Source organism: Snuella sedimenti (assembly GCF_016428595.1).
Taxonomy (GTDB): domain Bacteria; phylum Bacteroidota; class Bacteroidia; order Flavobacteriales; family Flavobacteriaceae; genus Snuella; species Snuella sedimenti.
Genome location: NZ_JAELVQ010000026.1, coordinates 1 through 44975 on the forward strand (window position 1 = coordinate 1; position 44975 = coordinate 44975).

General features: G+C 36.1%; 33 protein-coding genes and 1 other RNA gene. 20 read left to right on the forward strand and 14 right to left on the reverse strand.

Annotated features, from left to right (window positions below; translation table 11 throughout):
- The coding region (locus tag JF259_RS15015; RefSeq protein WP_199116476.1) for an ATP-binding protein at positions 1 to 390 on the forward strand (390 nt) is incomplete at its 5' end.
- A gap of 496 nt (positions 391 to 886) precedes the next feature.
- Here the strand turns inward: JF259_RS15015 and JF259_RS15020 are convergent.
- A complete protein-coding gene (locus JF259_RS15020) occupies positions 887 to 2665 on the reverse strand; it encodes a T9SS type A sorting domain-containing protein (RefSeq protein ID WP_199116483.1) in 1779 nt (592 codons plus the stop codon).
- 392 nt (positions 2666 to 3057) lie between these two features.
- On the opposite strand from JF259_RS15020, the gene JF259_RS15025 reads away from it, so the two are divergent.
- Positions 3058 to 3900, forward strand: coding sequence for a T9SS-dependent choice-of-anchor J family protein (locus tag JF259_RS15025; RefSeq protein WP_199116485.1), 843 nt, complete (start codon positions 3058 to 3060; stop codon positions 3898 to 3900).
- Positions 3901 to 3989: 89 nt separating this feature from the next.
- On the opposite strand, the gene JF259_RS15030 is transcribed toward JF259_RS15025, so the two are convergent.
- Positions 3990 to 7934, reverse strand: coding sequence for a T9SS type A sorting domain-containing protein (locus JF259_RS15030; RefSeq protein WP_199116486.1), 3945 nt, complete (start codon positions 7932 to 7934; stop codon positions 3990 to 3992).
- Between the two features lie 1000 nt (positions 7935 to 8934).
- Here JF259_RS15030 and JF259_RS15035 point away from each other — a divergent pair.
- Positions 8935 to 10311 (forward strand): TlpA family protein disulfide reductase, encoded by a 1377-nt coding sequence (locus JF259_RS15035; protein WP_199116487.1) that lies wholly within the window; start codon positions 8935 to 8937, stop codon positions 10309 to 10311.
- A gap of 182 nt (positions 10312 to 10493) precedes the next feature.
- Here JF259_RS15035 and JF259_RS15040 read toward each other — a convergent pair whose 3' ends face one another.
- On the reverse strand, positions 10494 to 12050 hold the full coding sequence (locus tag JF259_RS15040; RefSeq protein ID WP_199116488.1) for an NAD(P)H-hydrate dehydratase: 1557 nt from the start codon (positions 12048 to 12050) through the stop codon (positions 10494 to 10496).
- A gap of 423 nt (positions 12051 to 12473) precedes the next feature.
- On the opposite strand from JF259_RS15040, the gene thrA reads away from it, so the two are divergent.
- From thrA to JF259_RS15080, 8 genes are all read left to right on the forward strand, one after another.
- Positions 12474 to 14918, forward strand: coding sequence for a bifunctional aspartate kinase/homoserine dehydrogenase I (thrA, locus tag JF259_RS15045; RefSeq protein WP_199116489.1), 2445 nt, complete (start codon positions 12474 to 12476; stop codon positions 14916 to 14918).
- Positions 14919 to 14925: 7 nt separating this feature from the next.
- Positions 14926 to 15849 carry a homoserine kinase gene (locus JF259_RS15050; RefSeq protein ID WP_199116548.1) on the forward strand — a complete coding sequence of 308 codons (924 nt, stop codon included), beginning with the start codon at positions 14926 to 14928 and terminating at the stop codon, positions 15847 to 15849.
- 47 nt (positions 15850 to 15896) lie between these two features.
- A complete protein-coding gene (gene thrC, locus JF259_RS15055; protein ID WP_199116490.1) occupies positions 15897 to 17189 on the forward strand; it encodes a threonine synthase in 1293 nt (430 codons plus the stop codon).
- A 77-nt stretch (positions 17190 to 17266) separates the two neighbouring features.
- Positions 17267 to 18349, forward strand: coding sequence for a glycine cleavage system aminomethyltransferase GcvT (gcvT, locus tag JF259_RS15060; protein WP_199116491.1), 1083 nt, complete (start codon positions 17267 to 17269; stop codon positions 18347 to 18349).
- Between the two features lie 30 nt (positions 18350 to 18379).
- Positions 18380 to 19213 carry a sugar nucleotide-binding protein gene (locus JF259_RS15065; protein WP_199116494.1) on the forward strand — a complete coding sequence of 278 codons (834 nt, stop codon included), beginning with the start codon at positions 18380 to 18382 and terminating at the stop codon, positions 19211 to 19213.
- Between the two features lie 54 nt (positions 19214 to 19267).
- A complete protein-coding gene (locus JF259_RS15070) occupies positions 19268 to 19558 on the forward strand; it encodes a 4a-hydroxytetrahydrobiopterin dehydratase (RefSeq protein ID WP_199116496.1) in 291 nt (96 codons plus the stop codon).
- 97 nt (positions 19559 to 19655) lie between these two features.
- Complete coding sequence (locus JF259_RS15075; protein WP_199116497.1) at positions 19656 to 20375, forward strand: YebC/PmpR family DNA-binding transcriptional regulator; 720 nt, start codon at positions 19656 to 19658, stop codon at positions 20373 to 20375.
- A 65-nt stretch (positions 20376 to 20440) separates the two neighbouring features.
- Positions 20441 to 21433, forward strand: coding sequence for a Gfo/Idh/MocA family protein (locus tag JF259_RS15080; protein WP_199116499.1), 993 nt, complete (start codon positions 20441 to 20443; stop codon positions 21431 to 21433).
- Positions 21434 to 21627: 194 nt separating this feature from the next.
- Here JF259_RS15080 and JF259_RS15085 read toward each other — a convergent pair whose 3' ends face one another.
- The gene (locus tag JF259_RS15085) at positions 21628 to 22356 is read right to left on the reverse strand and encodes an NYN domain-containing protein (RefSeq protein WP_199116501.1); all 729 of its coding nucleotides are present in this window, start codon (positions 22354 to 22356) and stop codon (positions 21628 to 21630) included.
- 190 nt (positions 22357 to 22546) lie between these two features.
- Between JF259_RS15085 and JF259_RS15090 the strand changes: the two genes are divergently transcribed.
- A complete protein-coding gene (locus JF259_RS15090) occupies positions 22547 to 25150 on the forward strand; it encodes a zinc-dependent metalloprotease (RefSeq protein WP_233164320.1) in 2604 nt (867 codons plus the stop codon).
- A 394-nt stretch (positions 25151 to 25544) separates the two neighbouring features.
- Here the strand turns inward: JF259_RS15090 and JF259_RS15095 are convergent, their stop codons facing one another.
- The 5 genes from JF259_RS15095 to JF259_RS15115 form a co-directional block, all read right to left on the reverse strand.
- Positions 25545 to 26093: a 1-acyl-sn-glycerol-3-phosphate acyltransferase gene (locus JF259_RS15095; protein ID WP_199116510.1), complete on the reverse strand. Its 549-nt coding sequence runs from the start codon at positions 26091 to 26093 to the stop codon at positions 25545 to 25547.
- A 1-nt stretch (position 26094) separates the two neighbouring features.
- On the reverse strand, positions 26095 to 27177 hold the full coding sequence (locus JF259_RS15100) for an iron-containing alcohol dehydrogenase family protein (protein ID WP_233164321.1): 1083 nt from the start codon (positions 27175 to 27177) through the stop codon (positions 26095 to 26097).
- A gap of 112 nt (positions 27178 to 27289) precedes the next feature.
- Entirely contained in the window at positions 27290 to 27994 is a 705-nt protein-coding gene (locus JF259_RS15105) for an HAD family hydrolase (protein WP_199116512.1), read from the reverse strand.
- A complete protein-coding gene (gene kdsB, locus JF259_RS15110; protein ID WP_233164322.1) occupies positions 27985 to 28713 on the reverse strand; it encodes a 3-deoxy-manno-octulosonate cytidylyltransferase in 729 nt (242 codons plus the stop codon). Before kdsB ends, JF259_RS15105 begins: the two co-directional genes overlap by 10 nt.
- Positions 28714 to 28992: 279 nt before the next feature.
- Positions 28993 to 30417 (reverse strand): ATP-dependent DNA helicase, encoded by a 1425-nt coding sequence (locus JF259_RS15115; RefSeq protein ID WP_199116514.1) that lies wholly within the window; start codon positions 30415 to 30417, stop codon positions 28993 to 28995.
- 121 nt (positions 30418 to 30538) lie between these two features.
- On the opposite strand from JF259_RS15115, the gene JF259_RS15120 reads away from it, so the two are divergent.
- From JF259_RS15120 to JF259_RS15140, 5 genes are all read left to right on the forward strand, one after another.
- Entirely contained in the window at positions 30539 to 31282 is a 744-nt protein-coding gene (locus JF259_RS15120) for a hypothetical protein (protein WP_199116516.1), read from the forward strand.
- A complete protein-coding gene (locus JF259_RS15125) occupies positions 31266 to 32087 on the forward strand; it encodes a DUF3822 family protein (protein ID WP_199116518.1) in 822 nt (273 codons plus the stop codon). The genes JF259_RS15120 and JF259_RS15125 overlap by 17 nt, the downstream gene beginning before the upstream one ends.
- Complete coding sequence (locus tag JF259_RS15130; protein WP_199116520.1) at positions 32087 to 32626, forward strand: RsmD family RNA methyltransferase; 540 nt, start codon at positions 32087 to 32089, stop codon at positions 32624 to 32626. Before JF259_RS15125 ends, JF259_RS15130 begins: the two co-directional genes overlap by 1 nt.
- 210 nt (positions 32627 to 32836) lie before the next feature.
- Positions 32837 to 33364 (forward strand): nuclear transport factor 2 family protein, encoded by a 528-nt coding sequence (locus JF259_RS15135; RefSeq protein ID WP_199116522.1) that lies wholly within the window; start codon positions 32837 to 32839, stop codon positions 33362 to 33364.
- Positions 33365 to 33392: 28 nt separating this feature from the next.
- Positions 33393 to 34139: a hypothetical protein gene (locus tag JF259_RS15140; RefSeq protein WP_199116524.1), complete on the forward strand. Its 747-nt coding sequence runs from the start codon at positions 33393 to 33395 to the stop codon at positions 34137 to 34139.
- Positions 34140 to 34351: 212 nt separating this feature from the next.
- Here the strand turns inward: JF259_RS15140 and rnpB are convergent.
- Positions 34352 to 34703, reverse strand: an RNA gene (rnpB, locus tag JF259_RS15145) — RNase P RNA component class A.
- A 567-nt stretch (positions 34704 to 35270) separates the two neighbouring features.
- Here rnpB and dnaX point away from each other — a divergent pair.
- Together dnaX and miaE are read left to right on the forward strand one after the other, a co-directional pair.
- Positions 35271 to 37013, forward strand: coding sequence for a DNA polymerase III subunit gamma/tau (dnaX, locus tag JF259_RS15150; RefSeq protein ID WP_199116526.1), 1743 nt, complete (start codon positions 35271 to 35273; stop codon positions 37011 to 37013).
- A 218-nt stretch (positions 37014 to 37231) separates the two neighbouring features.
- Positions 37232 to 37813 (forward strand): tRNA-(ms[2]io[6]A)-hydroxylase, encoded by a 582-nt coding sequence (gene miaE / locus JF259_RS15155; protein WP_199116528.1) that lies wholly within the window; start codon positions 37232 to 37234, stop codon positions 37811 to 37813.
- On the opposite strand, the gene JF259_RS15160 is transcribed toward miaE, so the two are convergent.
- The 4 genes from JF259_RS15160 to JF259_RS15175 all read right to left on the reverse strand — a co-directional run bounded on the left by JF259_RS15160 (position 37810) and on the right by JF259_RS15175 (position 42841).
- Positions 37810 to 38337 (reverse strand): porin family protein, encoded by a 528-nt coding sequence (locus tag JF259_RS15160; RefSeq protein WP_199116530.1) that lies wholly within the window; start codon positions 38335 to 38337, stop codon positions 37810 to 37812. The genes miaE and JF259_RS15160 overlap by 4 nt on opposite strands.
- 99 nt (positions 38338 to 38436) lie before the next feature.
- Complete coding sequence (locus JF259_RS15165; protein WP_199116532.1) at positions 38437 to 39342, reverse strand: Ppx/GppA phosphatase family protein; 906 nt, start codon at positions 39340 to 39342, stop codon at positions 38437 to 38439.
- Between the two features lies 1 nt (position 39343).
- Complete coding sequence (gene ppk1 / locus JF259_RS15170; protein WP_199116542.1) at positions 39344 to 41404, reverse strand: polyphosphate kinase 1; 2061 nt, start codon at positions 41402 to 41404, stop codon at positions 39344 to 39346.
- Positions 41405 to 42349: 945 nt separating this feature from the next.
- Positions 42350 to 42841: a SixA phosphatase family protein gene (locus JF259_RS15175; protein ID WP_199116545.1), complete on the reverse strand. Its 492-nt coding sequence runs from the start codon at positions 42839 to 42841 to the stop codon at positions 42350 to 42352.
- A 689-nt stretch (positions 42842 to 43530) separates the two neighbouring features.
- On the opposite strand from JF259_RS15175, the gene JF259_RS15180 reads away from it, so the two are divergent.
- Positions 43531 to 44975 (forward strand): PKD domain-containing protein (locus JF259_RS15180; protein WP_199116547.1); only part of this gene is annotated, 1445 nt, incomplete at its 3' end.

Genomic DNA, 44975 nt, shown 5'->3' on the forward strand with positions numbered 1-44975 from the left:
GGCCTGAAAGCCTGTCTACAGGGGTATAAAGTATTATTTACCACGGTACATAAACTATTAACCCAAATACGGGAATCGCACTCCCAGCGCACCCTAAAGATTATGGAAGCACGTTTTGAGAAGTACGATTTAGTAATCTGTGATGAATTTGGCTATGTCTCCTTTGATAAGGAAGGATCCGAACTCCTTTTCAATCATCTTTCTTTAAGAGCCGGGCGTAAATCAACCATAATTACTACCAATCTCGGTTTTGAACGTTGGGAGGAAATCTTCGGTGACCCGGTACTAACAGCAGCCCTGGTAGATAGGTTAACTCATAAAGCGCATCTTATAAACATGAACGGAGAATCATACCGATTGAAAGAAACCAAACAAATGATGAACAAATGAAAAAACGAAAAAAAGCCTCCCGAGAGCCGCCGGTATCCCTGTTCCCTGGGGGTACCCCCCAGGGAACAGGGATACCATTGTTAATTAATTTAAAATGGTATACTTTTCAGTTGAAATAAACATTCACTTTTCATTACTCATTACTCATTACTCATTACTCACTACTCACTACTCACTACTCACTTTTAGCTGTTAGCAGTTGGCTTTTAGCCTTCAACTGTTCATTGTTCATTGTTCACTTTTCGTTTTTCGCTTTAAACTTTAAACTTTAAACTTTAAACATCAACTCTTAGCTATTAGCAGTTGGCTTTTAGCCTTCAACTGTTCATTGTTCATGTTCACTTTTCATTACTCATTACTCATTACTCATTACTCATTACTCATTACTCATTACTCACTACTCACTACTCACTTTTAGCTGTTAGCTGTTGGCTTTTAGCCTTCAACTTTTCACTGTTCATTGTTCACTTTTCGTTTTTCGCTTTAAACTTTAAACCTACTGCACCATAAGCTTTTTAACACCCGACCCAAAGGCCGAATCAATTTTAACCATATATACGCCGGGTGCTAAGTTGGATACATCGAACGACAATACAGGATTAGTATCCTTTATTCTTGAACTAAAAAGTAGGCTTCCCTGTATGTTAACAATGGATACGTTCGTAATGTTTATACTCGCTTTATTCCTGATGTAAACAGTGTGTTTTGCCGGATTTGGATACATAGTAACATCCTTATCGATTTTAGCATCGTCCACACCTAATTGCATACAGGCCGACTGTGTCATACTCAACTGTCCGCAAATGGTTGTTGTACTGCTTCTGGTTTGTATATCCATAGCACCCGCCAGATCTTGGGAACTCAATGTTCTTAAAGAGGCTCCTGACGAAATGGAATAGTGCATCACTTCGTTTGTGTTAACTACATGTCCTAATTGATGACCATGTCCTAGTTCGTGAACTGTTACGGTTTCAAAATCTATTTGGTCATTGGCTGGAGGTGCGGTACTAAAATTCCAATTCTTGTTAGCATTAAAAACGATATCCATTTCCGTTACATACCATTTAATCTCACCACCGTCATAACATCCCTCGTATCTAGAATAACACTGTCCTAACATACCACTTCCCATAGTTTCACTAAATGTTACTACATTAACACCATCGTATAAATCCTTTTTATTAATGGTCGTTGTGGTGTTTGCTAATTCCCAATTTATGCCTGAGCCGCAAGTCCAACTTTCAAAAGCCCGTGCAAAGGCATCTTTGGCATCGGAATTATAAAAATCGGTATTCATTGTCCACGTATTCCCGCCAGTACCATTATCATTTATATGCTGGGTCTGATAGGCCGTTCCGTTGTATTCCAAGTTGATTTGTGCAAAATCGATGGTTAAATCGTTAGCAGATTCTAAGTTACCATTTAAAACAGTATTTACTTTAAAGGTGCCTGTTCCTGCCCTATCGGGTATTTCGACTTCAATTTTCGAGTCTGTCCAACTTTTAACCTGATTATCTAAGGCATTGGTATGTAAATACCCACCATAATTAGCATCGCTAAATCCTATCGTGCCTTTGGTTTCACCAAATCCGTTACCAGTAATAGTCAAAATACTTTTTGTCCCTGCCGAAGCACTGGTAGCCGAAAAGGATGTGATTGTGGCTGTTCCTGCTGTTTTAGAAGTAGAAGTTACCTTACTTGTTTCAGCGTTTAAGTCAAGAGCATCCATACTAATTGGCTCCCTATTTGTTAAGCCTATGATTCTGGAATAAAAATCACCTGTTATATTATCAATAACCGAATAAGTATTTACAGCGCTATTATTCTTTAAAGCATACTTATAAAAGCCTTGGATACCCACTGTAGACGTGTATGAAGCTTGATTGGAAATAGCTTCTTTTTGCGTGGTGATGGCCTTTGGATTTGATTTTAGCATAAAAACACCCAAGTTTCCTTTTTGAAGCTGTAAACTATGGGACACTACCTGAGCCTCCAATCCAATGACTCCACCTGGTGTGACCAATTCAATAGTATTGGTAGTTTCCCCTTTAAATACTTTATATACCTTAATGGTATGTACGGTATATATGGTATTGTGCGCATCATCCCAAAAGGATTCCTTTGCCAGTACTTCTCCTTCGACAATGACATCAGAAAGTGCTACTTGCGCATCAAACGGTACTTCAAACATCATTTCCTGGGCTTTTAATGAAATACTATTCAATAACTGACATATAAAAAATAGTAAGCCCACTTTGTAACTAAACTTCATCATAACTACGGCATATTTGGGATTATAAATTTAGAAAAAATGCCAGATTATCTTGTTTTTAAATCATTTAATCGATAAAATACACGAAACACACCTGTATTTGTAAGTATTAACATTCAAATAGATGTGATTTAGACAAGAAGCTATTTATATAAAGCGGCGAAAGTATTCTTAATTTTGCTAAAAACAATAGCTTTTAAACGTACCTAAAAACCTACAACAATCTGATAAACAAACATTTACATTAACACAATTTAAAAGCACAAACAATTAAAAATTCAGATTTACACTACAATTTAAAAGCATTTAATCGATTAAATGTCGTTTTTTAAAGATAAAAGTGTTTTATTCCAAATATTTGACTAGATTTAGCCTCAAACTTAACCTATTTAGTCATGAAGAAATTATTACTTTTAGTTTCGCTCATTTGCATAATTAACCAAATACGGTCCCAAACCTGTGATAATACACTACCTGTAACAGAAAACTTTGATGACTCTTCTGTAATAGGAGTTTGTTGGAATGTATTAGATCAAGATGGAGACGGGAACAATTGGTACTGGAGAGAGTATGGTAGTAGCTATGGAGGTTATAAATGTCTTACTTCCAGATCCTGGAGTTCTTCTCAGGGAAATCTGAATCCTGACAATTGGGTTTATTCTTATGGTATCGACCTTAATGCTTTTTCTACAGATGACACCATTGAAGTTACCTGGAAAATCAGAGCAGAAAATGCTTCTTTTGCACATGAATACTACACCATGTATGCAGCAACGGGGAACTCTATTTCTGACTTTGAAGCAAGTCCTGTAAAAATAAGTGAATATGCCGATGAGGTAGGTGCTGCCGGTGTTTTTGCTACCAGAAGCTTAAATGTTTCCGCTCTGGCAGGAAATACAGTCTATCTAGCTTTTAGACATGAAAATATTTCAGGATCGCAATTTCTTTTAAATTTGGACGATGTATCTATCAGCACATCTTTGCTGGGCATTGATGATCTTGAGAAAAACAATTTTACGCATACCTACAATCCAATTGATAAAACTTTAACATTAAATTCAAATGGATTGCCCTTAAATTCTTTACAAGTTTTTAATACACTTGGACAACAGGTTATTTCGCAAAAATTAGACTATACTGAGGAAATCATTAATCTCTCTTATTTAACCAAAGGCATCTATATCTGCATGGTTGAAATAGAAAACTTAAAAAGGACCTTTAAGTTTATTAAACAATAATCTTTTTAGAGAACCATTAAAAAAAAAGGAGGAGCAAAAATTTTAGCTCCTCCTTTCACATATTGGTTATTAATCAATTCAAATAGCCCCTATTGTTCGCTATATGATACTATCTTTTTAACCAGTGTACCTGCATTGGTTGTTAACCTTACAAAGAACATTTGGTTGTCTGTTCCGGAAAGATTCATCTTAGTTGTAGCGCTCATACCTTTCATGTAGTTAGTATTTTTTGCTTTTCTTACTAAGGCTCCTTTCATATCGAATACTTCAATCGTTACATCCGTTTCATAATCGAAGCTGTACTTAATATTCACTTCCTCATCAAATGGTACCGGATAGGCTGTAAAGTCAACTGACTTGGTTACAGCTACTTTGGCTTCGCCTCCACAGTTAATACCCAGATCAACATTATAGGTATTACCATCGTCTGACCATGGTCTGTCACTACACTTACATAACTCTTCACAAGTCACGGCGTGAGCAATTACGTAAACTGGTCCATACACATTATCGAAGGTAACTGATATACCATTAGAGTTATCTAAAGACCCTGAGTTAAAGGTATATTGACCAGGTGCTACTGTTGGCGTTCCTTTCTTTTCTGGATACATATCACAACCAACATACACATGAGCTTCTTTCATACCGTAGCCTTCATTGATATTATAAGTAACCGTTATTTCTCCTTCTACTGAATAATCTACAGTAACACTACCAACAAGCGTTCCCTTGTTCTCATAGTCACAATGTGCTGCTCCTGCATATAATGGTAATTCAGAAGAATCGCCTTCGTTATAAGAATTGGTCCATCCCCAACGCTTAAAGTCAGGAATAAAACAACTTGCAGTTTCCATATCCATGGCGAAAGCAGTTTCGCAATTATCATATTTATCAAACTCACGAGTAATTGTACATATTTCTGTTGTTTCATTACCACAACCATCAGAGATTGTAAATACATAATCTGCTAGCTCAGCACACATATCATCACGATATCTAATGTTTATTGGCCCAACTGTTAATGTACCTCCGTCTAAACAATTATCTGTCCAATTTGCGGTTAATTCCGCAGGGAAACTATCATTACAAATAGTCATAGGTTCTGGGCAAGTAATCACTGGTGCAGTTTCATCTATTACCGTTACAACTTGAGTTGCTGTTATCGTTCTACCACATTCATCAGTATAACTGAAATGAACATCAAACTGTCCACAGTTACCTTCAAAAGGATCAGATACTCCCTGTACTTGTCCACTGATTATACATGCACCATCTTCACCATTACCATATGAAAGCATACCTGGCACAAATGAATCTAAATCTTCACAATAAATATCTATGTTACTTATCGCATCAAAACTAGCTTTAGGCACCGCATCTACATTGATTACATATGGACCTGCACTCAATGGACGGCCGCACTCATCCTGGCCACTATAGCTTACCGTAATGGTTCCGCCACAGTTGTTCCAATCGGCATCTACCGTTGGGGTTAACTCTCCACTGATAGTACAATTGCCATCTGCTCCATTGCCGTATGTTGTATTTGGTGCCTCCCAACCGTCAGCTACATCACAGCTCACACTCTCTGGGAAGCCTGGATCCGCTACAGTCGCCTCTGGCGCCGCATCTACATTGATTACATATGGACCTGCACTCAATGGACGGCCGCACTCATCCTGGCCACTATAGCTTACCGTAATGGTTCCGCCACAGTTGTTCCAATCGGCATCTACCGTTGGGGTTAACTCTCCACTGATAGTACAATTGCCATCTGCTCCATTGCCGTATGTTGTATTTGGTGCCTCCCAACCGTCAGCTACATCACAGCTCACACTCTCTGGGAAGCCTGGATCCGCTACAGTCGCCTCTGGCGCCGCATCTACATTGATTACATATGGACCTGCACTCAATGGACGGCCGCACTCATCCTGCCCACTATAGCTTACCGTAATGGTTCCGCCACAGTTGTTCCAATCGGCATCTACCGTTGGGGTTAACTCTCCACTGATAGTACAATTGCCATCTGCTCCATTGCCGTATGTTGTATTTGGTGCCTCCCAACCGTCAGCTACATCACAGCTCACACTCTCTGGGAAGCCTGGATCCGCTACAGTCGCCTCTGGCGCCGGGTTAACGTTGATCGTTTGCTGTACATCAATATATTGTCCACATGTATCTGTAACTCTATAAGTTCTTACAAAAGTTCCTCCACAAACACCTGGATGTTCTGTATCATTTAGGTGGGTAACAACTGGAGTACCACAATTATCAGATTCATCAATAACTACCAATGGATCAGGGTTTGGTATGTTTCCGCAATCAACAGTATCGGAAGCTGGATTACTAGCAGTTGGTGGGGTAGTATCTGCTTCTAAAGTAAATGAAGAACTACATTCCTCTTCCTGATCACATTCATCAGAAGCCATAAAAGTTATATTGATAACTGAGCCATCACAAATATATGTAGGAGCAACTAAATCTCCTATTGCCACTGGATTCCCATCAACCGTTACATTATATGTTTCAGTTACAGTGCCTCCACCTTCACTTGAGCTAAAACCACCTAACCAAGTAGAAAAAGCCGTTGCGATGTCATCATTACAATCAACACTCACTGGATCAGGACAAGTTACTGTCAATTCCGGTGCTATATCTACAGTAATGGTAGCCTCTGCACTATTTGTACAATTTGTATTTGGATCTGTATAGTTATATGTTACTACATAATCATCTGGTGCTAAACCGGTAGCATCAAATAATCCTGATGCACTTACATGATCGCCACTCCATGTACCTCCTTCTGGAGATCCTGTTAATTGTACAGTAGTAGCAGTACAAGCCAATGTTTCATCATCAGCTGAAACATCGGGTAATGGGTTAAGTGTAAGTGTTCCAAAAGCAGAACCTTGGGATTCACATCCCTGTGGACTAAACACTATTACATAATATGCTCCTGCATCATTAGACGTTGTTGGGTCTATAACATATTCATCTGTTGCTGTATCAACATCTTCCAAAAGCATGCCCCCATTCTCTGGATCTCCTTTCCACCATTGGAACGTATATCCATCTCCAACAGGGTTTAATATTTCTATAGCACCCTGAAAAACAGTTGCTTCTAATGTCGCTGGATCTTCAACGCATACTGTTGGACTATTTACTGTAGCCGTAGGTTCTAAATTGAATTGGCCACCTGTAAAATCTTTAAGTTTAGCTGTTATTTCCTTAGATGATCTTGTTTCTAATAACCAACCTGCACCACATATGGCCTCAGGATTTTGATTTAGATCAAATACATCTGTTAAATCTACAACACCTTCGTAAAATTCATTATAGTCGTATACCATTTGTCCAGGCTTAACATTACCTGCCCAAGGCGTAGGAACATCTGGGTTACCATCATTGTTTATAGCTACTTGGCTATCCAATGGTAATTGATCAAAATGTTGATCTTCAGAATAATTACCAGCTACCCCGTTTGGATCTACCCATTGTAATACGGTAACGGTGGCTAATCTACCGCCAGCACTAAAGTCACTCATAATCAATAAGTCACCTATTGCATGTTTAGGCTCTAGATATTTATCACCATTAACTTCAACTGGTGCTGAGCCATCCAAATAGAACCAAAATCCTATCTGTGCAACTCCATTGTTAGATTCTCTGTCCCCAGCAAAAAATAAATAAGTTCGTAATGGATCATAATCAAAACCTGCATCACAATTTTCCGGATCATTTTCTAATCCTGTTAACACTACTGCTGCAGCATTCATGATATCACCTTTAGACAATACAGAAGTATAGGTCCATTGATTGCCATCAGGACCGTAATCGATAATGTCTTTTGCACCCGTGTGCCAAGCATTATCCTGATTACCTTCTCTAACATCAGCAACATACTGATAAGTTGGTTCTGTGTCTAATAAAGGAGACCCCCATTCAACGGTATTACCGTCAATACAAGGAACTACCTGAGCCTGCAACGTGCTTGCAGACAACAAAAAAAGCATGACGACCAAAAAGCCCGACATACTTTTAAATAATGCATTCCTAAACTTAAAACAACACGTTTGTGTTCGGGAATAAAATTGGGTAAAATTGTACATTAACATAACATTTTTTTTAGTTAATAAAATGATGTTAACATAAATAAGGAAAAACAACTTACATAACTGTAATCATGACAATGTCATAACCACAACCTGTTTAAGTTGTCAAATCTTGGTAAGACGAGGGCATCTTTAATAATTTGCTACTAATCAAAAAAAATGCACCTATAACAAAAAATAAGGTTAATGCACATAGAGAAGTGAGGGAAACCAAATTTATATAAATTATGCAGGCATAACAACCCACAAAAATGGCTTTTAGACAAGTTGTAAGATTTTTTGGGTCATCTACACATTTTTCAAGTTTTATGTCATTTTTTTAGATAACCCACAATTTTTAGCCGTTAACCTGCATTCATTGCTAAAAATCTTGTCATTTTCATAAACAAATGTTAATAATTAGTGCAATGCAATGGCATAAAATTTCAAAATGCCTATTTTCGTCAGAATAACAATTCCATGCTTTTCAGTATTAAAATCACACAACAAAAAAGACTACAAACACATGGTTTACTGACAGTTACAATATACACCGTAAAAACAATTAGCTTACTAATAAAACATCAATGACCACATCGCTAGCCACACAAACAAAATGATAATATGGATGTTACACTTTGTACTGAGTCTTTCAACTTGGCTAGATAAACTGAAATCGAAGCATGACTTTAAGAAAATAAATATAAACACATGAAACGAACATTAATAAATTTTAAGCATTTTTTCACAAAAGGGAATGTTTAAAATTTTTAATGTGAGAGCGTAGCGATTGCATAGGTTCTCAATTTTATAATTAATATAAGATCAAATGAATTATCAAAATTTAGAACGTATGAAATGAGCCATAACAAATCTTGATACCCACCGAGATGATTATTGGCGAATTACATCTGATCTATGAAAAACAATAAAATTTAAACAGATGAAAAAATTACTCATTCCATTGATTGCAATAGCATGTATTTCCTGTAAAGATGATGCTAAAGTTGATTATGCACTGCTTAACGGTAAAATTATAAATAAACCTGTTGGCGATTTTACCATAAACAGCTATGACGGCCTCATTAAAAATCCAATAGCAGTAGGAGAAGACGGCAGCTTTGTTGATACACTTAGAGTGAAAGAAGGTACTTATGTATTATACGATGGAGCAAACCCAACCTTTATATACATTAAGCCTGGCATTAATCTATCTATAAATTATGATGCCAAAGATTTTCAAAATTCCATAAATATTACCGGTAACGGATCGGAAGCAAGCAATTACTTGCAATTAAAAAAAGAAAAAGAAAAAGAACTTTTTGGAAGTAACCCTGGTGAAGTATATTCTCTAGATGAAACTGCTTATAAAGCAAAGCTAAATGATTATAAGGCTGCTTTAACTGATTTAATCTCATCCACCAAAAACGTTCCCGATGAATTTGTAAACCAAGAAAAAAGAAACGCCAATTATTTCTATCTTTTTTTGTTAACACAGTACGAAAGAGCTCATGCTCATTTTTCGAAACAACAAGGGTTTAAAGTGTCTGAAGACTTTTTAAATGAACTCGATGCTATCGATTATAATAATGGTTCTGATTTTGAGTTTTCTCCCAAATACAAACAATTGGTTACGCTTCATTATAAAGAAGCCGTTTCAGAAACCATGAAAGTGGATTCACTGGATTATAACGCCGCGTTTTTTAAAGTGGCAAAAACCATAGACAATGAAACCATAAAAAATGGTCTTGTTTTTGATTTTGCAAAGAATGGCCTTACTTACGCCAAAGATCTAAAAACTTTTTATAACGATTTTATGTCGGTTTCTACAAATGAATCGCATAAAGCCGAACTTACGAAAAGCTATAACAAATTAAAAGCTTTAGCTAAAGGGGAGCCTTCACCTGCTTTTGTTAATTACGAAAATTTTAAAGGTGGCAAAACATCGTTACATGATCTTAAAGGAAAATATGTATATGTAGATGTATGGGCAACCTGGTGCGGCCCTTGTAAAAGAGAAATTCCATTTTTAAAGGATGTTGAACAAAAGTACCATGGTAAAAACATTGAATTTGTAAGCATTTCTGTTGACAAAGCTTCCGATTATGACAAATGGAAACAAATGATCGAAGAGCAAGATCTAAAAGGCATTCAATTGTTCGCTGATAAGAGTTGGAATTCCGACTTTGTTCAAGGCTACCAGATTAAAGGCATTCCACGGTTTATTTTAATCGATCCGGATGGAAATATAGTTTCTCCTAACGCACCAAGACCATCTAACCCTGAACTGATAAGTTTGTTTACATCACTTAACATATAATGCTTTAAAAACACATTTATACAAGTAAAAGGCTGCTTCATAATCTTATTGGCAGCCTTTTTATTTTATCTAGTTAGATAATTTTGAAGCGTTTGGATGGTACTTCATAACATCCTAACCTCCTCACTTCATCACCACATCACTCATCACTTCATGACCAACAACCAACTTTTCACTTTTCACTAACTCCCCTTATTCTCCTCGTCATCCTCACGCTCTTGAGATTCCGGCTTCTTAAACAAGTCTACATAAGCAGCTCCTAAATAATCAATTACATGACTGGCAAATAAACTTTGATAGCCATACTTTCCAGTAGCTATATCGGCTGCCTTTCCATGTAAATACACACCAAAAACGGTCGCTTCCAGGGGATCATAACCCTGAGAGATAAGCCCCGTAATAATACCGGTAAGCACATCACCACTACCGGCTGTTGCCAATCCAGGGTTACCTGTTGTATTGATATAAAGTTTGTTATTAAATACTGTAATTGAATGAGCGCCTTTAATTACGACTATAATATTATAGGTACTGGCAAAGGCTTTTACTTTATCTAGTTTATCAAAATCATCCTTCCATCCACCTATTAAGCGTTCTAATTCTTTAGGGTGTGGTGTTAAAACCGTTTGTGGTGGCAACAATTTCAATAAAGCTTTATGTTGTGATAGTATATTCAACCCATCGGCATCAATGACTAAGGGGTATTTGTTACTTTTTAAAAAAACGTCTAAGGCTTGTACTGTTTTACTGTCCGTACCCATTCCAACACCCAAACCTATAACCGAAGGATCTATCTCGATATCTATACTCGAAATGTAAGTTTCATTAACATCAGTGATTACCATAGCTTCAGGCAAAGAAGCTTGTAATGCAGTATACCCACACTTGGGAATATAGGCAGTAACCAATCCGGCTCCAGCCGATAGCGCTGCTTTGGATGCTAAAGTCACAGCACCTATTTTTCCGTAACTACCTCCAATAATTAAACTATGCCCAAACTGTCCTTTATGTGAAAATTTTGTTCTCGGTTTAAACAGGAACAGTACTTCGCTTTTAGCTATCAGTTCGGCTTCTGTATGAACTGAATTCAAATACGCCTGGTCGAATCCTATATCCAACACCCCCCATTGTACAGTATACTGTGCTGTTTGCGGAAGAAAAAAAGCAAGCTTAGGCGCAGCGAAACTTAAAGTGTAACTGGCAGAAACCACGCTATTAATAGCCTCTGGAGCTTTATCCAAATACAAACCAGAAGGCACATCAATAGATAAAGTAAAGGCTTTCGATGCTCGAAAGTGATCGAACAATGCTGTAACCCATTGTACTACTGGCCTATTCAACCCAATTCCAAAAACGGCATCAACAATTATATCTTTGGGGTTAATAACTGGAAATGCTTCATCATTGGTTAAAAGTACGGGCCAATCCTTTGTAACACTCTTAATTCTGTCATAGTTAATTAAAAAATCCTTAGAACGCTTATCGCTATAGTTAACGATGTAGGTCTTTACATGGTAACCATGCGTTATTAAATGCCTGGCCAATACCAAACTATCGCCGCCATTATTACCAATACCACAAAAGATGTGGACAGGTACCTGCGCGCCTTGCATACGAGCATGTATCCAGTTAAAAATTTGTGTCCCGGCACGCTCCATTAGATCAGTAGTGCTTATATTTTGACGCTTAACAGTTAATGCATCAGCTTCATATATCTGCTCCTTTGAAAATATTTTCATAAACAAGTATTTAATATTATAGAATCATAGCAAACTATTTAAGAATAAATCAGACAAACACGTTACCAGAAGACTGGCTATTTGTTAATTTTATAATTCTCAAACCTAATAGTATAATTCAACAAAATAAATAAGGCACAATAATAAGAATACTGTAAAAAAAATCCATTTTGTTTTATTATTAGGTTAAAAGTAATACATTTGAATTGTATTATTACCAACACAATGAACCATTTAAACAAAAATACAAGCGCTTTACATACCTTCATCCCAAAGGTAACGGTTGCTATTTTTGGTACTACTACAGCTACAATTACAATCACCCCTTAGGGGTTGTTAGCTATATTTCTCTTCGGTTCATATTGTAATTCAATAGATTACAACATTTCAAAAAAATATAATTCAAACTATTAATTCATTAAAATGAAGGTTTTAAAATTTGGAGGAACTTCTGTTGGTTCATCAAAAAACATCAATCAGGTTATAAGTATTTTAGATAATTATTCAAAAAACGACACCATAATATGTACGGTTTCTGCCGTAGGTGGTATTACAGACAAATTGCTTTTAGCGGGTAAGCAAGCACAAAACAAAGACACACAGTTTATTGAAACCTACAATACTATTAAAACAATTCATTATACCATAATAGATGAGCTAAACCCAAATAAAAGTACCCCCATTAAAGCCTATGTAGAAGAAAAACTAGAAGCACTTAAAAGCTTATTGGATGGTATTTATTTGATAAATGAACTATCACCAAAAACATCGGACAAACTAGTTAGTTTTGGCGAACTATTATCATCCTATATCATTGCCGAAACAATGAAAAACAGAAACCTGTCTGCCGATCGTAAAAACGCGCAAGACCTAATTGTAACAAATGCTAATTTTACTAAAGCTGAAGTTGATTATAGTACCACCAATAAAAACATTGCGGACTATTTCAAAGCAGCACCGCAACACATTACGATTATTCCCGGTTTTATCTCAAAATCGGCAGATGGCGAACAAACCACACTAGGTCGAGGCGGATCTGACTTTACAGCTGCCATTGTTGCCGCAGCCCTAAAAGTTGATCAACTTGAAATTTGGACAGATGTAAGTGGTATGTATACCACTAACCCAAAACTGGTTAAACAGGCCTACCCCATAGCCAGCATATCGTATCAGGAAGCTATGGAACTGTCTCATTTTGGAGCCAAAGTGTTGTATCCTCCAACCGTACAGCCTGTACTAGACCTAAACATTCCTATACATATTAAAAACACCTTAGAACCCGAAGCCATAGGGACTGTCATTTCTAATGAGAAATCACCAGCTTCCTCTCCCGTAAAAGGCATTAGCAACATTAATAACATTGCATTACTAACCTTACAGGGAAGTGGCATGATAGGAATTCCTGGGTTTTCAAAACGCCTCTTTGAAACACTTTCACAAGAGAAGATAAACGTTATATTGATTACACAAGCGTCTTCCGAACATTCCATATGTATTGGGATAGACATAAGCGATGCTGAAAACGCTAAAACTGCCATCGATGCTATTTTCGAAAATGAAATTGCCCTACACAAAATAGACCCCATCATTGTTGAAACCGGACTCTCTATTATTGCTTTGGTAGGTGATAACATGAAAAACCATCAGGGTATTAGCGGTAAAATGTTTAGTTCACTTGGAAAAAACAACATCAATATTAGAGCGATTGCACAAGGCGCATCCGAAAAAAATATTTCTGCTGTAATTTTGGAGAGTGATGTAAAAAAAGCATTAAACACTTTGCATGAACAATTCTTTGAAACAAAAACCAAACAACTTAATGTTTTTATTACTGGTGTTGGCAATGTTGGCGAAAAGCTTGTTGAACAGATTAAACAACAAAAACAATACCTGAAGGATAATCTTAAAATAAATTTACGAGTTATTGGATTGTCTAATTCCAGAAATATGGTGTTTAATGAAGATGGCATTGATCTAAAGTCCTGGAAAGAGCAACTTGCACAAGGAGAAACAGCTTCACTAGACGGCTTCTTTGAAAAGACAAAAGCACTTAATTTACGCAATAGTATTTTTGTAGACGTTACAGCTAATAAGGAGGTTGCCAATCTATACGCTTCTTACTTACGACAAAGCATTGGCGTGGTAGCCTGTAATAAAATAGCCTGCTCTAGCGAATACGAAAATTATAGCCTTTTAAAGCGTTTGTCCTTAAAGTACAATGCACCATTTCTTTTCGAAACCAACGTAGGTGCTGGTTTACCTGTAATTGATACGCTTAACAATCTGGTAGCTTCTGGTGATAAAATTATGTCCGTTCAGGCAGTCCTATCTGGTAGTTTAAACTTTGTATTCAATAATTTTAACGATACAACTAAGTTTTACGATGTTGTTAAACAAGCTGCGGCAGAAGGCTATACCGAACCGGACCCAAGGATCGATTTGAGCGGTGTGGATGTGGCAAGAAAGATCCTTATCCTTGCTAGGGAAAGTGGTGTTGAAATGAACTTGGAAGATATTGAAAACACACCCTTCCTATCCGAATCAGGTTTAAAAAGCGATACAGTCGATAATTTTTATGAAACCTTAATTAACGATGAAGCACATTACCAAGGCTTATATGCCTCAGCAAAGGCAAAAGGTTGTCAGCTAAAATACGTAGCGCAATTCAATAGCGGCAAGGCTAGTGTTGGATTACAGGAAGTTCCGGAAGGACACCCATTCTATAATTTAGAAGGTAAAGACAATATTGTGATGTTCTACACGCAACGTTACCCAGAGCAGCCCATGATCATTAAAGGTGCTGGTGCTGGTGCCGACGTAACGGCGTCCGGTTTGTTTGCTGATATTATAAGAATTGGAAATGATTAAGAATAAAATGAACAACGAAATAAAAATTTTTTCACCTGCAACCGTTGCAAACGTTGCTTGTGGGTTTGACGTCTTAGGGTTTTGTTTGGACACAATTGGTGACGAGATGGTGATTCGTAAAACATCTAAAAAAGGTATCCACATCACCAAAATTGAAGGATTTGATCTACCCTACGAAGCCGAATTAAATGTAGCAGGTGTCTCTGCACTGGCCATGTATGATGCTATACAGCCTGATTGCGGCTTTGAAATTGAAATCTATAAAAACATTAAACCTGGCAGTGGTATTGGTAGTAGTGCTGCCAGTGCCGTAGGTAGTGTTTTTGGAATGAACGAATTACTAGGTAAGCCCTACAACAAAACTGAGCTTACTCAGTTTTCGATAAAAGGAGAGGCCTTAGCCAGTCAATGTGAACATGCCGATAATTTGGCTCCTGCCATTTTTGGCGGCTTCACCCTTGTTAAAAGTCTGTCTCCCCTAGAAGTGTTGCCTATCCCTTCTCCTGATAATCTGTATGTAACCATTATTCATCCACAAATAGAAATAAAAACAGCCGAAGCGCGAGCCATTTTACCTAAACAAGTAGCACTTCAAGATGCCATAACCCAATGGGCCAACTTCGGGAGTTTAATCCATGGATTGCATACTGGCGATTATGGGCTAATTAGTAGGTCTTTGGACGATGTAATTGTAGAACCGCACCGAAGTAAACTCATCCCTTATTATAATGAGGTAAAAACAGCTGCCTTACAAAGTGGTGCCTTAGGCGCAGGTATTTCCGGTTCAGGTCCGTCCATATTTACATTTAGCAACGGTATTGAAACAGCCAAACAGGTAGAAATAGCCATCAGTAAGGTTTATGGCAATACAACAATTGCATTCGATACCTATGTTAGCAAAATTAATGCAGAAGGGATTAAAATAATATAAAATAACTTCCGACTTCCGTCAAAGGTCTTCGGTCAACAATAACAACAATGAAGTACTATTCACTTAACCATAAAGCACCAAACGCATCCTTTAAAGATGCTGTTATAAAAGGATTAGCACCAGACAAAGGACTCTATTTTCCAGAAAGTATTACGCCCCTTGATCCTGAGGTTTTCAATAATATAGACAACTTATCATATACCGAAATTGCTTTTGAAGCCATTAAACAATTTATCACCCCCGAAATTCCTGAAGTCGTTCTTAAAGAGATCATTAACGAAACACTGTCGTTCGATTTCCCGGTAGTGGAATTAAACAAAAGCATATCAACCTTAGAGCTTTTCCATGGCCCTACGATGGCCTTTAAAGATGTAGGCGCACGCTTTATGGCTAGGTGCCTTGGATATTTTAATCAGGATAACGATAAAGAAGTTACTGTTTTAGTAGCGACTTCTGGTGATACTGGCGGTGCTGTGGCCAATGGCTTTTTAGGCGTTAAAGGTGTAAATGTGGTAATACTCTACCCTAGCGGAAAAGTAAGCGACATTCAAGAAAAGCAACTAACAACACTTGGACAAAACATAACTGCTCTGGAAGTAAATGGTACTTTTGACGATTGCCAAGCCATGGTTAAAACAGCATTTTTAGACACCAATCTTACCAGCAACATGCAGTTAACCTCAGCAAACTCAATCAATGTAGCACGATGGTTACCACAATTGTTCTATTTTATATTTGCTTACAAACAATTACATAATAAATACAACGATATTGTATTTTCAGTGCCTAGTGGAAATTTTGGAAACATATGTGCCGGTATCATGGCACAACAATTGGGCTTACCCGTTAAACATTTTATAGCATCTAATAACCAAAACGATGTGGTTACCGAGTATTTAAAATCACAGCTATACAATCCAAAACCATCTGTACAGACCATATCGAATGCTATGGATGTAGGAGACCCTAGTAATTTTATACGTATTCAGGAGATTTACAACAACGATTTTGAAACTTTAAAAGACAATGTATCCTCTTTTAGTTTTTCGGATGAGGCAACCAAAGAGGCCTTGCTCGAAATTTACGACACCTATAATTATGTAGCAGACCCTCATGGGGCAGTAGGATATCTAGGATGTAAGGCTTATTTAAAAGAGAATCCCAATGCCCATTGTGTTTTCTTAGAAACCGCACACCCTACTAAATTTCTGGATGTTGTTGAAGACGTTATTAAAGAAAAACAACCGCTTCCAGAACAGATAGAAGCGGTTATGGACAAGGAAAAAAAGTCAGTAGTTATTTCTACTTATAACGATTTAAAAGGCTACCTGTTAAAGTAATCTTACTAAAAACTGATATCTATATTTTTTCAATACATTTGCGAAATAAATTAAATTAACCGCAAACTAAACTATAGATGAAAAATACGGCTTTATCAGCAACTCATGAAGCACTTGGAGCAAAAATGGTACCCTTTGCAGGCTTTAATATGCCTGTTCAATACGAAGGTGTTAACGCAGAACACGAAACTGTTAGAAACAGTGTTGGTGTTTTTGATGTTTCACATATGGGCGAATTCCTTATTGAAGGTGAACAGGCCCTGGATTTAATACAAAAAGTATCAAGTAACGATGCTTCAAAGCTTACTGTAGGCAAGGCCCAATATAGTTGTTTGCCTAACGATAATGGTGGTATTGTAGATGATTTAATTATCTATAAAATTAAAGAACAAACCTACTTGCTAGTAGTTAACGCCAGTAATATTGAAAAAGACTGGAATTGGATACAATCTAAAAATGATGTAGGCGCAACCATGCGTAATTTGTCTGATGATTACTCCCTACTTGCCATTCAAGGTCCAAAAGCTATTGAAGCCATGCAACCTCTAACCGGTCATGATTTATCAGCTATCAAATTCTACAATTTTGAAGTTGGTGATTTTGCAGGTATCGACAATGTTATTATTTCTGCCACTGGATATACAGGAAGTGGCGGATTTGAAATTTATTGTAAAAATGATGAAGTCAAACAAGTTTGGGACAAAGTTTTTGAAGCTGGAGCCGATTTCGGTATCAAACCAATTGGACTGGCAGCACGAGATACCTTGCGTTTAGAAATGGGCTATTGTCTATACGGAAACGATATTAACGATACAACCTCCCCTATTGAAGCCGGTTTGGGCTGGATAACCAAATTCACAAAAGACTTCACTAACTCTGAAGCTCTTGAGGAAGAAAAGCGTCGTGGTCCTAAACGTAAACTTATTGCTTTTGAATTAGACGAACGTGGTATACCACGTCAGGGTTACGATATTGTAGATGCTAATGGCAACAAAATAGGAGAAGTTACATCGGGTACCATGTCGCCATCCTTAAACAAGGGTATCGGTCTTGGTTATGTACCCACTACTCTTGCCGGAGTAGATAGCAAAATAAACATTCAAATACGTAAAAACGCAGTGCCTGCAACTGTAGTAAAGCTGCCTTTTTACAAGGGCTAATACACATTTACCAATTACAGCATGTAGTATATGAACAAGAAAACCGCTAAGCATAGAATTTTAATTTTAGGAGCTAGCGGTTTTCTTGGTTCTGCTATCTACAAAGAACTATGCCCATACTTTAATACTTTCGGCACTTACTGCACTAATAATACCGCTCTAGAGCATAACAAACATTTTTTTCAATATAACGTTCAAGAAGATGATATTTATGAAATTCTAAACATTATAAGACCAAGTATTGTTATTTCTGCCTTAAGAGGCGACTTTGCGGCACAATTTATAGCCCATAAACACCTTGCCGAGTATGTGTTTTCACAAAAAATAAAGTGCCTCTTTTTATCATCCGCCAATGTGTTTGATGCCTATAGCAAGTATCCCAGTTATGAGTATGACAAAACCTTAAGCAATAGTATTTATGGGCATTTTAAAATTAAAATTGAAAACATGCTGTTGCGCTTGCCTAAAAAACAAGCAACTATTATGCGCTTGCCGATGGTTTTTGGTTCTGGATCGCCAAGAACTTTAGAAATTCTTCAAAGTTTAAAAGAAAAAACCCCTATCGAAATTTTCCCTAACCTTATAATGAACGTAACTACCGATACTAAAGTTACACAACAAATTCATTACATTATTAATAGAAATAAGTCGGGAGTGTTTCATCTTGGAAGTAACGATTTGGTACATCATGACGATTTTATAAAAGAGATCATAAAAACCCTAGGTAATCACAACCCCATATTTAAACACGTTTACACCACTAACGACGACAGATATTTGGCTGTTTTGCCCAAATACAACATGCTACCAAAACATTTGCAATTGGTAAGCCAAGAAATATTAACAGAATTAAATACCAGTTGATTCTCTGTTACAAAATCATTACTTTGGTACAAAATAACTCAGACACCCTTAACTATGGAAAAACTTTCTGAAAACGATATAGAAAAACGTTTACTACACTTACCCGAATGGGATTATTATGACAATGCTATTCATGCGGAATTCGAATTTGAAAACTTTAAAGATTGCTTTAGCGCCATGAGCCGTATCGCTTTTGAATGTGAAGCCTTAAACCATCATCCAGATTGGTCCAACACATACAACGTACTTACCATTTCCCTTTCTACACATAGTGCCAATGGGGTTACAGATAAAGATTTTAAACTAGCTAAGGCCATTGATGCTATTGTAGAGCCAGAAGAATAATTTGTTTTTGGCGACTAGGTTTTTAACTTTGTGGAAATTTAAAAAATAAAAATAATTTCCGTTTTTATTACGGGAATAAAAATAAAAATTTTCAATTATGGGAAGAGCTTTTGAATTTAGAAAAGCACGTAAAATGAAACGTTGGGCCGCAATGAGCAAAGCCTTTACTCGCATTGGTAAAGATATTGTAATGGCTGTGAAAGAAGGTGGTCCCGATCCAGACAGTAATGCCCGTTTAAGAGCGGTTATACAAAATGCCAAGGCAGTTAATATGCCTAAAGACAATATTGAAAGAGCTATAAAACGTGCTTCAGACAAAAATCAAGGCGATTACAAAGAAGTTATTTTTGAAGGTTATGCGCCTCATGGTATAGCCGTTTTAGTAGAAACAGCAACCGACAATAATACTAGAACTGTTGCTAATGTACGTAGCTATTTTAACAAGTGCGACGGTAGTTTGGGTACTTCGGGCTCGGTAGTATTTATGTTCGACCATACCTGTAATTTTAGAATCAATGCCGATGGCATAGACCCTGAAGAAATTGAACTGGAATTTATCGATTTTGGAGCCGAAGAAGTTTTTGTAGACGATGATGGTATTTTAATCTACGCTCCATTTGAAAGCTTTGGCGCCATACAAGCTGAACTTGAATCCCGTGGGATTGAAATTTTATCATCTGGATTTGAACGCATTCCGCAAGTCACTAAAAAATTAACGTCCGAGCAAATAGCAGACGTTGAAAAGCTTTTGGAAAAACTTGAAGAAGATGACGACGTCCAGAACGTGTACCACACCATGGAAGAGTTAAGCGAATAAACAACATTCACCCCCTTTCCATTATAGGTTTCACAAAAAAGATCAAACATTATAAATCCACTTAAATGTCCAATTTATATAATGGCAAAGTAATTAGATGGGGCATTATTGGTTGTGGTAATGTTACAGAGGTTAAAAGTGGCCCTGCCTATAAAAATACAGACGGTTTTCAATTAGCAGCCGTCATGCGTCGTGATCCTGACAAAGTGCGGGATTACGCCAAAAGGCATGGAATCGAAAAATACTATACCGATGCCGATGCATTAATCAATGATCCGGATATTGATGCCATTTATATTGCGACTCCCCCGGATAGTCATAAACAGTATGCGTTAAAGGTAGCCAATGCCGGAAAACCTTGCTGTATTGAAAAACCAATGGCACCCAGTTACTTTGACTGTCAAGTTATCTATCAAACCTTTAAAGCTAAAAAAACACCTCTGTTCGTTGCCTATTACAGGCGCTCCCTACCTCGCTTCAAGCAAGTTAACCAATGGCTTAAAGATAAACGCATTGGAGATATAAGACACATTCGTTGGCATTTATGCAAACCACCAAATGCTATAGACAGCTCTAAAGCTTACAATTGGAGAACCGACATCAACATAGCTCCTGGAGGTTATTTTGATGATTTGGCCAGTCACGGACTCGATCTTTTTACTCACCTTTTAGGAAACATTAAAGACGCTCACGGTATATGTACCAACCAACAAGGCTTTTATACTGCGAAAGATGCCATAACAGCAAGTTGGATACATGAAAATGGCATAACAGGCTCAGGAGCATGGAATTTTGCCAGCAGTATGCACGAAGATGCCGTTAAGGTTTATGGCAGCAAAGGGACTATTGAATTTTCGGTGTTTCACGACAATCCACTTGTCTTAAAAAATGCTACAAACGATCAAGAACTTTTTATTGAAAACCCCAAGCATATCCAAATTTACCATGTAGAAGGTATGCGGGATACACTTATTAACAAAGACTACCAACATCCTTCAACAGGACATTCAGCATTACATACAAGCTGGGTTATGGATAAAATTCTCGGTAAATTTTAATACTATATTAACCCGTTGTGCATTTTTGATAAAATTTTATCAATTTGAGGGCATTTTACAACTGAAATGAGTAAAATTTGTATCGAGAATGATAATTTTAGTTTATGAAATAGTTCTCGATACGATTTTTTATCAAAAAATCACTCGAACTGACATTTTGAAACTAGATTGACTCTAAATGCACAACAGTTATATTATTTATTACGAACATAAATCAATTTAAACCTGGTATTTGGTTGATCGCGCTGTTCTATTTCGAAAGCATCAAGGGATTTAAACAACGGCGTTAGTTTTTCGAAGCCAAAATTCCTTGAATCAAAATTAGGTTGTTTTTTAATAATCAAAGACCCCACATCACCTAGAAAAGCCCAACCGTCTTCATCGGCTGCATCGGTCACCGAATGTTTAAGCAATCGGATAACTTTGGGGGTTATATTATATAAATTATCTTTTTTGGCCTTTCCTCCTTTTTCCTGCTTTTCATTATACTTTGTAAGGATCTCCAGATATATAAATTTATCACAGGCTACGATAAACGGATCTGGAGTTTTCTTTTCTCCTATTCCGAGCACCTGCATGCCTGCCTCACGTAAACGTGTAGCCAACTTGGTAAAATCACTATCAGACGAAGCCAGACAAAAAGCATCGACCTTACCTGAATACAAAACATCCATAGCGTCGATAATCATGGCAGAGTCCGTAGCATTTTTGCCACTGGTATAGCTATATTGTTGTATAGGGCTTATCGCATTTTCTAATAGTACATTTTTCCATTTAGATAAGTGGGGCTTTGTCCAATCTCCATAAATTCGCTTAATTGTTGGGGTACCATACTTTGTGATCTCTTCCATCATTTCAGAAATGTACTTTGAAGGAATATTATCCCCATCAATTAATACGGCAATTTTTGTGTCTTTTATCATAAGGTATAAAGGTAACAAAAATATGTGTGGTTGTTAAGTCCTTAAGCTGCATTTCATTAACTCCGTGTTATCGCAGTAAAACCTTAACATGTTTTAACATTTTTTGGTTAAACAGACGCTTCTTAATTTCATATTTTTGACGAATTATCAAAAAAAATAGATTTTTTTTACGTTAAAAACATTTTAACTCATGAATATTAAGAAACACCTCAAACCACAAACCACTAATTTTTTTATACTTGCCATAATGGCTTTGCTTTTTTTCACTCCACATCAAGCCGATGCCCAATGGTTAAAAAAGAAGAAAAAAGCCAAAATTGAAGCAAATGCAACTGAAAAAAAAGCCAAGGAAAAAACCATAGCCGACTTCACAAAATCCTGTAAAAAAATAGAGGGGTTATTTACCATTTACCAAGACACCCTAAACGGCTCTATAAAAATGGTTATATCAGAAGACCAGATAAACAAAGAGTTTATTTATTTCAGTCAAATTGCAGATGGTGTTTTAGATGCCGGTAGAATAAACAGGGGGGCTTACAGAGGCTCTAAAGTGTTTAAAATTGAAAAGTACTTCGACAAAATTGAATTTGTTACTCAAAATACATCCTTTTATTTCGATCCCGAAAGCCCAATATCGAAATCCAAAGATGCCAATATTAGTAATGGCAATATGGCTAGCTTAAAAGTTGAATTTCATGACAAAAAGCAAGGGCTTTATTTAATTAAAGCTAGCGACCTATTTTTAAGCGAAACATTATCCCAAATTAAAAGCCCAGGATATCCAGGACAATCACCCACGGCTTTTAAACTAGGAGGTCTTAGTAAAGGTAAAACTAAAATTAATACTATAAGGAATTATAAGGCCAATACCAATCTGGCCATTGAATACGTATACTCTTCTCCAAGTATCCTAAACAGAGGTTCCAACGCCGTAGCAGATGGTAGAAATGTTAGTATTAAAGTATGCCATAGCTTGATTGCTATGCCCAAGAACGATTATGAAATAAGGTACGACGATCCTCGTGTTGGGTATTTTACAACTCAGGTAGACGACAAAACAACAACCAGCTCTACTCCATACAGAGACTTAATACACCGCTGGAATTTAAAAAAGAAAGACCAAGAAGCAGCCATTTCAGAACCTATAGAACCCATTACATGGTGGATAGAAAATTCAACACCTCTTGAATGGCGGGAAACTATAAAACAAGCTGTTTTACAATGGAATGTTGCTTTTGAAAAAGCTGGGTTTAAAAATGCCATCGTAGTAAAAATTCAACCAGATGACGCTACTTGGGATGCCGGTGACATAGAATACAATGTATTGCGTTGGACTTCTTCTCCCCAACCGCCTTTTGGGGGTTACGGCCCTAGCTTTGTTAACCCCAAAACAGGTCAAATTTTAGGTGCCGATATTATGTTGGAGTTTGTTCACTTCTCAAATCGGGTATTTTATGATAAAGTATACAACCTAGCTGCATTAGAAACGCCTTTTAACAATGAAGCACATGGTGATAATAATCATATGTATTGCTCATTAGGACATCAAGTACACCAAGATATTATGTTTGCCACCAGTGTTGCTTCGCTAACGGGAGTAACCGATTTAGAAACAGCGCGTATAAAGAAGGAAGCCATGACAGCCTTAATAATGCATGAAATAGGCCATACACTAGGTTTAAACCACAACATGAAAGCCAGTCAGCTATATTCTCCAGAACAGTTAGCCGATGCTGAATTTATTGAAGGCAAATGTTTAACCGCTTCTGTAATGGACTATGCTGCCTTAAATATTACTAGAGACCGTAGCAAACAAGGACACTACGACAATACCGTTGTAGGGCCTTACGATATATGGGCAATTCAATTAGGCTATACACCATTTAAATCGGAAGCAGCACATCAGGCACTCTTAGAACAGTCAACAAAACCAGAATTGATTTTTGGAAATGATGCCGACGATATGCGCTCCCCTGGTAAGGCTATCGATCCGCGCGTTATGGTAAACGACCAATCCAGTGATGCCATTGCCTATGCTATTGACCGCATAGAATTAGCCAATGATTTGATGAAAGAAGCTAAAAGTAATTTGATAAAACCAGGACAATCGTATCAAGAATTAAGACGTGTTTATTATTTACTTAGTAGCCAGAAAGCATCAGCTGCCAATATTATATCCAGATATATAGGAGGTGTTTATGTAGATCGTGCCATGGTAGGGCAAAAAGGAGAAACACAACCATACACCCCCGTGAGCCTTAAAGACCAAAAAAGAGCTATGGCCGCATTAAACAAATATGTATTTGCTCCTGATGCCTTTACAGCCCCTAGCGATCTATACAACTATCTAGCGATGCAAAGAAGAGGCTTTAATTTCCAATCAAGTCCTGAAGACCCAAAAATTCACAATCAAATACTTACATATCAACAAAATGTATTGAGTCACTTGTTACACTACAACACCTTACAAAGAATAACCGATTCTGAATTATACGGCAATACCTACAACTTACCTAGTTTTATGAACGACTTAAATAATGCCATCTTTAAAGAGGATAGTTATGGCAATATAAATTCGTTTAGACAGAACCTTCAATTAGAATACACCAAGACACTTATTAATATGCTAGTAGGCAATCAAAGCAAACGTTACACAAACCATGCCCAGTCCATGGCGCTTTACAACTTAAAAAATATTAAAGCGAAGATTAACACTACTGGTAACATTGCCACAAAAGCACACAAACAACATTTAAAAACCCTAATAGACAATACTTTAAAGGAGGTCAAATAAACATCTGCGGATTGAAAACCCATAGATTCTAATACCACAAGAGCTTTACCCTTGAACGACACGGGTCGGCTTTTGTTAATGGCTTTAAAAGTTATTAGGTCTTTACCATGATACAATTAACCAAAAGCTAACAGCTAAAAGTGAAAAATGAGAAGCCAAAAACTAGCAGTGAGTAGTGAAAAGTTAAAAGCCAACACCCAATAGACAAGACCTAACAGCTAACAGCCAATAATAAAAAGTTAAAAAAAAGCTACTTCATAAATTATGGAGTAGCTTTTATCTTTATATAAATTAGCAATGTTTCTTTTTAGGGACAATTCAATTGTTTACTTTATGTTTCATTACTAAGCTCGTTACAATTACATACGGACAAATTTCATGCCACGTTTTAAACCTATGAGTAGTGAGGGATCTTTCCCTTTACACCTTGATAAAAGCTACGAATAAACTTAAAATCAGCTTCAACATCACCTGTAGGATAAAAAGGTTCAGAAATTTTGTTTTGCTTATTCTTAAAATCCAACGTTAACATAATAATTGGAACACCTGCTTCCTTAGCTATATAATAAAAACCCGTACGCCAAGTCTTCACTTTTTTTCGTGTCCCCTCTGGCGTTAAAGCCATTCTAAACTCATCCCTTTCATTGAATAGTCTTGCAATGGCTTTGACCTTATTTTCTTTAATGTGCCTATCTATTGGTGTACCGCCTAGCATTCTAAAAAAATACCCAAAAGGAAAGGTGAACAATTCACGTTTTGCAATAAAATGTGTCTTTATGCCTAATACCGATCGCAGCAAAATACCAATATAAAAGTCGTGCCAACTGGTATGTGGTGCCGCAATAATAACTGCCTTTTTTAGTGTTGCTCTCGAGATGGTGGTATTACCAACAACCTGCCAACCTAAAACTTTAAAATAGATAAGTTTGGCCAGCCATTGCATATTACATCTTTTTATAAAGTTCCTTTAATTTTTTAGGGGTCATTACCTTTTTCCAATTTTTCCCCAATGCATTTTCCCAAAGTGGTTCTAAACTCAAAGAGATACTAATCATAACATCCAATTCTTGATCACTTAAATTAGCACAAATACCTTTCGGTAATTGAATATCGTGCTTCTCTTTCATGGCCTTAAAAAGCGCTACGCCTTCTGGATAAAATTCTTCTAAATGATCGAATACAATACAATTACCAATACCATGCTTTGTTCCCAACAAATAAGACAACCCATAACTCATAGCATGAGCCACACCTACTTGGGAATACACTATACTCATACCGCCATGCCAAGAAGCCATCATAAGCTTATCTTGAGACTCCTTTATTGAGAGCTTTTCACCCAAAAACACTTCTTTACAAAGCTCTAAAGCCATTTCTCCATAACTTTGACTAAAGGCATTTAAATAGGTCCCGTTTAAAGATTCAATACAATGGATATAACAATCCATACCCGTATAAAACCACTGATCTTTTGGCACATTCTTAGTTAGTTCAGGATCCAACACCACTTGATCAAATGGAGTGTAATCTGAATTTATTCCCAATTTTTTATCGGGTCCCGTTAAAACCGTTGTTCTGGACACCTCGGCCCCTGTTCCCGAAATTGTTGGAATACCAACATGATATATTGCTGGGTTTTTAACCAAATCCCAACCCTGATAATCTTTAGCCTCTCCTTCGTTTGTTAGCATAATAGCTACAGCCTTAGCCAAATCCAACATAGTCCCCCCTCCAATACCTATAATACCAGAAGGGCGTTCTTTTGTCATTAAAATAATCTCCTCAACCAAATTATCTACTTGAGAGGTCTTTGGTTCTTCCTCTGATGACACATAAATAATTTTATCGTCATAGGAAAGCGCTATTCTTGAGGTTATAAAAGCATTACTTTTAAACACATCATCTACCAAATAAATAAATGGAGCGTTTATACTTAAGCGTTTTGGGGCTAATATATCACCTAATTGATTGAAACTACCTCGACCAAAGATAATCCTTGGTACCATTGGAAAGTTTTTATAATTCATGCAATTTGTTTTCTTTTACTACGTGTAAAAATAATATTAATTTAAGTTTATTCGGTTTAATGTAATTGGTTTGTAAAAATACTAATTGTCTGGTTATTCTTTCAATTAATTGTTAGTTTAACAGTCTTTTTAATTCTCTTAAGCTCGATATGGTTCTATACACCTTACCATTGGTTTCCTTTTCACTTACTTGTTCATGTGCCCAAGTTGTATGAAACGGCACGTGAATAGCATGTGCTTTTATGTTTACCAAAGGTAAAATATCCGACTTCAACGAGTTTCCTACCATTAAAAATTCAGAGGGGTTAATATCTAAATGGTTTAACAGTCTGGAATAGTTGATTTCTTGTTTGTCGCTTAACACCTCAATATGATGAAAATAATCTGTTAAGCCCGACCTTTCTAATTTTCGTTCTTGATCCAACAAATCGCCTTTGGTTGCTAAAATCAATCTATATTTTTTGGATAAATGGTGTAAAACATCTTCTACCCCATCGAGTAATTCAACAGGTTTGTTAAGCATCTCCTTTCCAATATTCAAAATAGCTTCAATGGTTTTATTAGACACATCGTAATTGGATAGTTCTAATGCCATTTCTACCATAGACAAAACAAAGGCCTTAACACCGTAACCATACAAAGGCAAATTAGCAATTTCCTTTTTAAAAAGCTCTTGATCAATTTTATTGGGTGTTTCGTATTCCGATAACAACTTTCCAAACTCGGCTTCGGCTTCCCGAAAATAGGTTTCATTAACCCAAAGTGTGTCATCGGCATCAAAACCAATAACTTTTATATGCTGATAATCTATTCCCATAGTTTCTTTGCGCGTTCTAAATCTTCGGGTGTATCAATTTCTACACCCTGCACATCGGTTTCAACCATTTTAATACGCTTACCATACTCTAAATAGCGAATGCATTCTATTTTTTCGGAAGCCTCTAAAGGTAACATTGGTAATTTATAAAAATCCAATATAGCCTCTTTTCTAAAGGCATAAACACCTTTGTGCTTATAGTATTTAACATCTACATTTAAATCGCGTGGGTACGGTATAGGGTTTCGCGAAAAATACAGTGCAAAATTAGATTGGTCTACGATTACTTTTACGGTATTGGGATTGTTAATCTCATCCAAATCGGTTATATGTACCATTAACGAGGCTAAATCTATTTGCTTACCGGGGTCTTCCTTAAAAACACTTATAAGCTTTTCCAAAGAAGTCCTATCTGTAAAAGGTTCGTCGCCCTGTACATTAATAACAATATCGACATCCATGTTCTCAACAGCTTCTGCTATTCTATCACTGCCACAATCATGCTCCTTAACACTCATAATCGCTTTCCCACCGTTATTTACAATTTCATCATAAATAATGGCACTATCGGTTACAACAAAAACGTCATCAAACAAATTAGTAGCAACAGTCGCTTCATAAGTACGCCGTATTACCGTTTTACCTCCAAGATCTTGCATAAGTTTTCCTGGAAAACGAGACGCTGCATAGCGTGCAGGTATCATTGAAATTATCTTCATTTACTATGTATATCAATTCTTAACCCAAAAATAGAATATTTATATTAGAGCCAATAGTTTTATAGTATTAAATCTTTTTAAAGAACTCATCTTGACTTTTTCCAATTGGTTAAAAATTTTACCTTTTCATGAATAAAAGCCACTCTTTAAAACTTACTAAAAATAAATCAGTCTAATTTCTTTAATCTAAAAACGTAGCAGTCTTAAGTCAATCTTTCGGATAACACTGAAATGCTATAAGTTTACTTTTATCTAGGTTCATTTGTCTAAGGTTAACAACTACGTTTCAAAAAATGTATCCTTAAACCCTATGAGATATAATTTTTCCCTTGCCCGTGTTACTGCTGTATAAAGCCACCTTAAAAAGTCTTTATCCACACCGTTTGGCAAATAGGGCTGCTCGACAAAAACAGTATTCCATTGCCCTCCTTGGGACTTATGACACGTAATAGCATAGGAAAATTTAACCTGTAAGGCATTAAAGTGCTTGCTTCCCTTAACTTTTAAAAACTTTTTGTATTTACTGGTTTCATCTTCAAAATCCTTCATGACTTCTTGGTACAAACGATTCGAATCTTCATAAGAAAGTGAAGGGGTTTCCGATTCTATGGTATCTAACAATACAACTGTTTCAAAAGCTTGCATTTTAGGATAATCTACCATACGCACTTTAACTTCTGCAAAACGAAAGCCATAAAGTTCCTGTATACTGAAAATCTCCAGTACTTCAATAATATCGCCATTGGCAATAAACCCTGCTTCGGAGGTTGGTTTAATCCAAAAGTAATTGTTTTTTACAACCATTAAATAATCACCGGGGGTTAATTCATTTTCATTAAATAAAATGCGACTGCGTATTTGTTGGTTATATAAATTCGCCCGTTTATTACTACGTACTATAATAGCTGTATCTTCATTTCCCATAGTGCTATACGCATCGTTTATAGCATCCATGATTTCATGCCCATCTATAAGCTTTACAATATCTTTAAATCCGCGCAAATCAAATTTAAAGGTTTCGTAAAACGAATTGGACAGAGCTTCCCTAAGCATTGTTGCATTTATAAGGATGCCCGAATCTTGTCCTTGTCGCACCACCTCGTCCAACTCCATTTTAGTAACCTCCTTATTGTAATTCAAACTAAGCGTGTTTGGATCGAGAGCAGGGCTTAAATCCAATTTCACTGGAGGCAATTGTGCCGTATCTCCTATTAACAAAAGCTTACACTGGTGTCCGGAATACACATACTGCATTAAATCATCAAGCAACGAGCCATTTTCAAAAAGCTTTGATTCTCCAGGAGTATCCGATATCATAGAAGCTTCATCAACTATAAACAGTGTATTTTTATGCTTATTTGGCTGTAAAACAAACTTAACCCCTCCGCCTTTGTCTTTTTTTGGAAAATAGATTTTTTTATGAATCGTAAAAGCCTCTTTACCTGAATAGTTAGCAATAACTTTAGCCGCACGTCCCGTAGGAGCCATTAAAACCGAACTTTTCTTGGCTTTCCACAAATTGGAGACTATAGTTCCTATTATAGTTGTTTTTCCTGTTCCCGCATACCCCTTTAGTAGATATAGCGCATTGGATGTTTTACTAAAAATAAAATGTGATAGTTGTTGCAGTACAATATCCTGTTTCATTGTAGGCTGAAAAGGGAACTGCTGCTTCATAAGTGCGTAAAATTCGGTAGAAGTCATCTAATGTGCTTATAAATTCTCCAAAGATAAAAATGATTTTTACGTGCTTTGGTTTTTACGATTAAAAAAAAATTGTAGATTTGCGAAAGACCTTTAATAACTTTTTAATTAAAAATCGACGATGTTAAAATTTATTCTTATTGCAGTTGCTGTAATTTTAGTTACCATTGGCTTAGTTAAGCTAGTTGACAAATTTATACCTTTAAAATTCAAGCCTTTCTTAACTTTAATCTTGTGGTTGGTGATAGGTTATCTGGGATACCAAACTTACATGTCTATATATGAACCTATCCAGTTCAATAAAGAAAAAAACAAGCGCTATGCTAAGGTAATAAAAAGTTTGATCGATATTAGGGACGCGCAACTAGCTCACAAACAAGTAACTGGAAGATTTACCGATAATTTTGACAACTTAATTAAATTTGTTGATACTGCCGAGTTTACAATTACGCAACGTCGTGACACTAGTGTTTTAGATGTAGAAATGACAAAGCGCTATGGAGGTGTTCCTACTTATAAAGATGAAGTAATCATAGATACTTTGGGCTTTGTTCCTGTAAAGGATTCTTTATTTAAGAACTCAACCCGTTACCAAACAATGATGAACATACCTGTTGGCAAGCCAGGTTCTAAATTTGAATTAAAGGCGGGGTTTATTGAACAAAATGACGTAAACATTCCCGTATTTGAAGCTGCTGCGAAAAAAGATTTTCTTTTCTTCGACCAGGATAAAGATTTACTTAATCAAGAAAAACAAGTTATTTCTACCGTTGTAGGTGTAACAGGAGATGCCATTAAAGTAGGATCGATGGAAGAAGTTACAACTAGCGGTAACTGGCCTAAAACCTATGGTGATAACGAATAATATTTTAGATACATTAACACATAAGGAATTGTCCATTCAAATAAGTTTGAGTGGACTTTCTTTTTGTATTGTAGACAGGGACAATAATACAATTACAACGCTTAAGGAAGTTGATTTTGAAAAGCGCCTCACCCCCATAGCTATTTTAGATCGTTTAAAGCATACTTTCAACACAGAGGAGGCATTACAAGAATCCTTTAACGCCGTTTGCGTAATCCATGAAAATGAACTATCAACGTTGGTCCCTAAACCGCTTTTTAATGAAGAGTGCTTAGCCGATTATTTAAAATTCAACACCAAAATATTAAAATCGGACTTCATTACTTTTGATGCCATCAATATAAACGACTCTGTTAACGTATATGTTCCTTACGTAAATATTAACAATTTTATTTATGACAAGTTTGGGGCTTTTACCTTTAAGCATGTATCTACCATTTTAATTGAACAAGTATTGCTAATAGAAAAGAATAACGATACGCCTAAAATATACGTAAACATTTGCTCGAACCACTTTGAAATGGTTGTTGTTAACAAAACGAAACTTCAACTTTATAACACTTTTGAATACGCGACTAAGGAAGATTTTATTTACTACATCCTCTTCGCATCCGAACAGTTGGAATTAAACCCAGAAACACTACAACTGGTCTTATTAGGAAATATTGATGAAAACGATCCTTTATATCAAATAGCTTACAAGTATATTAGACATATTAGCTTTGGAGACCGCCTTGACAACTACCAATATCTTGAACAACCAAAAACCAATTATTCGAATTTTACATTAATAAAAAGTTTTTAATGCGTATTATATCAGGAATATATAAGAGACGGAAAATAATTGCCCCAAAAAACTTACCGGTTAGACCAACAACCGACATGGCAAAGGAGTCTTTGTTCAATATTTTAAATAATCTTTTTTATTTCGACCAAGTTACCGTTTTAGATCTTTTTGCCGGTACTGGAAACATTAGCTATGAATTTGCTTCTAGAGGAACTGAGCAAATTACCTGTGTAGACCAAGATTATGGCTGTATAAAATTTATAAACCAAACAGCCCAAAGTTTCGACATGCCCATCCAAACCATAAAAAGTGATGTTTTCAAATTTTTAGAAAAGGCAACTTTACAGGCGAATATCATTTTTGCTGACCCCCCATACAACCTCCCCGATGCTCAATTTGCTAAAATACCTGAATTAGTCTTTCAAAATAATTTTCTTATAGAAGGTGGGATTCTTATTATAGAACATTCAAAACACACCGACTTGTCTAATTTAGATCATTACGCCTACTCCAAAAGCTATGGAGGCAACATGTTTAGTTTTTTTGAAGCGTCATAAAAAAGATTTAATCGATAAAAATTCCTCGAGGATAATTCGTTTCAAAAAAATATTTATTTTCTTACTTCTTTAAATCCTTTTTTTTCAGTACTTTAGATAGATAATAAAAGAGTCCTGTCTCTATCATCCACTTCCTTACTCAATAAAATTAGTTCTTTTTATTGTCCATGATTATGGTAAATAGCTTATTAATTAACTAAAACTATAATTATGAAAAAACTCTTTTTAGTAGGGCTTGCCTTAATTTTTATTATTGCATGCCAACAAACTCCCCAGCGTTATTTTTCTGAATCTCCAGAAATAGAAACAGTCAAGTCTGGCATCAAAGCTTATGAAAATCAAAATTGGGAAGTCTGGAAATCCAACTTTGCGGATACAGCAAAAATATACCCAAACTCCAGCAAAGGAATTACCCCAGACGAAAGTATTGAAGGCCATAAACAAATGCTTTCCAACTTTTCATCTTACGGATTTTCAGAAAAAGGAGGTATTTCTGAAATGATAATCGACAAAGAAGGAAAAACTTGGGTTAATTATTGGGACCACTGGAAAGGTACACTTAAAGCCAATGGTAAAGAATTACACATCCCTGTCCATTTAACATTACAATTTATTGATGGGAAAATCGCAAACGAATATGCCTATTACAACCTCGCTCCCTACATGGCTGCTCTACAAGAAATAGAAGCCGAAAAATTGGCAGTCGCAAGTGAAGAAATGAATCAAACTGAAGAATAACATACTTCTCAAATTAAAGACAACTATTATGAAAACTTTAAAAACCGCATTACTAATTGCGTTCGCTTTTTGTTTAACCCTAAACATAGCCAATGCCCAAAAACGCTATTATATACATGTAGACAATGTAAAACCATCAATGGTAAAAGACTATGAAAAAGTAGCAAAGGAATTTGTAGAGGCCTGTAAAAAACACAAACCCCAAACAGAATGGCTAACTTCTGTAACCAGTGATTTAAGATATATGTATGTTACACCACTTGAAAAATTTGCTGATTTGGATGCAAAACCTTTTGCAGACATGTCTAAAGCAATGGGAGAAGATTGGACTAACATGTTTACCCGTTTCAACAAATGTTATGATTCCCACTCTGACTATATTATTACACTAGCCGAAGACCTAACCTATATGCCAGAAGGTTTCTCTCAAACCCAAGAAGGGCTAAACAATAGGGAATATTACTTCCTCTATTATACCCCAGAAAACCAAGGCAAGTTAAAGGAATCTATGAAAGCTATCAAAGAGCTATTTGTTAATAAAAACTCAAAACTATATTATAGGGTTTATCATAGTGGATTGGGAAATCCTGAAAGTTACTACCTAGTAGCAGTTTCTTCAAAAGACGATGTAGATGCTGCCATGCAATCTAAGGCTAACGATGAACTTTTAGGAGAGAAACGTCATGAAGTATTTGGGAACATGATGAAACACCTATCGCGATTCGAAGAATACAAAGGGCAAATTCGTCCAGATTTAGCCTATTCTTCTAACTAATTTAGACATAACTATAGAGACTGTTTAAAATTTGTTATAGGCCATTTTTTTGCCAATTAAGGCTTTAAAACAGGAGTTTAGCAGCGCTAAATGAGGATTTTCATTACGAAAAGTGGTGAAAAAAGGGGCATAACAAAACCAAAAGGTGGAATTTTAAACAGTCTCATATACAAAAGCACAAGTGCGACCGGTGGGTCGCACTTCTGTTTAACTAAGCAAATCTATAAGCCGAATTCTGTACTCTTAAAAAGAGCCCTTATCATTTATCTGAGCGCATTGTTACCAATACACTTTAGCTGCCTACCCTCCAGCATCGGACGTGCAGCCCTCAAACACTGGTTTACATGACATTGCACCACATAGAGTTTACCTGATTTCACTACAGCATTACCTGTACATCCTTTCTGTTGCACTTTTCCTAGCCTCACGACTGGTGGCCATTAACCACTATGTTGCACTTTGGTGTTCGGACTTTCCTCCCTAATGCTTAACTTGTTTCAGTACCTTATACGAATACTTGATACGAATAAAACAAGTTCAGCTTTCGAGCGATAAGGCGATTTACTTAAAAGCAAAAGTAATATTATAAGTTGTAAATGTCTAAAGTTAGAAGTACTTAAAAAACTTTTTTTTTAATACCCATTATGTGTCATAATGCAAAAAAACAGTGTTTTGTCATGTCTGACGTGTTACACAAAGCATAGTCGAAGCGAATGGAGCAATCTCTTTGTTAATCGAAAGATTCTTCACTACCATTTCGACTTCAATGCTCAATGTCCGTTCTGAATGAATCAAACTTTTAAACTTGAAACTTTTCACTTTTGACTCTTAGGTCTTGGGATTGATAATTTTTCAATTACTACGTGCAACTAACTCCATACCCCTTTCTCTTCCATGCTCCCAACTCCCGTCTTCAAGCCTCCTACTTTCTAACTTTTAACTTTCAACTTTACACTTTCAACTTTCAACTTTCAACTTTTAACCTTTAACTTTCAACTTTACACTTTTAACTGTTAACTTTTCACTTCACAAATTGTTAATAACTCCTATAAAATTCAGAATTTTGAATTCAGAATTTTGAATTGAATTTTTAACTTTGTTTCAAATCCAACACGGGTAAATTTAGTAGCATTGGAACACTTTATAGTATCGGCAAGAAAGTATAGACCACAAACCTTTAAGGACGTTGTTGGTCAGCAAGCCATTACCAATACCTTACTAAATGCTATTGAAAATAACCACTTGGCCCAAGCCCTATTGTTTACGGGTCCCCGGGGGGTTGGCAAAACGACTTGTGCCCGTATTCTAGCTAAAATGATTAATAGCGAAGGAACCGAAACGGGAAATGAAGATTTCGCTTTTAATGTTTTTGAACTAGATGCTGCTTCAAATAATTCTGTTGACGACATACGAAACCTAACAGATCAGGTGCGTATACCGCCCCAAGTAGGAAAATATAAAGTATACATTATCGACGAGGTTCATATGCTATCGCAAGCCGCGTTCAATGCTTTTTTAAAAACACTTGAGGAGCCTCCCAAACATTGTATCTTCATTTTAGCAACTACTGAAAAACACAAGATAATACCAACTATATTATCGCGATGTCAGATATTTGATTTCAAGCGCATCACTGTCAGAGATGCAAAAGAATACCTTAAATATATTGCTGAAGAGCAAGGCATAACTGCCGAAGATGACGCTTTACACATCATCGCCCAAAAAGCAGATGGAGCCATGCGTGATGCACTATCCATTTTTGATCGTGTCGTAAGCTTTTCTGGAAAGGACTTAACTCGAAAGGCCGTAACCGAAAACTTAAATGTTTTAGATTACGAAACCTACTTTACCAGTACAGACCTTATTCTGGAAAATAAAATCCCTGAACTGCTACTACAATTTAACAATACACTCTCTAAAGGTTTCGACGGACATCATTATATAGCTGGTTTAGCCTCTCATTTTAGGGATTTACTGGTAAGTAAAACACAAAAGACAATAAGCTTATTGGAAGTTGGCGATCAAACCAAAGCAAAATACCTGGAGCAATCCAGCAAGGCATCCCAAGAATTCCTGCTTCAAGCAATCAATCTCGCCAACGACTGCGATTTAAAATATAAAACCAGTAAGAACCAACGCTTACTTGTTGAGTTATGCTTAATGCAACTTGCCTCTATCACTTTTGATGGAGAAAAAAAAAATAGCAAACGTTACATAATCCCACCTTCCTATTTTAAGAACAAGGGTATCACACCTATATCCGTAACGGTTCCTAATAAACAGCCAGCAGCGGTAAATAAGGTACAGCCAGACGAGGTGCTTAACAAAACCAGTAGCACATTACAAAATGCCTTGACCGAATCTGGTAAAAAGCAAGTGGATACACCTCCAAAGATTGTATTAAATAAAGATGTAAAACGTACATCAGGACTTTCATTAAAAAGTATTCGTGCAAAAAAGGAGCATCTTATCAAACAAATGGATGTTGTTGTTGAAGAAGAGAATTTACCAAAAGACCCCTTTACAGAACAAGCGCTTATAGAGGCTTGGCATGCCTACACCAAAGTACTTGAAGATAAAGGTCAGTTTAATTTAGCATCCATTCTATCTATAGACACGCCAAAAGTTGTAAATACCGAAGTCCATTTAGAGTACCCTAATGCCACTAACAAGATGGAATTAGAACGCAACCAATATGATCTTTTAGCTTATATTAGAAAAGCTGTTAATAATTACGATGTCAATCTATGCATTACCGTTAACGAGACCATGGAAAAGAAATATGCCTACACCGACAGGGATAAATTTGAAAAATTAAAAGACAAAAATCCAAACATAGATCTTTTAAGAAAACTATTTGATTTAGAGGTTTAAAACGACTCTACGCGTTTTAATTCAACGTGAATAATGGGTAAGGAATTATGTTAGTTTGAGTGCCAAATCTGTGATTTGGTGTATCGAAAACAAATAAATTTCCAACTAAAAGTACTTCTCGATACTAAATTCTTCCAGAATTTCACTCGAAGTGACATTAGAACTCTTAAACATTATTCACGTTAATTTTGTTACTTTGCAATAAAAATATAGTAAAAATGTTAGGCTTAAAATTACCAACAGATCCTAGATGGGTTAATATTGTTGAAAAAAATATTGAAGAAATACTTACGGATCATGCTTTTTGTGAGCAAAAAGCAACAAGTACTGCCATATCGCTCATTGTAAGTTTTCCAGAATACACAGAATTGGTACAGGAAATGACAGCCTTAGTAAAGGAAGAGATTAGTCATTTTAAAATGGTACACGATAAAATCATTGAACGCGGTTGGACTTTGGGCAGAGATCGTAAAGACGACTATGTTATTGCGCTTACTAAATTTTTCCCTAAAGGCGGTAGCAGAACGACCCAACTAGTACACCGTTTATTATATGCCGCGCTTATTGAAGCCAGAAGCTGTGAACGTTTTAGGTTGCTTTCCGAAGAATTAAAAGACCAAGAGCTGGCTGCATTTTACAAGAATCTAATGGTAAGTGAAGCGAATCATTACACCATGTTTTTAGGTTTTGCCCGGAATTACGGAAATAAAAAAGAAGTTGACACCAAATGGCAGCAACTTCTTGAATATGAAGCTAAAATTATGGCCAACCTAGGTAAAACCGAGGCTGTTCACGGTTAAAATTTATAACCGATACCTAATTGAATGTTTGTGTTAATGGCCTCTGCATTTTGATTATCATCAAAAATATTTGAAAAACCATAGGTGTACCGGGCATCAAAAAAGAATTCGTGGGACAGTTTAATTTCTAATCCCCCAACACCAGAATAGGCAAAATTCCTAATACCATCTTCGTGCTCGTATACTTTTACACCAACCTGTGGCCCTGCACCAATATGAATACGTTCACTAAGCCTAAACTTAAACAATACGGGCACTTGTATATAATCCAAACGTAAAGCGCTTGTTTTTCCTCCTTCAGAAGAAAATTGTATTTCCGGCATTAGAGCAAAGGTCTTCGTAAAACCATACTCACCAAAAAAACCAATCGCAAATCCGTTTCTGTGTTCGTTATCCATGATGGGCGTCCCATCAAAATCCAAATTAGAAATGTTGTAACCTGCACGAACACCATATTTTGTGCCCTGTGAAAATCCATAAACTGATACACAAAGTAGTACAGCTAGTAGTAATGCTTTTTTCATAATTAATAGGTTTGGGTTTAAATTAATAGCAAACAAAATGTAAGCGAATATATATTTTTTAATGAAAAGAAAAATATTTACAAGGTGAAGTGCACAATTTTACTGTGTATTGCTAGAAACGGTATCATAATATATACTTTTAATAATCCCATCGGCCAAACCAATTTTAGGTACATATATATGCTTGGCCCCACTCCATTTCATTGCAGATAAATAAATACGCATGGCAGGAATTATTACATCAGCCCTATCTTGATTTAAATCCAGTTCGGTTATACGTTCTTCATAAGAATAACTCTGTAAGGTGTTATAATAGGAGGTTAAATAAAAGTAAGTAAGCGGTTTTCCCAAGGCCTTTCCCGATATTTTAAAAATCTTGTTAATGTTACCTCCAGATCCAAGCACCCTAATTTTATCAAACCCTTTGGCATTCATAACGATCCAGGTTTCCAGTTCCTGCCAAGTTTCTTTTTTAACCATATCGTTTAGTAAACGTACCGTTCCAATCTTAAACGACCTAGAGGCAATTTGCCTACCATTGTGGATTACGGTAAATTCGGTACTACCCCCACCTACATCAACATATAAATAGGTTTTACTATTGTCTATATATTTATTTATATCGGTAGCCGCAATAATAGCTGCTTCTTCTTCTCCATCAATAACATCAATACTTACACCAGCTTGTTCGAGAACCAAATCTACAACCTTTTTCCCATTAACCGATTCGCGCATGGCAGAAGTAGCACAAGCTTTATACTTAACAACCTTATGGGATTTCATGAGCAATTTAAAGGCCAACATAGTGTCTAAAAGCCGCTGGGTGTTTTCCTTTGAAATTTTATTTTTTATAAAAACATCTGCCCCTAAACGAATGGGTACACGAACCAAAGAGCTCTTTTTAAATTGAACAGGTTTTCCTTTTTGTTCTATAATGTTTGAAATAAGTAATCTCACTGCATTGGATCCAATATCGATAGCAGCATATTTTTTTATTGAGAGCATATTAATTATCTAACTTTTTTAAATAATAATCGTAAATGGCAAATTGGGATCTAATTTTAGGCTTATTATTTTTTCTATATTCATTTTCCTGTGATGCATTTAATAATCTGGCCTTTACATTATCGTTCCAACAAATGTTAAAGGTGTCTATAATTTCCTTTTTTATGTCTTTATCATAAATTGGGCAACTCACTTCTACCCTATTATCAATATTACGTGTCATCCAATCAGCAGATGAAATATACACTTTAGGATCTTTACTACCAAAAATATAAATTCTGGAATGCTCTAAAAACTTGTCGACAACACTAATAACCTTTATGTTTTCGCTCATCCCTTCTACCCCCGGAATTAAACAACAAATCCCTCTTACTATCATTTCAATTTTTACGCCTGCCCTACTCGCTTCATACAGCTTATCCACCATTTTATAACTGGAAATACTGTTCATTTTTAAACGTATGTAACCTTCGCCGCCCTGCTTTACCTTTTTTATTTCTTCATTTATCAATTTAAAAATAGAAGACTGTGTATAATGTGGCGATGTAATTAAATGCTTGTATTTATATATTCTGTAGTTGGTATCAAAGAAGTTGAAAATTTTATTAACATCCTTTAGAATACTCTGATTGGCAGTAAACAAGGTATGATCTGTATAAATCTTTGCCGTAGACTCGTTAAAGTTTCCGGTACTAATAAAACCATAACGCCTTATCTTTTCACCTTCCTCCCGTTCTATAACACACATTTTACTATGCACCTTTAAGCCCTGAACCCCAAACACAAGATGCACGCCTTCGTCTTTCATTTGTTGTGCATAGTCGATATTCGCCTGTTCGTCAAATCGCGCCTGTAATTCAATAGAAACCGTTACGACCTTACCATTTATGGCAGCATTTATTAAAGAACTGGCAATATGTGATATTTCGGCCAAACGGTAAATGGTAATTTTAATGGTCTTAACTTTAGGGTCTAAAGCTGCTTCCCTTAAAAACTTTACCACATAGGAGAAGGTTTGGTACGGTGCATAAAGCAGATAATCTTTTTTGGCTATTGCTTCAAATTTACTAGCCTCTAAACTAAGTCCCTTTACCGGCAATGGCTCAATCTTGTCATAAAGCAAATCGGTTCTACCCAAACTGGGAAAACTCATATAATCCCTTCTATTATGGTAACGTCCACCCGGAATAATACTATCGGTAGTATCAATACCCATTTTAGACATTAGATACCCCAGCGTATCGGCTCCAATTGTTTTATCGTAAACAAAACGAACCGGCTCACCTTTCTGTCGGTGCTTAACACTGTCGGATATCTTTTCCATAAAACTTTTACTCAAGTCACTTTCAAAATCCAATTCCCCATCCCTCGTAATCTTAATCATATGTGCAGAGATCGTCTTATAATTAAAGATATTAAAGATTTCCCCTAAACAATACCGCAATAAATCGTCTATTAAAATAATGTAATTCTTATTGCCTTGCTTAGGTAATTCGATAAAACGGTTAATAGATTTTGGGATTTCTATAAGGGCATACTGCTTATTTTCATCGGCCATTACCATTCTAACTGCTAGATAGGCAGCACTGTCCTTTAAGTTTGGAAGCACAACCAAATCACTCAAGATAATGGTTACTAAAGCTGGGCTTACTTTACGTATAAAGTAACGCTTAATAAAGTCATGCTGTACACTATCAATTTGGGTTTCATCAATAATATAAATATTCTCTTCTTCTAATCGTTTATGAATGGTATTTAAAATCGATAAACTCTCTGTTTGTTGCTTTATAACAATTTGTGTAATGATCTCGAGTAATTCTTTAGCCTTAATTCCCCCAAGTTCGCTTTTACCGCCTTTACCGGCTTCAACAATGCGTTTTACAGTAGCATATCGAACTTTAAAAAATTCATCCAAATTATTAGAAAATATACCTAAAAAACGAAGTCTTTCTATTAATGGAACCGTTTCGTCTGAAGCCTCTTGTAGTACCCTCGCATTAAATTGCAACCAACTTATCTCTCTGTTTATATAGCTATTGTTTACCTTATCTGCTTTAATCATGAAGCATCATTAATTATATTACAATTATATTCATCCATTTTACCAGAAAAATAAGCACCCGATAAAATGCAAATAAACATAAGGCATTTTCTATAAATAACCATGCTTTAATCGAAAAGAATTCATCGCTCCCTCGTTGGGGTGTCTGTTGGAGTCCAATGAAATCGAAGGTGCATGAATCCATTAATATGAAACCACTGACGTTCAGAAGTTTGACAAAAGACCGCTCAGCTTTTAGATAAATGGGATGTTGGGTTTTGGGTCTTGGGTCTTGGGTGTTGGATGTTAGGTACTGAATACTGGGTAATGGGTCTTAGGTCTTGGGTCTTGGGTTTTGGGTGTTGGGTGTTGGTTACATTATTGTACAACTTTAAACTTCAACTCTTAGCTGTTAGCAGTTGGCTTTTAGCCTTCAACTGTTCATTGTTCATTGTTCATTGTTCACTTTTCGTTTTTCGCTTTAAACTTTAAACTTTCAACTTTACACTTTCCACTTTTAACTCTTAACTATTGGGTACTGATTACTGAATACTGAATACTGAATACTGAATACTAGGTAATGGGTCTTAGGTTTTGGGTGTTGGTTGTTGGTTGTTGGTTACATAATTGTACAACTTTAAACTTTAAACTTTAAACTTTTAAACTTTACATGGGCTGTTAGCTGTTCACTTTTAACTGTTAACTTTTTGCCGTTAGGTACTGACACTGAATACTGAATACCGAATACTGAATACTGGGTAATGGGTCTTAGGTCTTAGGTCTTGGGTCTTAGGTTTTGGGTTTTGGGTTTTGGGTTTTGGTTGTTGGTTGTTGGTTGTTGGTTACATATATTGTACAACTTTAAACTCTCAACTCTTAGCTGTTAGCAGTTGGCTTTTAGCCTTCAACTGTTCATTGTTCACTTTTCGTTTTTCGCTTTAAACTTTAAACTTTAAACTATACAATTTAGTTCGGTTTTAAATCCCTTGGAAATAAGGTTTGAACCGTCCTTCCCTTTTTTAAGTCAGCCCAACGGGTAATATCAAATTCAAGTACTACCACCCCACTGGTAGGCACATTTTCTATATAAATATGACCATAGATATTAACAAAATCTGTGATGGCATGATTGTGCCCAAAAACCATCAAGTTGTTAACAGTTTCATCGCAAGCTTTTATAACCTCCAGAAGGTTGTAACCTGCAAAATCATACAGATCATGTTTTAAATGAAAAATAGCAGAATCAATATCCAATGTTTTAACAAAAATAGCTGCAGTAGATTTTGCCCGATTCGCATCACTGGACAGCACCAAGTCTGGAGGCCTTAAACTTATTTTAAAATACTTAGATACTAATTTTGCATCATTTACCCCTCTCTCTTTCAAAGGACGCTCATGATCAATTACATCATATTCCCACGACGATTTGGCATGTCTTATTAATGTAAGCGTTTTCATACGTTTAAATTTCAGTAATTATTAATATAAAATTAATTATAAAATTGAGAACGTATGCAACCACTACGCTCTCACATTAAAAATTTTAAACATTCCCTTTTGTGAAAAAATGCTTAAAATTTATTAATGTTCGTTTCATCAGTTGGTCTTTATGGTTTTTCAATAGTCAGATGTAATACCCATACATTCTCCCCTCAATACGATAGAATTTTTAGCTATGGCATTTCATTAACGTTCGATTAAAAGCACTATTTTATCGATAAAATGTTGTTTTTCTCGACAAAAAGCATTTAATTTGTTTGTTAGTAAGTATAAAAATACAACTTTTAACCGATAAACACCAAGAATTATGGGCATAAACACGAATCATAACACTTTGACAATCGTTAAATTAATCAATAAAACCGATGAACTGAAAACACCTCACGCGTTGTCGAGTTTTTAAGTGATTTAACACTTTTTTTTGATTTACTAGCAACATATATGTTGTTTTGTATAGCTATTAACTGAAACTATGATCCCAAATCTAATTTCACATACAAAGTTTTTAACGTTGGTGTGCAACGTTTTTCCCTCATTACTTTTTTATACGAACCAATTATGTCTGTACCCTAAATTAAGGTATCAGTCACTATTATAATAATTATATATTTAAAAGTTGCTATTAGTCAAAACAAATCTACAAGCTTATGAAAACAAGTACTTATAGTTTATTATCAAAAACAAGATCACAGATAAAAAATTGTCTGTACATCTTTGTTTTTCTATTTATTGGACTTTCCAATGTCAATGCAGCAGACTGTATTATAGATACAGCAGCAACAGGTGGTGACAATGTCATGACAGGTGCTGAATTGGTGAACTATATCAACACCAATAGTTGTACTGGTACTATAACAATTACAAATGGTGTCCAAATACAATTACATACAGATATTACAATTCCTAGTGTAATTGACAGGCTAATTATTGAAGATGGCGGGCAAATCATGTGGTTTGAAGATGTTACCTTAACATTAGCTCCAAATTCAGCTATTGTTATAGAAGATACTACTGAATTGGATACTTCTCATGGAGGAGATGGAGCAATATCTTCTGATGGACAATGTAATAATAATAGAAGAATTAACATTGGTTCTTTTGAGTATTCCGCTTGTTCTGGTGGAGGTAATGTATGCATCATTTTTAGTGAAGTAATTGCTGCTGGTGGAACCATACAAATTGATCCTGACTTTGGCGTTATTGACGGAACCGACAATCAAGTTTGCTTTGCGCCTACATTAATTGATGTTGAATTGAATGGATTTGTTCAGGGGACTCCTACCTATTTATGGACGGTTAAATCTAAACCAACAGGTTCAACAGTTACTTTCAGCCCAAGCAATACTGTTGAAGACCCAACAGTGACAGTCTCTGAGCCAGGCTCATATACCTTTAACATTGCAGTAACAATCCCTATAAGTGATGAGTGTGTTTCTACTCTAATAACAGTTGATGCTGATGTTGAAATAGAGTTTATAGATACTATTTCCGTGAATATTATGTCCGTAAACCCAGGTGGTGGTGGCACTTGTAATTTGGCAGTAGATTTTACAGGATCTGGAACAAATGCAGGGCCTAATTCGACATATTATTGGGATTTCGGTGATGGAAACAATAGTGCCCTTCAAAACCCATCACATACTTATGCAACTGGAGGCGACTATACGGTTACCTTAACAATTACAGATCCTGATGCTATAGCTGATTGTAATACAGCAAGTGCTTCAGATACAATTACAATAACAGATACACCTCCAACTATAACTTGTCCTCCAACAGTAAATGTTATTGCTGACAATGGATTATGTACTGCTTCAGATGTTGATCTAGGCAATTTACTTCTTTCCGATGATTGTGATATTATCAATGGAAATATTAGCAATGATGCACCAACATTATTTTCTGTAGGAACAACAATTGTTACTTGGGAATATACTGATGCATCTGGCAATACAGTTACTTGTGAACAAAGCGTGACGGTGACCGATGATGAAAAACCATCCATTACCTGTCCCGCAGATATTACAGATGCCGTGACCTCTGATGGAGGCACCGGTGATTGCGAGGCTACCGTAAGCCTTGGCTCTCCTAC

What these genes read in the sequence shown, in the direction of transcription:
- JF259_RS15020 (WP_199116483.1), bottom strand. Translation starts at nt 2,665, where the DNA reads ATGATGAAGTTTAGTTACAAAGTGGGCTTACTATTTTTTATATGTCAG.
- JF259_RS15025 (WP_199116485.1), top strand. Translation starts at nt 3,058, where the DNA reads ATGAAGAAATTATTACTTTTAGTTTCGCTCATTTGCATAATTAACCAA.
- JF259_RS15030 (WP_199116486.1), bottom strand. Translation starts at nt 7,934, where the DNA reads ATGTCGGGCTTTTTGGTCGTCATGCTTTTTTTGTTGTCTGCAAGCACG.
- JF259_RS15035 (WP_199116487.1), top strand. Translation starts at nt 8,935, where the DNA reads ATGAAAAAATTACTCATTCCATTGATTGCAATAGCATGTATTTCCTGT.
- JF259_RS15040 (WP_199116488.1), bottom strand. Translation starts at nt 12,050, where the DNA reads ATGAAAATATTTTCAAAGGAGCAGATATATGAAGCTGATGCATTAACT.
- thrA (WP_199116489.1), top strand. Translation starts at nt 12,474, where the DNA reads ATGAAGGTTTTAAAATTTGGAGGAACTTCTGTTGGTTCATCAAAAAAC.
- JF259_RS15050 (WP_199116548.1), top strand. Translation starts at nt 14,926, where the DNA reads ATGAACAACGAAATAAAAATTTTTTCACCTGCAACCGTTGCAAACGTT.
- thrC (WP_199116490.1), top strand. Translation starts at nt 15,897, where the DNA reads ATGAAGTACTATTCACTTAACCATAAAGCACCAAACGCATCCTTTAAA.
- gcvT (WP_199116491.1), top strand. Translation starts at nt 17,267, where the DNA reads ATGAAAAATACGGCTTTATCAGCAACTCATGAAGCACTTGGAGCAAAA.
- JF259_RS15065 (WP_199116494.1), top strand. Translation starts at nt 18,380, where the DNA reads ATGAACAAGAAAACCGCTAAGCATAGAATTTTAATTTTAGGAGCTAGC.
- JF259_RS15070 (WP_199116496.1), top strand. Translation starts at nt 19,268, where the DNA reads ATGGAAAAACTTTCTGAAAACGATATAGAAAAACGTTTACTACACTTA.
- JF259_RS15075 (WP_199116497.1), top strand. Translation starts at nt 19,656, where the DNA reads ATGGGAAGAGCTTTTGAATTTAGAAAAGCACGTAAAATGAAACGTTGG.
- JF259_RS15080 (WP_199116499.1), top strand. Translation starts at nt 20,441, where the DNA reads ATGTCCAATTTATATAATGGCAAAGTAATTAGATGGGGCATTATTGGT.
- JF259_RS15085 (WP_199116501.1), bottom strand. Translation starts at nt 22,356, where the DNA reads ATGATAAAAGACACAAAAATTGCCGTATTAATTGATGGGGATAATATT.
- JF259_RS15090 (WP_233164320.1), top strand. Translation starts at nt 22,547, where the DNA reads ATGAATATTAAGAAACACCTCAAACCACAAACCACTAATTTTTTTATA.
- JF259_RS15095 (WP_199116510.1), bottom strand. Translation starts at nt 26,093, where the DNA reads ATGCAATGGCTGGCCAAACTTATCTATTTTAAAGTTTTAGGTTGGCAG.
- JF259_RS15100 (WP_233164321.1), bottom strand. Translation starts at nt 27,177, where the DNA reads ATGAATTATAAAAACTTTCCAATGGTACCAAGGATTATCTTTGGTCGA.
- JF259_RS15105 (WP_199116512.1), bottom strand. Translation starts at nt 27,994, where the DNA reads ATGGGAATAGATTATCAGCATATAAAAGTTATTGGTTTTGATGCCGAT.
- kdsB (WP_233164322.1), bottom strand. Translation starts at nt 28,713, where the DNA reads ATGAAGATAATTTCAATGATACCTGCACGCTATGCAGCGTCTCGTTTT.
- JF259_RS15115 (WP_199116514.1), bottom strand. Translation starts at nt 30,417, where the DNA reads ATGACTTCTACCGAATTTTACGCACTTATGAAGCAGCAGTTCCCTTTT.
- JF259_RS15120 (WP_199116516.1), top strand. Translation starts at nt 30,539, where the DNA reads ATGTTAAAATTTATTCTTATTGCAGTTGCTGTAATTTTAGTTACCATT.
- JF259_RS15125 (WP_199116518.1), top strand. Translation starts at nt 31,266, where the DNA reads ATGGTGATAACGAATAATATTTTAGATACATTAACACATAAGGAATTG.
- JF259_RS15130 (WP_199116520.1), top strand. Translation starts at nt 32,087, where the DNA reads ATGCGTATTATATCAGGAATATATAAGAGACGGAAAATAATTGCCCCA.
- JF259_RS15135 (WP_199116522.1), top strand. Translation starts at nt 32,837, where the DNA reads ATGAAAAAACTCTTTTTAGTAGGGCTTGCCTTAATTTTTATTATTGCA.
- JF259_RS15140 (WP_199116524.1), top strand. Translation starts at nt 33,393, where the DNA reads ATGAAAACTTTAAAAACCGCATTACTAATTGCGTTCGCTTTTTGTTTA.
- miaE (WP_199116528.1), top strand. Translation starts at nt 37,232, where the DNA reads ATGTTAGGCTTAAAATTACCAACAGATCCTAGATGGGTTAATATTGTT.
- JF259_RS15160 (WP_199116530.1), bottom strand. Translation starts at nt 38,337, where the DNA reads ATGAAAAAAGCATTACTACTAGCTGTACTACTTTGTGTATCAGTTTAT.
- JF259_RS15165 (WP_199116532.1), bottom strand. Translation starts at nt 39,342, where the DNA reads ATGCTCTCAATAAAAAAATATGCTGCTATCGATATTGGATCCAATGCA.
- ppk1 (WP_199116542.1), bottom strand. Translation starts at nt 41,404, where the DNA reads ATGATTAAAGCAGATAAGGTAAACAATAGCTATATAAACAGAGAGATA.
- JF259_RS15175 (WP_199116545.1), bottom strand. Translation starts at nt 42,841, where the DNA reads ATGAAAACGCTTACATTAATAAGACATGCCAAATCGTCGTGGGAATAT.